Consider the following 45662-nt stretch of genomic DNA (forward strand, 5'->3'; position numbering starts at 1 on the left):
GGGGAGGCGGTGGAGATCGCCACCGGCGCCCCCGCCCCGGCGGGGGCGGAGGCGGTGCTGCCCTACGAACACACGATCGCGGCACCGCCTCCCGGACGTCCGGACGCCCGCGCGGTCCCGGGCGCGCACCCGGGAACTCCCGGGCGTCCGGATGCGGATCCGGTGTGGGTGGGCGGCGCGGTCGAGGCCGGGCGGCACATCCGGCGGCGGGGCGAGGACATCGCCGAGGGCGCGGTCGTGCTCGGGGCGGGCGCCATGGTCACCCCCGCCGTGCTCGGGCTGGCCGCCTCGCTCGGCCACGACACCCTGCGGGTACGGCCCCAGATCCGGGTGACGGTCCTGGTCACCGGCGACGAGGTGGTGCACGAGGGGCTCCCCGCGCCAGGCCGGGTCCGCGACGCCATCGGGCCGTTCCTGCCCGGGCTCGTGGAGTGGGCGGGCGGCCGCGTCGTCGGCGAGACCCGCCTCCCCGACGGCCCCGGCGCCCTCCGGGCCGCCCTCGCCGCGCCGCCCTTCACGACGGGGGCGGGTGGTGACGTGGCCGTCGTGTGCGGGGCGTCGTCGAAGGGGCCGGCCGACCACCTTCGGGGTGTGCTGGCCGAGCTCGGGGCGGAGCTCCTCGTCGACGGCGTGGCCGTGCGTCCGGGGCACCCGCAGATGCTGGCCCGCCTGCCGGGCGGCGGGCTCGTCGTGGGGTTGCCGGGCAACCCGTTCGCGGCCCTCGCCGCGGCGCTCACCCTGCTGGTGCCGATCATCCGCGAGGCGGCGGGCACGTCGGCGGGCACATCGGCAAGCACTTCGGCCGGCAGGGAGACGAGCGCGCTCGCCGGCCCGGTCAGGGTGCACCCGAGGGACACGCGGCTGGTGCCGGTCAGGAGGTCCGGCCGCGGGGCCGTGCCCGTGGGACATGACCGGCCCGGTTCGTTGTGGGGCGCCGCGCTCGCGGATGCGCTGGCCGTGGTGCCTTCTGGGTGGTCCGGTGAGCAGGTCGAGCTGATCGAGTTGCCCCCTGGGGGCTAGACAGGCCGTTCAGGAGGGAGTAACCATTGCGTTCATACGGTATGCAGTATGCGGAAGACAGCGCGCTCCGTCCCCCGGGAAAGGGTTGAAGGATGTCGGAAACGATCTCTGGCGGTCATCTCGTAGCCAAGGCACTCAAGGCCGAGGGCGTAGAAGTGATCTACACGCTCTGCGGCGGCCACATCATCGATATCTATGACGGCTGCGTCGATGAGGGCATCGAGGTCATAGACGTACGCCACGAACAGGTAGCCGCGCACGCCGCGGACGGATACGCGCGCATCACCGGCAAGCCCGGCTGCGCGGTGGTCACCGCGGGACCGGGCACGACCGACGCGGTCACCGGCGTGGCCAACGCCTACCGCGCCGAGAGCCCCATGTTGCTCATCGGCGGCCAGGGGGCTCTGAGCCAGCACAAGATGGGCTCGCTCCAGGACCTGCCGCACGTGGACATGATGGCCCCCATCACCAAGTTCGCGGCCACGGTGCCCAGCACGGAACGGGTGGCCGACATCGTGTCCATGGCCTTCCGCGAGTGCTACCACGGCGCTCCCGGCCCGTCGTTCCTGGAGATCCCGCGCGACGTGCTCGACGCGAAGGTCCCGATCGAGAGGGCGCGGATCCCGGAGACGGGACGCTACCGGGCCTCCACCCGCCAGGCCGGCGACCCCGAGGCGATCGAGCGGCTCGCCGACCTGCTGGCGCACGCCGAAAAGCCGGCCATCCTGCTCGGGAGCCAGGTCTGGACGTGCCGGGCGACCGACGCGGCGATCGACTTCGTCAGGACGCTCAACGTGCCCGCGTACATGAACGGCTCGGGCCGCGGCACGCTCGCGCCGGGCGACCCGCACCATTTCCAGCTCAGCCGCAGGTACGCTTTCACCGAGGCCGACCTGATCATCATCGTCGGCACCCCGTTCGACTTCAGAATGGGTTACGGCAAGCGCCTGTCGCCGACTGCGACCGTCGTCCAGATCGACCTCGACTACCGCACCGTCGGCAAGAACCGGGACATCGACCTGGGCATCGTCGGCGACGCCGGCCTCATCCTCTCCGCCGCTGCCCAGGCGGCGAGCGGCCGCATCGGGGACGCCGCCGCCAAGCGCAAGGCGTGGATCGAGGAGCTGCGCACGGTCGAGACCCAGGCGTACGAGAAGCGCCTGCCCCGCCAGCACTCCGACGCCCAGCCCATCGACCCCTACCGCCTCGTCCACGAGATCAACGAGTTCCTCACCGAGGACACCATCTACATCGGCGACGGCGGCGACATCGTCACCTTCTCCGGCCAGGTCGTGCAGCCGAAGTCGCCCGGCCACTGGATGGACCCGGGACCGCTCGGCACGCTCGGCGTCGGCACCGCCTTCGCGATGGCGGCCAAGCAGGCGCGGCGGGACAAGGAGGTGCTGTGCCTGTTCGGCGACGGCGCCTTCAGCCTGACCGGCTGGGACTTCGAGACGATGGTCCGCTTCGACCTGCCGTTCATCGGGATCGTCGGCAACAACTCCTCGATGAACCAGATCAGGTACGGACAGGCCGCCAAGTACGGCGAGGACCGCGCACGCGTCGGCAACACCCTCGGCGACATCCGCTACGGCGAGTTCGCCAAACTCCTCGGCGGCCACGGTGAGGAGGTCCGGGACCCGGCCGACATCCGTCCCGCGCTGGAGCGGGCCAGGGAGTCGGGCAAGCCCTCACTGATCAACGTATGGGTCGATCCGGAGGTCTACGCCCCCGGAACGATGAACCAGACCATGTACAAGTAGGGGAAACAGCGACATGAAGGCTCTCGAAGGTGTCCGCGTCCTCGACATGACCCATGTCCAGTCGGGCCCGTCCGCCACCCAGATGCTCGCCTGGCTGGGCGCGGACGTGGTCAAGCTGGAAGCTCCCAAAGGCGACATCACCCGACAGCAGCTCCGTGACGTGCCAGACGTCGACAGCCTCTACTTCACGATGCTCAACTGCAACAAGCGCAGCATCACCCTCAACATGAAGAGCGAGCGCGGCAAGGAGCTCTTCACCGAGCTGGTGAAGAGCGCGGACGTGCTGGTGGAGAACTTCGGGCCGGGCGCGGTCGACCGCATGGGCTTCACCTGGGAACGCCTCCAGGAGCTCAACCCCCGCCTCATCTACGCCTCGATCAAGGGCTTCGGCCCCGGCCGGTACGCCAAGTTCAAGGCGTACGAGGTGATCGCGCAGGCGATGGGCGGCTCGATGAGCACCACCGGCTTCGAGGAGGGGCCGCCGCTGGCCACCGGCGCGCAGATCGGCGACTCGGGCACCGGCATCCACGCGGTCGCCGGCATCCTGGCGGCCCTCTACCAGCGCCAGCAGACGCAGCGCGGCCAGCGCGTACAGGTGGCCATGCAGCACGCCGTGCTGAACCTGTGCCGGGTCAAGCTGCGCGACCAGCAGCGGCTGGCGCACGGCCCGCTGCGCGAGTATCCCAACAAGACGTTCGGCGACGAGGTGCCCCGCTCGGGCAACGCCAGCGGCGGCGGCCAGCCGGGCTGGGCGGTGCGCTGCGCTCCCGGAGGCCCCAACGACTACATCTACGTGATCGTGCAGCCGGTCGGCTGGGAGCCGATCGCGAACATCATCGGCCGTCCCGAGCTGGCGGACGACCCCGAGTGGGCGACGCCGGAGGCGCGGCTGACCAAGCTGGACAAGATGTTCCAGCTCATCGAGGAGTGGACGATCCGCCACGACAAGTGGACGGTGCTCGACCGGCTCAACGGCGCCAACGTCCCCTGCGGGCCGATCCTGTCGACCAAGGAGCTGGTGGAGGACGAGAGCCTGCGCGAGGAGGGCATCGTCGTCAAGGTCGACCACCCGGAGCGCGGTGAGTTCGTGACGGTCGGGAGCCCGCTGCAGCTGTCGGACTCGCCGGTGGACGTGGTCACCCCGCCCTTGCTCGGCGAGCACAACCAGGACATCTACGGCGAGCTCGGCGTCAGCGCGGACGAGCTTGCCGAACTCAAGACGAACGGAGTCATCTAAGTGGAGCGGCGAGTAGGGCCCGACAGCGGTAGCCCGCGTAACCAGGGAGGGCCCGTGGCGAGCGCGACCATAAGCGTGGTCAGGGAAGTCATCGACAAGGCGCTCGCCGAAGGGCGCACCGCCCTGACGGCACCCGAAGGGCGCAGGCTGTGCGAGGAGTACGGCATCGCGACCCCGGGCGAGGGGCTGGCCACGTCGGCAGCGGAGGCGGCGGAGATCGCCGGGAAGATCGGGCTCCCGGTCGTCCTCAAGATCGTCTCGCCCGACATCCTGCACAAGACGGACGCCGGCGGCGTGCTGGTCGGCCTGAAGAGCGCCGACGAGGTGCGCGAGGGCTACGACACGATCCTGGCCAACGCCCGCGCCTACAACCCCGACGCGAAAATCGACGGCATCCAGGTGCAGCAGCTGGTCGGCGGCGGCCACGAGGTCATCGTCGGCGCTGTCACCGACCCCACGTTCGGCAAGGTCGTCGCCTTCGGACTTGGCGGTGTCCTGGTCGAAGTTTTGCAGGACGTTACCTTTAGGCTTGCCCCGCTTTCGGGTGAAGATGCCTTTGGGATGCTGGACGACATCAGGGCGGCGGAAGTCCTCCGTGGTGCCCGCGGCGCCGAACCCGCCAACCGGGAGGCGCTCGCGGGCCTGATCGAACGGGTCGGTCGGCTGGTCTCCGACTTCCCCGAGATCATCGAGGTCGACCTCAACCCCGTCTTCGCCGACGCGAACGGCGCGGTCGCCGCCGACGTGCGCATCCTCATCGGGGAGAAGCCCGCCGAGGTCACCCGGCTGCCGCGCGAGGAGATCCTCCGGCAGATGACGCGGATCTTCAAGCCGCGCTCGGTCGCGGTGATCGGCGCCTCCGCGGAGACCGGCAAGATCGGCAACTCCGTCATGAGCAACCTCATCAACGGCGGCTACCAGGGGCAGATCCTGCCGATCAACCCCAAGGCCGACGAGATCATGGGGCTGCCCGCGTACAAGAGCATCTCCGACGTTCCCGGCGACGTGGACGTTGCCGTGTTCGCCATCCCCGCCAAGTTCGTCGCGGCGGCGCTGGAGGAAACCGGGAAGAAGGGCGTGGCGGGCGCCGTCATGATCCCTTCGGGGTTCGCCGAGACGGGCAACGTCGAGGGCCAGCAGGAGATCGTCGAGATCGCGCGCAGGCACGGCGTGCGCATGCTGGGCCCCAACATCTACGGCTACTACTACACGCCGGAGAACCTCTGCGCGACGTTCTGCACGCCGTACGACGTCAAGGGCAGCGTGGCGCTGACCTCGCAGAGCGGCGGCATCGGCATGGCCATCCTGGGCTTCAGCCGCACCACCAAGATGGGCGTCTCCGCCATCGTCGGCGTCGGCAACAAGGCCGACGTGGACGAGGACGACCTGCTCACCTTCTTCGAGCAGGACGACAACACCAAGGCCGTGGCCATGCACCTGGAGGACCTCAAGGACGGGCGCGGCTTCGTCGACGCCGCCCGCCGCGTGGTCAAGGAGAAGCCGGTCATCGTGCTCAAGGCGGGACGCACCGCGATGGGGGCGCGGGCGGCCGGCTCGCACACCGGGGCCCTGGCCGGCGACGACAAGGTCTACGACGACATCCTCCGGCAGGCCGGGGTGGTGCGCGCGCCGGGCCTCAACGACATGCTGGAGTACGCCCGCGCGCTGCCGATCCTGCCCGCGCCCAAGGGCGAGAACGTCGTCATCATCACCGGGGCGGGCGGCTCGGGCGTGCTGCTCTCCGACGCCATCGTCGACGCCGGGCTGACGCTCATGGACATCCCGCCCGACCTGGACGAGGCCTTCCGCGCCTACATCCCGCCCTTCGGGGCGGCGGGCAATCCCATCGACATCACCGGCGGCGAACCACCATCGACGTACGAGAACACGGTCCGCCTCGGCCTGGCCGACGAGCGCATCCACGCGCTCGTCCTGGGCTACTGGCACACGATCGTGACGCCGCCGATGGTCTTCGCCGAGCTCATCGCCCGCGTCGTGGCGGAGGAGCGGCAGAAGGGCAACGTCAAGCCGGTCGTGGCGTCGCTCGCCGGGGACACCGAAGTTGAGGAGGCCAGCGAGTACCTGTTCGAGCATGGCGTGGTCGCGTACCCGTACACGACAGAGAAGCCCGTGGCGGTCCTCGGTGCGAAGTACCGCTGGGCCAGGGCTGCCGGGCTGCTGCGCTAGAGCCGATTGATCGCACAGCAGTCAGGCGAGGGGGCCATTCGGGGCAGCAGCGCAGAAAGGCAACAACCCCCAGGAGGTCCGTAGGTGGACACATCGAACACACCACCGGCGGCGGAAACCGCGCCACCGGTACAGGACGAACGAGTATGGAAAGCGGGCCGGCTCGAGCCGATGCCCATCAGGAAACTCCCCGACGCGCCTCCCTCGGTGCACATTCTCGGGCCGACGGTCTTCCTCGTCGCCCTGGGCGTGGGCATGGGCGAGTCGTACATGTGGCCCCGGCTGGTGCTGCTGTTCGGGCCCGAGATCAGGTGGCTGTTCCTGATCGGCGTCACCCTGCAGGCCGTGGTGATGCTGGAGATGGCGCGTTACGCCATGGCCACGGGGGAGAGCATCTTCTCCGGCGCGGCCAGGGTGTTCAAGCCGCTGATGTGGTTCTTCTTCATCGTGGCCATGGCCGTCTACATCTGGCCCGGACACCTGTCGGCGGGAGCGGCGGCGTTCGAGGAGATCACCGGAATACCCTGGGTGGTGACCGCGGTCGCCGGGTTGCTCCTCGTGGGCGTGATCTTCAGCCTGGCCAAGGTGATCTACAACGTGCTGGAGAACGTGCTGTCGCTGCTCATCGGCGCGCTCGTGCTCGGCACGGCCGTGGTCGCCGCCATGGTCGGCACCTGGAGCGACGTGGTCACCACGATCACCGGCATGTTCTCCTTCGGCTACCTGCCGCCGGAGGCCATGAGCGCGGCCTGGTTCCCGGTGATCGTCGGGGCGTGCGCGTTCGCCGGCCCGTCGGGCATGCAGCAGATGTGGTACACGCTGCACCTGCGTGACTCCGGCGCCGGCATGGGCGCGCACATGCCGAAGGTCCGCGGGCTGCGGCACGCGGGCGAGCAGGAGGAGATGCCCGCGCGCGGGTTCATGTTCGACACCGACGACCCGGCGGAGATGGCCAAGTGGAAAGGCTGGCGGCGCTGGGTCACCTTCGACGCCCTCCTGCTGTTCTGGGGCATCACCATGCTGGTCACGATCTCCTTCACGGTGATCGCCCAGTCGGCGGTGCGGCAGAACCCGGGCGTGCGCGACGTGATCGCAGGCGATGACCGGGAGGTGGCGCTCACCGCGATGGCGGACGCGGTCTCCTCCGCGGGCAGCTCGGTACTCGGGGTGGTTTTCCTCGGGTTCATCGCGCTCATCGGCCTGAACGCGACGCTGGGGCTGTTCGACTCCTTCTCCAGAGGCCAGGCCGACATGACGTACAACTTCGTGCCCGGCGCGAAGAAGGTCCGCATGTCGCACCTGTACGCCATCTTCCTCTGGGGCGTGATCATCTTCGGCATCCTGATCCTGCTGTTCGGCCCGGCCGACGGACCCAGCGGGATCCTGGACACGCTGGCGTTCCTGTCGACGTTCGCGATGGGCGCGTACTGCGTGACGCTGCTCCTGGTGAACAACCGCATGTTGCCCAAACCGATCAGGCCCAAGTGGTGGACCAACCTGATCATCGGCTGCGGCGCGGTGTTCTACCTGGGGATGCTGTTCTACAGCCTCTTCGCCTTCGGCGTGGTCGTGAACTGATGATCGGACGGCACAGCCTCGAACTCGCCCTGCCAGGGGCGTCGATCGGAGCCGTCGCCGGTGCCATGGCCGGTGGGCTGACCCTGCTCGCGGGGCAGCCCACCGGGATGGCCGCGCTGTCGGCCCTCGCGCTCGCGGTGCCGCTCGGCCTCTTCGGCGGGCTGTACGGCGTGCTCCTGGGCCACGGCGTGTTCCGGCCCGGGACCTTCGGGCCCGTCGGACTGTTCTGGATGGCGGCCTTCCCCGTGTCCAGGCTCATGCAGGAGAGCGTGGCCGGGGTCGGCATGGCCGACGGCGTGCTGCCGTTCCTGGCGTATCAGGCGATGGTGGCACTCGGCTTCGCGATCGGCTTCGTCTGGTTGCACGAGCGGCTCATGCCGCACTGGCTCATGCGCCGGGCCGGCGCGAACCCTGAGGCCAAGGCGCTGCTCGGCCAGTACATCCAGCACGCCCAGGCCCTGCAGACGGCCAGGAAGGGGTCGCGTCGATGAACCTGCCCGTCTGGGTCTGGCTGGCCACGATCGGCGGATTCTGCATCGTGCTCGCGTTCGACTTCTACCTCGTCGCCCGCAACCCGCACGAACCCTCCTTCAGGGAATGTGTGGCCTGGGTGTCGTTCTACGTGGGCTTGGCCGTGGCCTTCGGCGCCGGCCTGCTCCTGTTGTCGGGCCCCGCGCATGGCGGGGAGTTCTTCGCCGGGTGGATCACCGAGTATTCGCTCAGCGTGGACAACCTCTTCGTCTTCCTGCTGATCATGAGCCGATTCCAGGTGCCGCGTCAGTATCGCCAGAAGGTGCTGCTCATCGGCATCATCCTGGCGCTGATGATGCGCGGCGCCTTCATCGCGGCCGGCGCCGAGGCGGTCTCCAGGTTCGACTGGCTCTTCTACGTCTTCGGCGCGTTCCTCGTCTACACCGCGTGGAAACTGATCGGCCACGAGGACGACGACGCGGAATTCTCCGAGAACCTCGCTCTGCGCACGGTGCGCCGGGTGCTCCCGACCACGGACACCTACCACGGCGCCCGGCTCACCGTGCATCTGGGCCGCAGGATGGTCACCCCGATGCTGATCGTGATGGTCGCCATCGGGACGACCGACCTGCTGTTCGCCCTCGACTCGATCCCGGCCATCTTCGGGCTCACCAAGGAGCCCTATCTGGTGTTCACCGCCAACGCCTTCGCCCTGATGGGGCTGCGGCAGCTCTTCTTCCTCATCGGCGGGCTGCTCGACCGGCTCGTCTACCTGAGCAAGGGGCTGTCGGTGGTGCTGGCCTTCATCGGGGTGAAGCTGATCCTCGAGGCCCTGCACCACGACGGCGTGTCGTGGGCGCCGGAGATCCCGATCATGGTTTCTCTCGGCGTCATCCTCGGCACCCTGGCGGTCACCACGGTGCTGAGCTTGATGAAGTCGTCCCGCGACGCCAGGGCGAAGGAGGTGGAACCGGAGCCTGCCGACCGCTGACGCGCCTCGGACCTGAGGCCGAGGCCGCGCGCGGGGGCGGCGACGCCCCTGCCGCGGCTCAGCGGCATGCTCACATCGACGTGCTCAAGGGGTCTGCTCAGGGACGGGGACTCTTGTGTACGTCGTGCTGCCGTTTCACAGTTGGCGCAGGGCTCCTCCGTCGATGGCCCACTCGGCGCCGGTGACCTGGCCGGTGCGGGGGGACAGCAGGTAGGCGATGACGCCGGCCACCTCCTCCGGGGTGCCGATGCGCCCGGTGGGCAGACGTCGCTCGACACGGATGAAGTGGTCGACGGCGTCTGCCGGCGGCAGATCGAAACGTTGGGCCAGCTGCTCGGCGAAGCCGCCAGGAGCGTCGAAGAGCGCGGTGCGCGTAGGGCCCGGAGAAACGATGTTGGACCGCACCCCAGCCGGCCCTAGGGCCGCGGCCAGGGATTTCGACACCGACAGCAGTGCCGCCTTGGACGCGGCGTAGTCGGCGATGGACGCATCGGGCATGCGGGCCGCCTCGCTGGCGACGTGGACGATGCTGCCGCCCTCGGGGTTCTGCGTCAGGAGCGGCAGCGCAGCTCGCGTGAGCCGGACAGCTGAATGCAGGTTGAGCTCGAAGGTGGCGTGCCACTGGTCATCGTCGATGTCGGCGAACGAGTCGCGGGAGATCAGGGCGGCCGCGTTGTTGACCAGTCCGTCGAGCTTGCCGTGGCGGTCCATGATCTGTGTGACGACCTGCGTCGCGACTGCCGGATCGGTGAGGTCGGCGCGGATGAACTGGGTGCCGGGCGGCAGTGCGGGCGGAGAGGAGGTGCCGCGGGCGAGCGCCACGACCTGAGCTCCTTCCCCGGCGAGCAGATGGGCGGTCGCCAGGCCGATGCCGCTGGTCGCACCGGTTACGAGAATGACCTTGCCGGAGAGATACAGGTCCATGGTGTGCTCCTTGGAAGCCGAGCCGAGCCGAGCCGAGCCGAGCCGGAGAGGATGGGATGGGTGCCTTATGGGCGTGGTCAGACGAACGCCCCGGCGCGGGCTGCGGCCAAAGTGCGCAGAGCCGCCCGCTCGGCGACGGTCGCATCGATGACCTCCCGGGTGACCAGCAGGCGATAGTAGATGGGCGCGGAGATGGCCCGGATGACTTCCTCGCCGTCGGTGCCCGGCGGCAGCTCGCCGCGCGCGATCGCCAGGTCGACGCACTCTGCCCACTCGTCGATGCGACGGACATAGAACGCCCGAAGAGCGTCGGCCGCACCTCCGTCGCAGGTGGCAGCTGTGATCATGGCTTCGAGTGTCGGGCCCAGACGCTTGTCGGTGATGCCGTGGAGAACGTTGGCAGCATGAGCGCGTAGGTCTCCTTCGATGGTTCCCGTGTTGGCGTGCGGAGCCGACTGCTCGGCGAGTTCCTTCATCAGATCAATCACGAGACCTGCGGTTGTTCCCCAGCGACGGTACAAGGTGGTTTTGCCCACGCCTGCTCGTGACGCCACGTGATCCATGACCAAGCCATGGAAGCCGTGTTCCATCAGCTCGTCCTGGGTTGCCTCGAGCACGGCGGCACGCACTCTGGCTGTGCGACCGCCAGGACGCACCGTCCCTGCCGAGCGGGAATCCTGATTCATGGAGGCTCCTCGACATGTCAGCGTGACGCCGATGCTATCGGCACAAATGACCCGTTAAGAACGTGGCCCGCTGGTCTTGCCGCATCGGGCCCTGAACACCGTCTCGCCCCACCGAACGCGCAGTCCGGTGGAGCGACTCCATAGGCTCAGGGGATGATGCGGCGTTCGCGCATGCCGGACAGGATGTTGAGGAACATCTCCTCGGTGTCGACGAAGTCGTGGAAGCCGAAGCGCCGGGCCTTGGTGCCGTCGGCGAACATGTCGTAGTCCCAGGAGAACACGAAGTCGCCGAATCCCCATGACGACAGCTCTTCGTAGGTGTGCTGCTCCAGGCCGTACTTGCGCGTCATCTCCTCCCAGAGCGGAGCCTTGTCAGCCATGACGGTCGCCAGTGACATGGGAAGCGGGCTGGCGACTTCCAGATCGAAGAATGTGGCGATCTTCGGCCACATGTCGTCCCAGCGGAACAGATCGCCGTTGTTGATGTTGAAGGCCTGGTTCGCGCATCGGGGATCGGTCGCTGCCCAGACGGTTGCCTTGGCGAGCAGCCCGGCGTCGGTCATCTCGAGGAGGCTGTGGTAGGCCCCCGGCTTGCCTGGGAAGCGCATGGGCACGCCGAGCTCCTTGGCGATGGAGCCGTAGACGGCGATCACCATGGCCAGATTCATGGGATTGCCGAGGGCGAAGCCGCACACGACGGACGGGCGGATCGCCGACCATGTCCAGGACTTGCCCTGCTGCCGCTGCTCCAGAAACTCCTGCTGGTCGACGTTGAACTCCGGCGGCATGTGGTGTGGGTCCGATTCGCGGGCCGGCGTCTTGAACGGTCCGAGGTGAGCGCCGTACACCTTGTAGCCCTGCATCAGGCTGATGTGAGCGAGGTCCTGTGCGAAGGGCTCGACGGCGTCGACGACATTGACGAGCATCGCGAGATTCGGCGGGACGAGTTCGGCCCAGGTCGGCCGTTCCTGGTAGGCGGTGTAGAAGATGTGGGTGATCTCGTTCAGGCCGGAGAGCTTCTTGGCGCAGTCCTCCGGGTCGAGCAGGTCGACGGAGATGTTTCGGATGCGGCCGCTGTCCGGTGCGGAACGGCGGGATAGGCCGACCACCTCCCAGTCGTCGAAGGTGGAGAGGTGATCGACCAGGTTACGGCCGATCACGCCCTGGGCGCCGACGACGAGGGCGACCTTGCGCTGGGTGCTCATGCGGGTGTTCTCCTGTTCGAATGGTGATGGCTGGTTACGGCAGAAGGTGCCTGCGCGTCACTTCGCCGATCTGGGTGTAGAGCGTGTCGGTGCGCTCGAAAGCGCGACCGGCCAGGTAGAAGGCGTGGATCATTCCGTCGTAGCGGGTGAGCGTGACCGTCGTTCCGGCCATGGCCAGGCGTTCGGCGTACAGTTCGCCTTCGTCGCGCAGCGGGTCGTACTCGGCGGTTATCACGAGTGCTGGTGGCAGTCCGTCGAGCCGGGCCCGCAGCGGCGAGGCGTAGGGGTCCGCCGGGTCGTGAGGCCCCAGGTACTGGGCCCAGTTCCACCGCATGGTGCGGCTTTCCAGCCCGTAGCCTTGCGCGTACGTCTGGTGGGAGGCGGTCGTGCAGGCTGCGTCGGTGGCCGGATAGATGAGGATCTGGAGGCTGATGGCGGGTCCGCCTGCGTCGCGGACGCGCAGACATGTCGCAGTGGCCAGGTTGCCGCCGGCGCTGTCGCCGGAGACACCGATGCAGTTCGAGTCGATCTGCAGGTCGGTGGCGTTTTCGGCGATCCATGACACGGCCGCGTGGCAGTCGTCGAGTGCCGCGGGAAAGCGGTTCTCCGGAGCCTTGCGGTAGCCGACAGTGATGACGGCGCAGCCTGTGGCCTTCGCCAGTCTGCGCGAAGGCCGGTCGTATATCTCTGGGTCGCCGCTTACCCAGCCGCCCCCGTGGAAATGGACGAGGCACGGGTACGGGGGCTTGCCGTGCGGATAGTGGACCCGGGCCGGCAACGCCGAAGCCGGCCCGGGGATGGTCACGTCTCGGACGTGGGCCACGGGCTCCGGCTCGCCTTGCAACTCCAGGTACTTCAGGATGCCGATGCGGGCGCCGGCGACTGTCATGCGGCCGGTGGACCTGTTCCTGGTTGTGCTGTCCAGGAGAACGGCAGTTTGCGGATCTAGAGGCATGGTCTCTCTGCGGGCTCAGCGCGTTGCATGAAGGACGAGGCGATTGCGGTGCAGCAGAACGCCGCCGATCGTGGTGGCGAGTCCGGAAAGGCCCATCATCGTCATCATCGGTACGGGCGATCCGCCCAGACTGCCTACGGCGGCCAGAGTAGGCAGCGGCAACAGGCCGCCGCCGACCAGGGCACTGATCGCGATCACGGTCGCAACGCCGACGTAGCGCACCTCGACCGGGAACAAGTGCGACATCATGGTCGGCACCACCCCACCGAAGATTCCGTATGAGATGGCGCCGACGGTCATGGCCAGCCACAGCGCGTATCGGTCCCCTGTGCCGATCAGCAGGTAAGACGGTATGGCCCACGCCATCGTCAGCACGCCTGAGATGATCACGATGCGCTCGCGGCCCCATGCGTCGCCGTATCTGCCGCTGACCGCCACGAGAACGACCAGGGCCAAGCCGGTCAGTACCAGTCCGAGTTGCACGTCCGCGGCGGACAACTCCGGTTGATACTTTCCGACGTATGCCAGCAGGCTGGTGAGGAACGCATAGCCGAAGGTGACCGGTCCGATCCACATCAGCACGCAGATCAGCAAGGGCCGCCGTGCCCGGCGCAGCAGCGTGCTGAACTGTCCGGAGGCGGCGCGGCGTTGCGCGGCCGCTTTGCTCGACGCCTCGACGAATTCCGGCGTCTCGGAAAGCCGGGTGCGCAGGAGAAGGCCGATGACGACCAGGACTCCGCTGAGCAGGAACGGCACTCGCCAGCCCCAGGCCTGCCAGGTGGCCTGTCCGACCACCAGGTTGACGATCAGCATCGACGCGCCGGCCGAGAGGATGCCGATCATGTTTCCGATCTGCGGGAAGGCGCCGTAGAGCGTGGCGAGCCTTGGAGGCGCGTGCTCAACGGCGACGACGACCGCGCCGGGATACTCGCCGCCCACGGCCAGTCCTTGGAGCATCCGCAGCGCTACCAGGATGACGGGGGCAGCCACGCCGATCGCGGCATAGGTCGGGAGAAGCCCGATGCCGACCGTCGCCACTCCCATGATGGCCAGCGACGCCAGCAGCGCGGGTCTGCGGCCGAGCCTGTCGCCCATGCGGCCGAACACCGTCGCGCCCAGCGGCCGGATGAGGAAGGCCACAGCGTGTCCCGAGAACGCTGCCAGGGTGCCGAGCCACGGCTCGAAGCTGGGGAAGAACAGCGGGCCGAACACACTGGCCGCGATGAAGGAGTACAGGATGAAGTCGTAGAGTTCTATCGCGTTCCCGATCATGGCCGCGAAGCCGACCTGGCGGGGCGTCAGGGCATTGCGTCGCCGTACGTGGGTGGTCGCGTCTTGGTCAGTGATTGCCATGGGATCGTGCCTTTGCCGTGGTGCTGTCGTCAGCTGAGCGGGAGCGGGGGGTTTGCGCTGCGGACTTGTTCGACTGTGATGAAGGCCAGATCGTCGCCGCCGATGTTCTCCAGGTCGTGCAGCAGGTATTCGCCGGAGCCGAAGACGTACTCCCGGGTTTCGCCGCGGCGGTAGGAGACTTCGCGCGTGGTGCCGTCGTGGGTGTGCTGGCGGCTGCGTCCGTCGGTCAGTGCCGTCCAGAAGTAGTCGAGTACGTGCCGGTGCGCCGGCAGTCGCTCGCCGGGGGCAAGCTTGACCTGCCAGACGCGCACCCGCTCGGACTCATGAAGCAGCAGCCCACCGACATGGCCGTTGTGAGCATTGGCCTGAAACTCGTCTCGGAGGCTCACCGGCCAGTCGCTGAAGTCCGTCCCTACGACGGCACCTGCGAGCGGAAGTTCATCCAGAAACTTCACAGTGGGTCTCCTTCCGTGGAGCGTGGGCTGCTGAAAGTCTCGTAGGAGCCACGCCTATAAGTCGAACTCATATACTTCATAGATCCGATAAAATTCGTTCATGGTGAGCCTGCGTCAGATCGAATATCTGGTCACCGTTGTGGACGAGGGCACCTTCACGCGCGCAGCCGCGCTGCTGCACGTCACCCAGCCCGCGCTGTCCCATCAGATACAGGCACTTGAGCGGTCCGTCGGCGCCACGCTGCTGGAACGAGCATCACGTGGCGCGCATCTCACCCCAGCCGGACGCGCTTTCCTGCCACACGCCCGGGCAGTCCTCTCGGACGCGGCCAACGCTCTCTCCGCAGCCAGGCAATCGGTCGGGCTGGCCGGCGGAGAGCTCAGACTCGCGACCACCTATTCGATCAGTCTCGGCCTGCTGCCTGCTGCTTTGCGTCTGTGGAGTCGGCGCCACCCGGACGTCGACATTCGCCTCTACGAGCACCGGCATTCGGATGAGCTGATGAAGGCCATGGCGGGAGGGCAGGCAGACCTGGCCATCGGGCCTCGTCCATCGGACTGGACGGGGCCGATACACACGCTCGGCATCGAAGGTTTCGTCATCGCAGTCTCACGTGACGACCCCCTCGCCGTCCGTCACGCCACAGAGGTGGATCTTGGGGAGCTCCGTGAGCGCCGCTGGGTGCACTACGCGCCCGACAACGGCCTCGCCGATGTCCTGAACTTGGCGTGCGCGAGAGCCGCGTTCCAACCCAACATCGCCGTACGGACCGAACAAACCGCGTCCGCGCCCATCCTCGCGGCCGCCGGCCTCGGGCCGGCCCTGGTTCCCGCCAACATCGTGCCGGACGGGTATGAGGGCTACGCCCTCCGGCCGTCACCGGGTGTGCACCGGGAACTCACCGCCTATGCGCGCACCGTCCCCGATGCGCTCGTCAGCGCCTTCCTCGTCATACTGAAGGAAAGTACGCGGGAGCGTCTGTCCCGCCCCGCATCTTGACCTGCCCTTCGACGGTTGGCCGCGGTGGTTGCCGTTCGTCCCGCCGTTGCGGGACGGGGACTCGTCAACCGGTCAGCCTTGGTCATCAGCGTCCTTGGAGGGGCGCAGCACCGCGGCCACTGCCTGTGCCATGGCACGGTAGCCGGCATCGTTGGGGTGCAGCTTGTCGCCGCTGTCGTAGGCGGGATTGAGCAGATCCGGGTCGGACGGCGAGGCCATCGTCCGGTCAAGGTCGACCACCGGCGTCGTACTCGCCGGACGTGCGGATCCACTGGTTGAGCTTGTTGCTGGTGATCGCCGCGTGATCTCCCCAGTGATCCGAGCCCTTGAAGGGCAGCAGCGTCGCACCGATCACCTTGATGCCCTTGGCGTGTGCCTTCTTGATGAGACGCTGGTGCCCCGCAATCAGCTCGCGTGCCGGAATGACAGGGTTCGGCTTGTAGGTAGGCGTGTCCGATTCGCTGAAGCCGATGTCGTTGATGCCCTCCAGAATGACGACCGTGTCGACTCCGGGCTGATCGAGCACGTCACGATCGAATCGAGCCGACGACTTCTCTCCGTACCAGGAGGAGTCGTTCAGGACCAGGTTTCCGCCGATGCCTGCGTTGAGTACGGGCCGCGGCTTGCCCGAGGCATCGAGGACCTCGGCCAGTTCGTCCGAGAAGCGGTTGTTGGCGTCGTTGGTGGAGCCGTAACCATCGGTGATCGAATCGCCGAATGTCACGACGGAGCCGCGTCCCTGCTCACCGCCGGTCACATCAAGTCCGGAGAGGTAGTACCACGAATGCGTGCTCTGCGTGAACGCGGACCCGGACGGATCGGTGCGGTGGTCACCAGCGGCGCGGTAACTGGTGGCATATGCCTGGGAGTGGAAACTGGCGGGACCGGTGGTTTCTGCGAAGTACAACGTGACGGTCAACGACTCCATGGCACTGACGTCGAAAGGCAGCGGATCGCTGGCTGCCTGGCCGCGCGCTGGGATGGTCAGCGACTTCGATCGCCCGAACCTGAGATGCCGTACGGAGCCGGCCTTGAAGGACGCGCCTTCTTCTGCTCGGGCGACGGTGGCACCGGTAACGCGCAACGGTGAGGTGCCGTAGAGATTCGACAGTCGGATACGAACGCTCCTGCCGCCGGCGGTCGTCCTGACGACCTGCCGAACGCTCTGGTTGGAGAAGCCTTCCTCGGACCAGTTCGGCTCGAAGCCGATGCTCGGTCGTTGCGGTGAGGCGATCCAGCCGGCGGCCCAAGCTGAGGTGGTGGCCGATGCGGGGGTCAGTGCGCTTGCGCATCCTGCGCCGGTCGACAGCACCGCTGTCGCCGCCACCGGGACCAGCAGTCTGGTACGAAGAATTCGCTTCAACGAGGTCATGATCATCCCATCACTCGGCTAACGGATCATTTGTCCCGTTAAGGTGAGACCGACTTTAGCAGTCTTAATGGGACGGTAGGACCGTTAGCTGGGTGATGTGGGCCACAGGCGAGGACGCTCGACACGGGCAAGCGGGTCCCGGCCACGGGAAACGTGCTCCGTCATCACCGTCGGCCGCTGCCGGGTCTGTGGTCACGGGGACGGCGCACAGGTTTGATCTGGCCACATGTGTGGCGTCGCCGATGGTGGCGGCCTTCGCGTGATCCCCCATCGGCGAGGTCAAGGTCGGCGGTGGGTTCCCCGGCAGTCGCCCTCCGGTCGGACGAGCCGGAGCGGGTGGAGATGGTGCTGGGTGGCGAGGGCGCGCGACCGAGCGCCCTGTCCGGCCGCGTCTCCCTCGTCCCCCTGGTGCGGCGCCGGCGCCGGCGCCGGCTATGTCCGGCGGGAGACTGGTTTCGGAACAGCCGAGACCCGTGGGTTCCATACGGCCGGACGCGCGGTCACTTCGCCGATCTGGGTGGAGCTCAACCGCCCTGGCGACTCACCGCTGTTCACGCGACGCACTCAGCATCGGGGGCTCTTGCGTACGTCCTGCTCTGCGGTCCACTGGCGCAGGTAGCGCTCCGCGTCGTCGGCGGAGTAGTGCTTCCTGAGCGCCGTGCTGAGGCCGAGGCCGATCATCCGGCCGTCGGCGGAATGGCCCGCGGGATCACCAAGGAGAAAGCGGATCAGCGCCTTCACGGTCATGCACCTCCCATCTCTGCTACGCATCCTCTGCCCGAGGTGTTACGCAGCATGTCGTCTTCTGTGAACGTCAGATCACCCCGCGGGCCATCCCCGCAGGTCACCCCGCGGCGGGTCCGGGCAGGTCGTTATGGACGCTCCGCGCGGGTCACCGCGCGCGGGTCACCCCGCGCGGCTTTTCGCGCGCGGGTCGCCCGCGTGGGTCACGCGCGGTCAGCTCGCGGACGGCGTCCGCGGCCGGCGCCGGCGCACCGGCTTGGGCGCGGGCTCCGCGGGCTCGTTCTCCCGCTGCTCCATGTAGGAGGCGCGGGTGTGCTCCGTGTGGTCGCGCATGATCTTCGCAGCGCGTTGCTCGTCGCCCGCCTCGATGGCGTCGATCAGCGAGGTGTGCTCGTCCCACGAGGCCATGCCACGCTGGCGGGCCACCGGCGTGTGATACCACCGCACGCGCCTGGCCACCTGGGCGGCCAGCTCCGCGAGGACCTTGTTGCCCGACAGGTCGGTCACCAGGGCGTGCAATTCGGAGTTGGTGGCGACGGCCGCGTCGACGTCGTCGGACTGCACCGCGGCGATACCGCGGGCGCACAACGCGCGCAGCCGTTTCACGCCGTCCTCGCCGGCGTGCCCGGCGGCCAGCCGGGCCGACTCGGTCTCGAGCAGCGTGCGGACGGCCAGCAGCTGGTCGGCCTCCTCAAGCGTCGGGACGTGCACGAACGCCCCCTGACCCGGGTGCAGATCGACCCAGCCCTCGCCGCTGAGCTGCTGCAGCGCCTCGCGGACCGGCTGCCGGGAGACCCCGAGCAGCTCGGCCAGCTCGCTCTCGACGAGGTGCTGACCGGGCTTGAGCTGGCCGGAGACGATGAGCTCTTGGATAGCCTCTATGACGCTCTCCCGGAGCGTGGCGGGACGGGGAATCTTCGCGGCCGCCGTCTGACCGGCCTGATCCGACAGCAACATGGGCACGTCTCCAGGGCTGAGCTAAAAGTTTTTAGTCGACTGCCTACAGCATACCGTCCAGGGATTCTCCATGGTCGTGAGTCTCATCACAGCGGGATCGTCGCGGGCAGGCCGGGAATCCGCAGGCGGGGCACGGCCAGCGCGGGCAGCGCGGCCAGGGCGGCGGCGGTCAGCAGCGCGGCGCCCGGAGCGGTCAGGGCGGCCATGGCGAACGCCACGGCGCCGACGCCCGCCAGGGCCTTGGCGCTGTAGATGACGGCGTGGATCTCGCCGGCGCGCTGGGTGCCGAAGAACTCGCGCACCACGCTGGCGAGCAGCGGGTAGAAGGCGCCCCCGCCCAGCCCTGCCGCGATCGCGCCGAGCCAGAGCAGGCCGGCGCTGACGTTCGCCTGCGCCGGCGAGCCGCCCACGTGCGCGCCGCCGGCGGCCAGCAGCACCTGGCCGATGGCGAGCGCGCCCAGCACGGCGGCCAGCACCCGCCGGCGGCCGAACAGCTCCGAGCAGCGCATGGCCACCGACCTGCTGGCCCCGTTCAGCGCCACCATGAGGGCCACCGCGCCCCACGTCCCCGTGCCGGCGACCACGATCACGTCGAAGACCGACACGGCGCCCGCGCAGGTCAGGATCAGGGCGAGCGCGGGCAGCGTCCGCGTGCGCAGCGCCTGGGCGAGCAGGAACTGCTTGGCCGCCTCCGGGGTGACGCGCAACCGAGCCGCGTCGAGGGCGTACGTGCGCGGGTCGACGTCGTCGGGCCACCACAGGGCCGGGGGCAGTCGGAGGTGGCGGGCCGCCGCCCCGATGACCGCGAGCGCGACGGCCGCGGCGGCCAGGAAGGCGGCCGGCGTGGCTCCGGGGGCGATCCCGGCCCAGACCAGCAGGGGCACCGCCCCGTACCCGAAGGCGCCGGTGATCAGGCCGACCCGGGCGGCGGGCCGTTCCGGGAACCAGGCGGAGACGACCTCGCCGCAGACGCCGTAGACCAGGCCCGCGCCCAGCCCGCCGAGCAGCCCGTAGCCGGTGAGAGCGACCAGGTTCACGGAGCCCAGGGCGCCGCCCGCGAGCGCGGTCGCGGCGCCTTCGGCCGCCGTCTGTCCGGCCGTGAGGGCCGCCGTGACGAGGCCGAGCCCGCTCAGCGCCGCCCCGAGCGCCAGGCTCGCGCGTACGCTGAGGCGCCCGCGCCGCACCAGGTGCAGGGCGGGCAGCGCGCCCGCCGCCTGGCAGGCGATCCAGACGGCCAGCAGGGTCAGCTCCTTCTGGGCGAGCAGCGCGGCGTAGCCGTACTGGAGCGGGCTGATCGCGGCCATGGCGGCCCAGGACAGCCAGAACATGCGCTTGCGGTCGGCGGGGACGGGCCCGGGAAGGTACGAGCGGCCACGCCAGTCTCGAACTGCATTCTCCATACTGTATGGAATATCCAGTAGACGGAGCCCTGTCGAGACCTAGACGAGGGATATTCCATACGGTATACCGTCTACAAAGGAGGCTCGAATGGACCTGTACGAACACCAGGCGAAGGAGCTCTTCGGGCGTCACGGGATCCCGGTCCCCGCGGGCAGGGTCGCCACCACCCCCGCGCAGGCCGGCGCGATCGCGGCCGAGCTGAACGCGCCCGTTGTCATCAAGGCCCAGGTGAAAACCGGCGGACGCGGCAAGGCGGGCGGCATCAGGACCGCGGCGGGGCCGGTCACCGCGGAGGTGGAGGCCGACCGCGTCCTCGGCATGGACATCAAGGGGCACGTCGCGCGCAGCGTGCTGGTCGAGACCGCGACCGTGCCGTTCGAGGAGTACTACGCGGCCTTCCTGGTCGACCGGGCCGAGGGCGGGTTCCTGGCCATGGTGTCGAGCCAGGGAGGCATGGAGATCGAAGAGCTCGCCGCCACCGACCCCGACGCGCTGGTGAGGCTCCCTGTCGACCCGGTGGCCGGAGTGGACGCCGAGACCGCGCGGGCGCTCGCCGCCAAGGCGGGCCTGCCCGAGCAGGCGGCCGAGACGCTGGAGAAGCTGTGGCGGGTGCTGGTTGCCGAGGACGCCCTGCTGGTCGAGGTGAACCCGCTGATCTGCACCACCGACCAGCGGATCGTGGCGCTCGACGGCAAGGTGACCCTCGACGACAACTCCGCCTTCCGTCACTCCTGGGAGCAGGAGGAACACGCCGACGGCCTGGAGGCGCGCGCCCGGGCCAAGGGACTCAACTACGTCAAACTCGACGGCGAGGTCGGCGTCATCGGCAACGGCGCGGGCCTGGTCATGAGCACGCTCGACGTGGTCGCCGGAGCGGGGGCCGCCCCCGCCAACTTCCTGGACATCGGCGGCGGCGCGTCCGCCAAGGTCATGGCCGACGGGCTGGAGATCATCCTGGACGACCCCGATGTGCGCTCGGTGCTGGTCAACGTCTTCGGCGGCATCACCGCCTGCGACGCGGTGGCGAACGGCATCGTCACCGCACTCGAACTCCTCGGCGAACGCGGCCACGGCAGGCCGATCGTCGTACGGCTGGACGGCAACAACGCCGAGGTGGGCCGGCGCATCCTGAGCGACGCCAGGCACCCGGCCGTCCGCCAGGTCTCGACCATGGACGGCGCCGCCGGGACGGCGGCCAGACTCGCGGCAGGTGCGTGATGGCGATCTTCCTGACCAAGGACAGCCGGGTGCTCGTGCAGGGCATGACGGGCGCCGAGGGCAGCCGGCACACGGCCCGCATGCTCGCCGCGGGGACCGACATCGTGGCCGGGGTGACGCCCGGAAAGGGCGGGCGCTCGGTGGACTTCGGCGAGCGGACGGTGCCCGTGTTCGGCTCCGTGGCCGAGGCGATGACCGAGACGGGGGCCGACGTCTCGGTGGTCTTCGTGCCGCCCCGGTTCACCGGCTCGGCAGTGGAGGAGGCCGTCGAGGCGGGCATCCCGCTGTGCGTGGTCATCACCGAGGGCGTCCCCGTGCACGACGCCGTACGCTTCCGGGCCCTGGCGAGCGGCCGCACCAGGATCATCGGGCCCAACTGCCCCGGCCTGATCAGCCCCGGCCAGTCCTCCGCCGGCATCATCCCCGCCGACATCACCTCCGCCGGGCGCATCGGGCTGGTCTCCAAGTCGGGCACGCTGACGTACCAGCTGATGTACGAGCTGCGCGACCTCGGCTTCTCCACCGCCGTCGGGATCGGCGGCGACCCGGTCATCGGCACCACCCACATCGACTGCCTCCAGGCGTTCCAGGAGGACCCGGGCACCGACGCCATCGTCATGATCGGGGAGATCGGCGGCGACGCCGAGGAGCGGGCCGCCGCCTACATCGCCGCGAACGTCACCAAGCCCGTGGTCGCCTACGTCGCCGGCTTCACCGCGCCGGAGGGCAAGACCATGGGGCACGCGGGCGCGATCGTGTCCGGCTCGTCCGGCACCGCCCAGGCCAAGAAGGAGGCCCTGGAGGCCGTCGGCGTCCGCGTCGGCCGCACCCCCTCGGAAACGGCCCGCCTCCTCCGCGCCACCCGCGAAGGGGGCTCTCCGTGAAATTCAGCGTCAACCTGTCCATCCTGTTCACCGACCTGCCGCTGCTGGAACGTCCGGCCGCCGCGGCCAAGGCCGGGTTCGACGCCGTGGAGATGTGGTGGCCGTTCGACGGCCCCGATCCCGCGGGCGCGGCGCCGGCGGCGCTGTGGCAGGCCGTCGAGGACGCAGGGGTCCGCCTCGCCGGGCTCAACTTCGACGCCGGCGACATGGCGGCGGGCGATCGCGGCCTGCTGGCCAGGCCCGGCGACTCGGCAAGGTTCCTGGCGAACGTCGACGTCACGGTCCGGCTGGCGGGCGAGCTGGGCTGCGGGGTGCTCAACGCCCTGTACGGCAACGGCCCGGGCACCGACAGGGACCTGGCCGTGGCGAACCTGAGGAGGGCGGCGGACGCGGCGGCGGAGATCGGCGCGACCGTGGTCGTCGAAGCCCTCAACTCCCACGAGAACCCGAAATATCCGATCACGTCGTCGCAGGCGGCATTCGAGCTGATCGACGAGGTCGACAGGGACAACGTGGCCTTCCTGGCCGACCTCTACCACCTGCACCGGATGGGCGAGGACGTGCTCGCGCTCATCGACGGGCACGCGGAACGCTTCGGCCACGTGCAGATCGCCGACGACCCCGGCAGGGGAGCTCCGGGCAGCGGGGACATGCCGTACCAGGAGATCTTCGCGCGGCTGGAGGCCGCCGGCTATCGCGGCCACGTCGGCCTGGAGTACCGGCACGAGGGGCCGGGCGCATTCGACTGGAGGCGCGCATGAACATCGGCTTCATCGGACTGGGGATCATGGGCAGCCCCATGGCCGCCAACCTCGTCAAAGCGGGACACGCCGTGACCGGGTACGACGTCAGCGCCGACCGGGTCGAGCAGCTCGCCGGGCTGGGCGGCAAGGGCGCGGCCGGCGTGGTCGACGCGGTCGCCGGCGCGGACGTCGTCATCACCATGCTGCCCGACTCGCCGCAGGTGGAGGAGGTCGCGCCGCTGGTCGTCGAGTACGGCAAGCCGAACCTGCTCTACATCGACATGAGCACCATCAAGCCGGAGACCTCCCGCAAGGTGGCGCGCCAGGCGGCGGCCGCGGGGGTGCGGGCGCTGGACGCCCCGGTCAGCGGCGGCGAGCGCGGCGCGATCGACGGCACCCTGTCGATCATGGTGGGCGGCGACGCCGAGGACGTCGCGGCGGCCGGGCCGGTGCTGGGCAGTCTCGGCACGACCGTGGTCCACGTCGGCCCCGCGGGCGCGGGCCAGACCGTCAAGGCGGCCAACCAGCTCGTCGTCGGCGGCGTGTACGGGCTCGTGTCGGAGGCCATCGTGCTGCTGGAGGCCTCGGGCGTGGACCCGGTCGCCGGCCTGGACGTGCTCGCGGCCGGCCTGGCGGGCTCCAGGATCCTCGAGCTCAAGCGCCACACCATGGTCAAGCGGGAGTTCGCCCCCGGGTTCCGCATCGACCTGCACCACAAGGACATGGGCATCGCCGTCGCCGCGGCCCGCGAGGCCGGGGTCAGCCTGCCCCTCACCGGGCAGGTCGCCCAGCTCATGGCGGCGGCCAGGGCGCAGGGCCACGGCTCGCTCGACCATTCCGCCCTGCTCAAAGTGATCGAAAGGCTGAATGGTTGACTTCCTCCCCACGGCTGAAGCCGGGGGACTCCAACCTTCGCAGGTTGGGGTTCCTGCTCCACCGGCGACCGCACCCGGTCGCCCGGATGCCCGACGCCACCTCCACAGACGGACACGGCCCGACCTGCCGCCACGAGCCCGCACGCGCCGCAGGTGCTCGAGGCCCCCGAGATCCGAGCCGGCGGCACCGACGCTCGTCCTGCCCGACGTCATCCCGCCTGGACTGCGAACCGACGTGCATGGCGCCGCTCCGAGGCGTGTTCGCTCTCCTCCCCAGGGCCGAAGCCCGGGGTCTACAGCGAAGGAGGAACCAATGAATCGAATCCCATGCATGGAGGCCGTGGTCGCGGTGCTGGAGTCGGAGGGCGTGGACACCGTCTTCGGCATCCCCGGCGCGGCCATCCTGCCGCTCTACGCGGCGCTCCAGAACAGCTCGATCCGGCACATCACGGTACGCCACGAGGAGGGCGGCACCCACGCCGCCGACGGCTGGGCCAGGGTGACGGGGAACGCCGGCGTCTGCATCGGCACGTCGGGCCCCGCCGGCACCAACATGATCACCGGCCTCTACACGGCGATGGCCGACTCGATCCCGATGATCTGCGTCACCGGCCAGGCCGCCACGTCGAAGCTGCACCAGGAGGCGTTCCAGGCGGTCGACATCGTGGAGATCGCCCGGCCGGTGACCAAGTGGGCGGTGCAGCTCAAGGAGCCCGCCCAGGCGCCGTGGGTGTTCCGCGAGGCGTTCAGGATCGCCAGGTCGGGCCGGCCTGGGCCGGTGCTCATCGACCTGCCGATCGACGTCCAGCGCGGCACCTGCCTGTACGACCGCGACGTGGACGCGCCGCTGCCCGTCGAGGCGCCGCGCCCGCTGCCGAGGGCCGTGCGCAAGGCCATGGACCTCCTGGCGGAGGCCAAGCGCCCCGTCATCCTGGCCGGCGGCGGCGTGGTCATCGCCGACGCATGCGACGAGTTGCGCGCGCTGGCCGAGCACCTCCAGGTGCCGGTGCAGGTGACGCTCATGGGCAAGGGCGCCTTCCCCGAGGACCACCCGCTGTTCGCCGGGATGCCGGGCATCCAGACCCAGACGCGGTGGGGCAACGCCGCGTTCCTGGACAGCGACCTGGTGCTGGCCGTCGGCGCCCGCTTCGGCGACCGGCACACCGGCGACCTCGACGTCTACCGCCGGGGGCGGAAGTTCGTGCACGTCGACATCGAGCCCATGCAGATCGGCCGGGTCTTCGAGCCCGACCTGGGGATCGTCGGCCACGCCAAGCCGGTGCTCGCCGACCTGCTGGCCGAGGCGCGCGGGCGGAGCGGGCCGAAGGAGCCGGGCAAGTGGGTGCGCAAGGTCTCCGACCTGCGCCGCACGATGACCCGCCGCGACGACTTCGACGACGTGCCGATCAAGCCGCCCAGGGTGTTCAAGGAGATCAACGAGTATTTCGGCAGGGACACCACGTTCGTCACCGCCATCGGGCTCTACCAGATCTGGTCGGGTCAGTTCCAGACGACCTACCTGCCGCGCCGCTACCTGGTCTGCGGGCAGGCGGGGCCGCTGGGCTGGGAGGTGCCCGCGGCCATGGGCGTCAAGTGCGCGCATCCCGAGCGGCAGGTGGTGGCCGTCGTGGGCGACTACTCCTTCCAGTTCCTGATGGAGGAGGTCGCGGTGGCCGCCCAGTACCGCGTCCCGTTCGTCATCGTGATGATCAACAACGAGTACCTGGGGCTCATCCGGCAGGCGGAGATCCCGTACGACATGAACTTCGCCGTGGACCTGCACTACGGGGAGGGCGGCATCGACCATGTCAAGGCCATGGAGGCGTTCGGCTGCCCGGCGCGCCGCGTGGAGTTGCCGGATGACCTGCCCGGCGCGCTGGCGTGGGCGTCGGCCGAATCAGCGCGCGAGCGGCTGCCGGTGCTGGTGGAGGTGATGGTCGAACGCGAGGCCAACGCCGCCATGGGCCCCTCGCTCGACGCGGTCAAGGAGTTCGAGCCGCTGCCCGAGCTCATCACCGCCGACTGGTCCGACTGAGAGGAGCTCTCATGCAGCTCAAGCCGGGTACGGCCTGGCGGGACGCCTACGACCGATGCCACACGGCGGCTCCCGAGGCCTTCCACGACGACCGCGTGCTCAACCACTGGGGCGGCATGTGGCACCGCGACGGGCGCCCCGTGCCGGGGTTCTCGCCGCTGGACGGCACGGCCATCGCCGGGCTGCCCCGCCTCGACCGGGCCGGCGCCGGACGGGCGGTGGCCGGGGCCGTCGAGGAGCACAACCGGTGGCGGTACCTGCCGATGGCCGAGCGCAAGGCGATGGTCGCGGCGGCCGTGGAGTCCATGGCCGCCCACCGTGACCTGCTGGCCCTGCTGCTGGTCTGGGAGATCGGCAAGCCGTGGAAGACGGCCTGCGCCGACGTGGACCGCTGCCTGGACGGCGTGCGCTGGTATCTCGACGAGATCGACCGCATGGTCGCGGGACGCACGCCGCTGCCGGGGCCGGTCAGCAACATCGCGAGCTGGAACTATCCGATGAGCGTGCTCATGCACGCCATGCTCGTGCAGGCGCTGGCCGGCAACGCGGTGATCGCCAAGACGCCCACGGACGGAGGGCTGTGCTGCCTCACGCTGGCCTGCGCGCTGGCCGTGCGGGAAGGGCTGCCGTTCACGCTGGTCAGCGGAGGAGGGGCCGAGCTGTCGCCGGTGCTGGTGGCCGGGCGCGCGCTGGGCTGCGTGTCGTTCGTGGGCGGCAGGGACGCGGGCGCCAAGGTGGTGACCTCGCTGGCCGACCTCGGGCGCCGGCACGTGCTGGAGCAGGAGGGGCTCAACTGCTGGGGCGTGTGGGAGTACGGCGACTGGGACCTGCTCACGAGGCAGATCCGGGCGTCGTTCGACTACGGCAAGCAGCGGTGCACGGCCTATCCGCGGTTCGTGGTGCAGCGGTCGGCGTTCCACGAGTTCCTGGGTGCGTACGTGTCGGCTGTGGAGTCGCTGCGCTTCGGCCACCCGCTCGCGGTCGCCGAGCCGGACGACCCGCTGCCGGAGCTGGCCTTCGGCCCGCTGATCAACGCCTCCAAGGCCAAGGAGCTGGCCGACCAGGTGGACGAGGCCGTGGCGAGGGGCGGCGTGCCGATCCACCGCGCGGCCATCCAGTCCGGACATTTCCTCCCGGGGCAGGATATTTCCGCGTACTTTGCCCCGACCGCGATCCTCAACCCGCCCCCCTCCTCACCCCTGCACCACGCCGAGCCGTTCGGCCCCGTCGACACGATCGTCCTGGTGGACACGGAGGCCGAGCTGCTGGCCGCCATGAACGCCAGCAACGGAGCGCTCGTCGCCACCCTCTCCTGCGACGACGAGGAGACCTTCCACCGCCTCGCCCCCGAGGTGCGGGCGTTCAAGGTGGGTCACAACAAACCGCGCTCGCGCGGCGACCGCGAGGAGTTGTTCGGCGGGCTTGGCGCGTCGTGGCGCGGCGCGTTCGTCGGAGGCGAACTGCTGGTGCGCGCCGCCACGAGCGGCCCCGACAACGAACGCCTGCCGGGCAACTTCCCGCACTACACGCTCCTGCCCTGAGGCGATCCCTCAGCAGGAGCCCCCGCGGCAGGCTGTCTCAGTAGGAGCCCGCAGCAGACTTCCTCACCAGGCGCCCTCACCAGGAGCCCTCAAAAGGGGCCTCCCCAGGCGCTCTCAGAAGGCGCTCTCAGAAGGCGCTCTCAGAAGGCGCTCTCAGAAGGCGCCGAAGCGGGTCGCCGCGAGCAGGACGAGAAAGGTCAGCATGGCGACCCGCAGCAGCTTCCCGCCGGCCCTCAGAGACGGCCACGAAAGATAGGCCAGCCACCCGATGAACGCGATCACCGGCAGGACGGCGACGCCGCCGAGCGGATTGGTCACGGCGAACCCGGCCAGCAGCAGGACCACCAGCACCACCGGCGCCACCCACCGGGGCACCTGCGTGAACAGGAACGTCATCGGCACGGCGCTGCGCTGCTCGACGGCCTTGCGCACGCCGGTCGCGCCCGGCGTGAAGAACTGCTCGCCCTGCGGGATCGGGCGCTTGCCGCCGCGCCGGTCGCTGGGCTGGTCGCGACGCTTGCTGCCGCGCTCACTGTCAGGGGACACGGGAAGAGCCTACGCGTGTCGCGCGGGCGCGGTGCTCCGGAACGGGCCTCTAGGCTGGTCGGGTGCTCGCCGTGATCCGATACACCGTTCCAGAGTCCCAGTCGCAGGACTTCGTCAAACAGGGCCACGCCATCCTCGACCTGCTCGCCACCCAGCCGGGCTACCAGCGCGGCCGGCTGGCCCGCTCGGTCGACGAGCCCAACCTGTGGGCCCTGGTCAGCGAGTGGGAGGGCGCCGGTTTCTACCGCAGAGCGCTCTCCGCCGCCCGGATGGCGATGTATCCACTGATGATTCTCATGGTCAACGAACCTGGCGCATATGAGGACGTCCACGTTCGGGACGGTGCGTAACAATACTCGCGCGCGAGAGCGTTCGAGCGTCCCCTAAGCTGGGATCTCACCAATTTCACTCGCCGACCTCCAGCCGGAAAGAGAATCATCCACATGGCACGACGCACCGACGTCCTGGACACCATCGTCAGCCTCGCCAAGCGCCGCGGGCTCGTCTACCCGTCGAGCGAGATCTACGGCGGACTGCGCGCGTCGTGGGACTACGGTCCACTGGGCGTCGAGCTGAAGAACAACGTCAAGCGGCAGTGGTGGCTGTCGATGGTCCAGTCGCGCGACGACGTGGTGGGCCTCGACTCCTGCGTCATCCTGGCGCCCGAGGTGTGGCGGGCCAGCGGCCACGTCGACACCTTCACCGACCCGCTGACCGAGTGCCTGTCCTGCCACAAGCGCTTCAGGGCCGACCACCTCATCGAGGCCTACGAAGAGAAGAACGGCAAGACGCCCGAGGGCGGCCTGGCCGACATCACCTGCCCCAACTGCGGCAACAAGGGCACCTTCACCGAGCCCCGGCAGTTCAGCGGCCTGCTCAAGACCTACCTCGGCCCGGTCGAGGACGAGTCGGGCCTGGCCTGGCTGCGGCCCGAGACGGCGCAGGGCATCTTCATCAACTACCTCAACGTGCAGCAGTCGGCGCGCAAGAAGATCCCGTTCGGCATCGGCCAGATCGGCAAGTCGTTCCGCAACGAGATCACGCCGGGCAACTTCATCTTCCGCACCCGCGAGTTCGAGCAGATGGAGATGGAGTTCTTCGTCAAGCCCGGCACCGACGAGGAATGGCACCAATACTGGATCGACGAGCGTTTCCGGTGGTATTCCGACCTCGGCATCAACAAGGACAACCTGCGCCTCTACGAGCACCCGCAGGAAAAACTGTCCCACTACGCCAAGCGCACCGTCGACGTCGAATACCGCTTCAACTTCGTCGGCTCCGAGTGGGGTGAGCTCGAGGGCATCGCCAACCGCACCGACTTCGACCTCACCGCCCACGGCAAGGCGTCCGGCGCCGACCTGAGCTTCTTCGAGCAGGACAGCGGGGAGCGCTACGTCCCCTACGTCATCGAGCCGGCCGCCGGTGTCGACCGCGCCACGCTGACGTTCCTGATCGACGCCTACAGCGAGGACGAGGCGCCCAACGCCAAGGGCGTCATGGAGAAGCGCACGGTCATGCGGCTCGACCACCGGCTCGCCCCGGTCAAGGCCGCGGTGCTGCCGCTCTCGCGCAACGCCGACCTGTCGCCGAAGGCGCGCGACCTGGCCGCGCAGCTGCGCCGCCGGTGGAACGTCGAGTTCGACGACGCGGGCGCGATCGGCCGCCGCTACCGCCGCCAGGACGAGATCGGCACGCCGTTCTGCATCACCGTCGACTTCGACACCCTGGAGGACAACGCGGTGACGATCCGCGAGCGTGACTCCATGGCCCAGGAGCGCATCTCCATCGACGGCGTCGACGCCTACCTGCGCCAGCACCTCAACGACTGATCGCCCGCGCCCGTCCGCTCGCCGTGGTGCTTGCGGTGCGTAACTCGCCGCACTTCGGCGGGCGCACGTCCGGATGCGTGGGGTCGGGCCGGGGCCGGGGGCCGGATTCGTTTTACGGCAGGCCGCGCCGGCCCCACCCGCCGCCCCGCGCTGACGACCCTCCAGGGAGACGCTCCTCCGCCTCACCGCCGCGCCGCCGTGACGCGCGCAACCTTCCCGGCTCCGTGGTCATTTGTGACCCCGGGTCTTCCGCGCTCCTTCGCCCTTCCTCGGCTCCGTGGTCGTGCACGCCCGGATCCCGCTCCGGCTCGTCGGTCTGACCCTCGACCGAAAAATCGTATAAAGGCCGGGGTTACGCTGGTTTTCGCGGTTGCCTGATGACATGCCCTCTAAGCCGATAAAAGGCCATACGAGGGACGAGGGTAATCATGCGTACATCACGTTTCGCTCTTGTGCTGCTCGCCGCCGGCGCGGTGCTCATGACGGGGAGCGCCGCGTTCGCCGAACCGGAGCCGACAGCGCTGGAGCTGCGGCTGGTCGTGGACGACTGCCCCGACAAGGTCGTGCAGCCATGACCGACCCGGCACTGCTCGAACGCGCGCTGTTCGAGGTCAAGCGAGTGATCGTCGGCCAGGACCACATGGTCGAGCGGTTGATCGTGGCGGTCATCGCCAAGGGCCACTGCCTGCTCGAAGGCGTGCCGGGCATCGCCAAGACGCTGGCCGCCGAGACCACGGCGAGCGTGGTCGGGGGGACGTTCGCCCGCATCCAGTTCACGCCCGACCTGGTGCCGTCCGACATCATCGGCACGCGGATCTACCGGCCCTCGACCGAGTCGTTCGACATCGAGCTGGGCCCCGTCATGGTCAACCTGCTGCTCGCCGACGAGATCAACCGGGCGCCCGCCAAGGTGCAGTCGGCCCTGCTGGAGATCATGGCCGAGCGGCAGGTCAGCATCGGCGGCGTCACCCACGAGGTGCCGAGGCCGTTCCTGGTGCTGGCCACCCAGAACCCCATCGAGTCCGAAGGCGTCTACCACCTGCCCGAGGCGCAGCGCGACCGCTTCCTCATGAAGATCGACGTGGGCTATCCCAGCGAATCGGAGGAGCTGGCGATCGTCTACCGCATGAGCGTGGACCCGCCCGCGCCGCACGCCGTCCTCGACCCGGCCCAGGTCCTCGCGCTCCAGCGGCGGGCCGAGGAGGTCTTCGTGCACCACGCGGTCGCCGAGTACGCCGTCCGCCTCGTCTACGCCACCCGCGACCCCGACCGGTACGGAGTGCAGGACGTGCGGCGGCTGCTGGCGTTCGGGGCCAGCCCCAGGGCCACGCTCGGCCTGCTGGCGGCCGCCCGGGCGCTGGCGCTCCTGCGGGGGCGCGACTACGTGCTGCCGGAGGACGTACGCGACCTGGCGCACGACGTGATGGCGCACCGGCTGGTGCTCTCCTTCGACGCGCTGGCCGACGGGGTCGCGCCCCGGCAGATCGTGGACCGGGTGCTGGCCGCCGTGCCGCTGCCCCTCATCGCGCCCCGACAGGAGTCGATGCAGCAGGAAACGGTGCGGCAGGACGCGGTGGCATGAAGCCGTACCTGATCGCCGAGCCCGCGCTGCGCAGGCTCGAGCTGACGATCACCAGGAGGCTGGATGGACTGCTCCAGGGCGAACACCTCGGGCTGGTGCCAGGTCCCGGGAGCGAGCCCGCGGAGTCGCGGCCGTACCAGCCGGGGGACGACGTGCGGCGGATGGACTGGAACGTCACCGCCCGCACGAACGAACCCCACGTGCGGGATCTGGTCGCCGACCGGGAGCTGGAGATCTGGGCCCTGCTCGACGTCACCGCGAGCATGGACTTCGGGACCGCCGCGCTGGAGAAGCGGGAGCTGGCCCTGTCCGCGCTGGCGGCGGTCGGCTTCCTCACCCAGCGGACCGGCAACCGGATCGGCACCCACCTGCTGCACGGCGGCGGCGTCAGGACGCTGCCCGCCAGGACGGGCCGGCCGCACCTGATGGCGCTGCTGCAGGCGGCTTTCGCGCTGCCGCGGACCCCGCCCGGCGTGGCCGAGCCGCTGCTCGGCGTGGCGGCCGAACAGCTCAGCCGGGTCGTACGGCGGCGCGGACTCGTCGTGGTCGTGTCCGACTACCTGGACGCGCCGGAGACCTGGGAGCCGCCGCTGCGCAGGCTCACCGCCAGACACCAGGTGCTGGCCGTGGAGGTGGTCGACCCGCGCGAGCTGACGCTGCCCGACGTGGGGATCCTCACGCTGATCGACCCGGAGACGGGCCGGCGGCGGGAGGTCGCCACCGGCAACGCCCGGCTGCGCCGCCGGTACGCGGAGGCGGCGGCCGGGCAGCGCGACGCCATCACGCGGGCGCTGCGCCGGGCCGGAGCCGCCCACCTGCGGCTGCGTACGGACCGGGACTGGGTGCGGGACCTGGTCCAGCACGTCATACGCCAGCGCCGCCTGGCGGCGCTGGCCCCGAGCCCGACCCTGCCAGCCCGTGGGCCAGCCCGTGGGCCAGCCCGTGGACCAGCCCGTGGACCAGCCCGTGGACCAGCCCGTGGACCCGCCCGTGGACCCGCTCATGGGCCCGGCCAGGGGTTCACCCCGGACAGCGGCGCGCCCGGCACAGGAGGTGATGTGGCGTGACGCTGACCTCGCCCATCTGGTTGCTGCTGCTCGTCCCCGTGGCGCTGCTCGCCGTCGCCTACGTGCTCATGTCGCTGCGCCGCAGCGCGTACGCCGTCCGGTTCACCAACCTCGACCTGCTCGACAGGGTGGCTCCGCGAACTCCCGGGTGGCGCAGGCACCTGCCGGCGGCGGCGCTGCTGCTCATGTTCGCGCTGGTGGTCGTGGGCTTCGCCAGGCCGACGGCCGAGGTGCAGGTGCCCAGGGAACGGGCCACGATCATGGTGGCGTTCGACGTGTCGGCGTCCATGAGCGCCACCGACGTCAGCCCCGACCGGTTCACGGTGGCCCGGCAGGCGGCCAGGCAGTTCGTGGAGGGGCTGCCCGAGCGGTTCAACCTGGGCCTGGTGTCGTTCTCGTCGTCGGCCTCCGTGGCGGTGCCGCCGACCACGGACCGGCAGGCGGTGCTGAGCGCGCTCGACCGGCTGAGCACGGCGTCGGGCACCGCCATCGGCGAGGCCGTCTACTCCTCGCTGGAGGCCATCGCCTCGCTCGACTCGGAAGAGGAGGCGCCGCCGGCGCACATCGTGCTGCTGTCGGACGGCTCCAACACGACCGGCCGCACGCTGAACGACGCGGCGGCCGAGGCGTCCTCGAGGGGCGTCCCGGTCACGACCATCGCCTACGGCACCGCGGACGGCACCATCAGCCTCTCCGGCCAGGAGGTCCCGGTGCCGGTGGACGGTCCCGCGCTGCGCGGGCTGGCCGAGGCGGCGGGTGGCGGATTCTACGAGGCGGCCAGCGGCAGCGAGCTGCAGGCGGTCTACGAGGACATCGGCACGTCGGTCGGTTACCGCATCGAGCAGCAGGAGGTCTGGCAGTGGTTCGTGGCGGCGGGACTGGTCTGCGGGCTGATCGCGGCGGTCATGTCGATGGTGTGGTTCTCGAGGTTGCCGTGAGGGGTCTGGGCCGGCCGAGCGGGCCGGAGTTCCGTACGGTGCCGCTCAGCGCCCGCCAGGACCCCGTACGGGGGAAGCCTCCCGTGCCCGGGCCGGTGCCGCCGCCGATGCTCGGCCCGCCGCCACCGGCGCAGCCGCCGCTCATGCTCGGCCCGGCATCTCCGGCGCAGCCGCCGTCCGCGCAGGGCGGGCCGTCCGTGCAGGGGCAGCCGTCCGCGCAGGGCGGGCCGTCCGTGCAGGGGCAGCCGTCCGCGCAGGGGCCGCGGCCGGAGCAGGCGGCGGCGCGGAAAGGACGCCTGCTGGTGGTAGCCGCGCTCGTCGCGGCGGTCGCCGGCGGGGCGGCAGGAGCGGCGGGGGCCCGGCTCTCCGGGGTGTCCGAGCCGGCCCCCGTCGCGGCCCTGCCGAGGGCCGCGCCCGCGCCGTCGCCCGGCCCGACCGGGCTGAGCGCGACGGCGGCGCGGGTGCTGCCGAGCGTGGTCTCCGTGGAGGCCGGCAGCCGGGGCGGGTCCGGCTTCGTGGTGGACGGGCGCGGCCACATCCTCACCAACGCGCACGTGGTCAGCGGCAGCGGCCTGGCGACCGTGGTGCTGAGCGACGGCCGCAGGCTGAGCGCCCGCGTGGTCGGCGCGGACGACGACGAGGATCTGGCCGTGCTGGCGGTCGACTACCCCGGCGACCTGACGCCCGCCACCCTCGGCCGGTCGTCCGACCTGTCCGTGGGCGACCAGGTGCTGGCCATCGGCTCGCCGCTGGGCCTTTCCGGCACGGTCACCGCGGGCATCGTCAGCGCGCTGGACCGGGAGGTGCGGCTGGGCGGGGCTCGGCGCACGGCCGTGCAGACGGACGCGTCCATCAACCCGGGCAACTCGGGTGGGCCGCTGGTGAACGACAGGGGCGAGGTCGTGGGGGTGAACACCGCCATCGCGGCCGGCCGAGGGGGCGGGAACATCGGCATCGGCTTCGCCATCCCCATCGACCGGGCCGCGCCCATCGCGGAACGCATCATGCGAAATTAGGGTCGAAAGCATGCGACTGCTGGTGGTGGAGGACGAGGAGGACCTGGTCGACGCGTTGCGGGTCGGCCTCGCCCGTGCGGGGTACGCGGTGGACGTGGCCTACGACGCTCCGTCCGCGCACGAGAAGTTGCAGGTCAACACGTACGACCTGGTCCTGCTCGACCTGAACCTGCCCGGCGGCGACGGCTTCCAGCTCTGCCGCACCGTGCGCGCGGCGGGCCAGGGGGTGCGGATCATCATGGTGACGGCCCGCGACCGGCTCGACGACCGCGTCCGCGGGCTCGACGAGGGGGCGGACGACTACCTGGTCAAGCCGTTCGCGTTTCCCGAGCTGCTGGCGCGGGTGCGGGCGCTGCTGCGCAGGGAGAGCGGCGGCACCTCCGTGCTCGAGGTGGGCGGGCTGCGCATCGACACGGCCAGGCTGGAGGTGTCGCTGGACGGCAGGGCGCTGGCGCTCACCCCCAAGGAATACGGCGTGCTGCACTACCTGATGACCAGGCCGGGCCACGTCGTGTCCAGCGAGGAACTGCTGGAGCACGTCTGGGACGAGCACGCCGACCCCTTCACCAACACCGTGCGGGTCACGGTCGGCAACCTGCGGCGCAAGCTCCAGGAGGACGGCCTGATCGAGACGGTGATCAGCCGGGGCTACCGGCTCAAGGAGCCGACATGATCTACACCATCCGTTTCCGGCTCACCGTGCTCTACTCGAGCCTGCTGTTCGTGCTGGCCGCCCTCGTGCTCGGCGGCATCTATTTCGCCGTCTCGAAATCCACCGAACAGCGCCCCTACACCACCGAGTACGCCAAGGCCTACCTGGGCGGCCAGTACCTGGGCAAGCGCGAGGTCGTCGTCCTCCAGGAGGTCGAGAACGCGGTCAACGTCAAGACGCTGGCCACGCTGCGCGACTATTCGCTGGTCACGCTGGTCGGGCTCTATGTCGCCAGCCTGGGCATCGGCTGGGTGCTGGCCGGCCGCGTGCTGCGTCCCGTCAGGTCGATCACCCGCACCACGGAGGAGATCCAGGCCACCGACCTGACCCGGCGCATCAGGCTGGACGGGCCGCGCGACGAGCTCAAGGACCTGGCCGACACCATCGACACCATGCTCGACCGGCTGCAGGAGGCGTTCAGCGCGCAGCGCCAGCTCATCGACGACGCCTCGCACGAGCTGCGCAGCCCGCTGACGATCATCCGGGCGAACGTGGACGCCGTGCTGTCCGCCCCCGACGCCAGCGACGAGGAGCGCACCAGGGCCGTTGCCATCGTGGACCGCGCGACCACCCGCATGACGAGGCTCGTCGAGGACCTGCTGGCCAGCGCGAGGCGCCAGGGCACCGCGTTCGCCGACGCCGACCTCGACCTGGCCAGGGTGGCGGCGGAGGCGTGCGAGGAGCACGCCGCCCCGGCCGCCGCCCGGCACGTGCGGATCACCCGCGACCTGGGCGCCGGCCTGGACATGACCGGCGACTCCGACGCGCTGCGCCGCGCCGTGGCCAACCTGCTCTCCAACGCCGTGCGCCTCTCGCCGCCCGGCGCCACGATCCGCGTCGCGACCGGACGGGCGGAGGGCTGGTTGTGGGTGGCGGTCCGTGACGACGGGCCTGGGCTGGGGGAGGCGGACCAGCAGCGCGTCTTCGACCGCTTCTGGCGCGGCGAGGCCAGCCGCCGCGACCGCCACACGGGGCTCGGCCTGGCGATCGTCCGCCAGATCGTGGAGTCGCATGGAGGGCGGGTGGCGGTGTACTCGCGGCTGGGGGAGGGCGCGACGTTCGTGCTCTGGCTGCCGCCGCGCGACGGGGTGCCGGGCTCGCCGCCCGAGGACAACCCGCTCGCCTAGCGCCTGCCGTTCTCCTTTCCCAAGAATTGGTTTAAACCAATTGGTCTAATCCAATTTTCCGACGTGCGATCGTATAATTGGATTAGACCTGTTCAAGGGTGTTCACCTGCACAAATGTTGGTTTACGAGAGGGGTGAAGTTTCGTCATCAATTTCGCCGGTAGAGTCCGGTTCAGAGGCGTCGGATTGGAGCTGTGGTGGCCAAGTACGTTTACGATTTCACCGAGGGCAACAGGAATCTCAAGGATCTTCTCGGCGGTAAGGGAGCCAACCTCGCCGAAATGACCAACCTCGGGCTGCCCGTTCCTCCCGGATTCACGATCACCAGCGAGGCCTGCCGCCACTACCTGGCGGAAGGCTCGACACCGGGAGGCCTGGAGCAGGAGGTCGCGGAGCATCTGGACGCGCTCGAGGGCCGAATGGGCAGGAAACTCGGGCAGTCCGACGACCCGCTGCTCGTCAGCGTGCGCTCCGGGGCGAAATTCTCCATGCCGGGTATGATGGAGACGGTGCTCAACATCGGGCTCAACGACGAGTCGGTGCACGGCCTGGCCAAGCAGGCGGGCGGCAACGAACGTTTCGCCTGGGACTCCTATCGCCGGCTCATCCAGATGTTCGGCAAGACGGTGCTCGGGATCGACGGCGACCTGTTCGAGCGGGCGCTCGATGCCGTCAAGGGCAGGCGCAACGACACCGACCTCGACGCGGGCGAGCTGCAGCGGCTCGTGGAGACGTACAAGGGCATCGTCCGCGAGCAGACGGGCGACGACTTCCCCGCCGACCCGCGCGAGCAGATGCGCCTGGCCGTCAGGGCCGTCTTCGACTCGTGGAACGCGCCACGCGCCATCCTCTACCGCCGCCAGGAGCGCATCCCGGCCGACCTCGGCACCGCCGTGAACATCATGGCCATGGTCTTCGGCAACTACGGCGACGACTCCGGCACCGGTGTCGCCTTCACCCGCGACCCCGGCTCGGGCCGGCAGGGCATCTACGGCGACTACCTGCAGAACGCCCAGGGCGAGGACGTGGTGGCCGGCATCCGCAACACGATCCCCCTCCAGGAGCTCGAACGCATCGACAAGGACTCGTACGACGAGCTCCTGGCGATCATGGAGACCCTGGAGAACCACTACAGGGACCTGTGCGACATCGAGTTCACGATCGAGCGCGGCAAGCTCTGGATGTTGCAGACGCGCGTCGGCAAGCGCACGGCGGCGGCCGCGTTCTGCATCGCCACCCAGCTCGTCGACCAGGGCCTCATCACGCTCGACGAGGCCGTGACCCGCGTCACCGGCGACCAGCTGGCCCAGCTCATGTTCCCGCGCTTCGACGCGGACGCCGACCGGAAGAAGATCGGCAAGGGCATGAACGCCTCTCCCGGCGCCGCCGTCGGCAAGGCCGTCTTCTGCTCGGAGCGGGCCGTCGAGCTGTCGGAGCAGGGCGAGGACGTCATCCTGGTCCGGCGCGAGACCAACCCCGACGACCTGGCCGGCATGATCGCCGCCAGGGGCATCCTGACCAGCCGGGGCGGCAAGACCTCCCACGCGGCCGTGGTCGCCCGCGGCATGGGCAAGACGTGCGTGTGCGGGGCGGAGGAGCTGGAGGTGTCCACGGAGGAGCGCAGGTTCACCGCGCCGGGCGGCGTGGTCGTCTCCGAGGGCGACCTCATCTCCATCGACGGGACCACGGGGGAGGTGTTCCTCGGGGAGGTGCCGGTGGTGGACTCGGCGGTCGTCGAATACTTCGAGGGCGCCGAGCCGGACGACGAGCTGGTCAGGGCCGTCGACCGGATCATGCGCCGCGCGGACGCCGCCCGCGGGCTCGGCGTGCGGGCCAACGCGGACACCCCGGGCGACGCGGCGCGGGCCCGCCGGTTCGGCGCGCAGGGCATCGGGCTGTGCCGCACCGAGCACATGTTCCTGGGAGAGCGCAGGCGGCTGGTGGAGGACCTGGTCCTGGCGTCGACGGACGACGAACGCCAGGCCGCGCTGGACGCCCTGGAGCCGCTCCAGCGAGCAGACTTTGTAGCGATATTTCAGGCTATGGACGGCGATCCTGTCACCATCCGCCTCATCGACCCTCCGCTGCACGAATTCCTCCCCGACATCGTGGACCTGTCCGTCAAGGTCGCCACCTCATCGGACGTCACCGACAAGGACCGCAGGCTCCTGGCCGCGGTCAAGCGCCTGCACGAGCAGAACCCGATGCTCGGCCTGCGCGGCGTACGTCTCGGCCTGGTCATCCCCGGCCTGTTCGCCATGCAGGTGCGCGCCATCGCCCGGGCGGCGAAGGAGGTGCCGGGCGCCCGGCCCGAGATCATGATCCCGCTGGTGGCCGCCGTGCAGGAGCTGGAGTCCGTACGCGAGGAGGCCGTCAAGATCCTCGCGGAGGCCGGCGTCGAGGCCCTGATCGGCACCATGATCGAGGTCCCCAGAGCGGCGCTGACGGCGGGCAGGATCGCCGAGGCCGCGGAGTTCTTCTCCTTCGGCACCAACGACCTCACCCAGATGTCCTGGGGCTTCTCCAGGGACGACGTGGAGGCGTCGTTCTTCTCGCGCTACCTCGACCTCGGCATCTTCGGCGTATCCCCCTTCGAGACCCTCGACAGGGAGGGCGTCGGCCGCCTGATCGAGATCGCGGTCGAGGAGGGCAGGGCCACCCGGCCCGGCCTGCACCTGGGAATCTGCGGCGAACACGGCGGCGACCCGGACTCCGTGCACTTCTGCCACGACGTGGGCCTGGACTACGTCTCGTGCAGCCCGTTCCGTATCCCGGTGGCCCGCCTGGAGGCCGGCCGCGCCGCGCTGAAGGACACCGGTTCCGACACCCGCTAGAACGGCGGACCACCTTGCTCAGCCTCCATACGTAGTTCTACGCTCACGTCGAGTAACTGGGGGCGGAAGCGAACTGCGGGGGCGGCAAGGGTTGACGGCCGACGTCGCAGATAGGATCGAGGCGCTGATCACAACGGTCAGCGCCGTCGTTCCGTGCGGGCCACGCGTACGCGCGGCCCTGCAGGCCGTGCCTCGGCACGAGTTCGTCCCGACCCTCGGGCTGGCCTTCTTCGGCGATGGTGACGCCCGCGTCATCGACCGCGAGACGGACCCCGCCGCGTGGTGGGACGCCGTCTACAGCGACACCAGCATCGTCACCCAGCTCGACGACGGAGCCACGGACCTCGCCTCGGGCAGCGGCGACCACACGTCTTCGGCCTCCGCGCCGAGCACCGTCGCGAGCCTGCTCCACCTGCTCGCCGCCGGGCCGGGTCACCGTGTCATGGAGATCGGCACCGGCACTGGCTGGACCGCCTGCCTGCTGTCCCATCTCGCCGGCGAGCACGGGAGCGTGACCTCCATCGAGGTCGGCGGCCGGTACGTCTGGCTGGACGGTCCTGAGCACGGATTGCCGTAGCCGTCAGGAGGGGAGGGCGCCGAGTTGGCGCATCTGCGTCAGGAGGTCGACGACGCCCCAGATCTCCGCGATCCGGCCGTCGGCGAAGCGGAAGATGAAGATCTCGTTGTACGCGACGGACCGGCCGGTCGGCGGGAGGCCCCTGAACTCGCCCTGGTGGGTGCCGGTGACCGTGTTCCTGGAAACCATCTTGTCGCCTTCGGCGATCACGTCCTCGACCTCGACGCGCATGTCGGGGAATCCTTGGAGAAGCACCGCCCACACCTGCTTGAGCGCCTGCGGCCCCGGCAGATCCGTCGGCACCGGCGCGTGGAAGATCACATTCGGATCGACGACCTCGTCGATCGTCGTCGCGATGAGCTCCGCGTCGCCGCTGTTGACGGCCTCGTGGAAGCGCTGGAACGTCGCTCTGTTGCTTGACATGGGGTTTCCTCGGATCGACTGGGCCGCCGGTGGCGACCGGATGGTATCCCACCACTACGACGACACGTCGCCCCGTAATGTGACGCGGCAGTGCCCTCATCGCCGGCGCAGTGCGCGGATCACGCCCCTGATCCAGAGGCAGAGCACCACGATGCCGGCCGTGCCGAGGATGGTGATCAGCAGCCAGTCAGAGGAGCCGGTCACCGGGTAGACGGTGTACGGGTTGCCGGTGTCCTCGGCCGGAACGCTGTCGCCCACCCGCTCCAGGCCGCCGCTCGTCGCCAGCGTGACGCGTCGCCGGCCCGGCGAGCCGTCGGCGGCGAAGTAGCCCACCCACGTGCAGCGTCGGCCGCCGCAATCATGCTCGGTGGCGGTGAAGACACCGGGGACGCCTGAACCGAACTGGGCGGTGTAGGCCGGCACGATGTCGCGGGCCGCCAGGAACAACAGCATCCCGGCGAGGACCGGCGCTCCCAGCCACCAGAACCAGCGCAACGTCTCACCTCGCGTGTGAGGTCGCCGGGCGGGTCGCGGTCAGCTCGGACGCTCTCCGCTCGGCCGGGTCGCGGGCTCGTCGTGCCAGCCGGGGAGCGTCACCGTGCCGGAGAGCCAGTCGCGCCGGAGCACGGCGTAGCCGACCGAGTCGTGGAGGGTGCCGCCGTCCCGGCTCGGCCAGGCATCGCGGTAGTGGGCCTCCTTGGCGTACCCGCTCCTGCGCAGGATCGCGCGCATGGCGTGGTTGTCCTGGCGGGTCGTGGCCTCGATCCGCATGACGTGGGGGAACTCGGTGAAGATGTACGGCGTCAGCCAGGCGACCGCGGCCGTGCCGAGGCCCTGACCGCGCCGGGCCTCACAGATCCGCAGGTCGAAGATGGGGGTGTCGTCGGCGAGATCCTGCAGCCGCACCAGGCCCGCGCGCTCCCCGTCGGCCAGCACCCAGAACGTCCTGCTCTCGTCGTTCCAGTAGAGCCCGTCGGCGGCCCGCCGCCTGACCGTCTCCGCGTCCTGGGTGCCCGCGTGGAAGGGCCAGTCGTTTCCCGTCAGGAAGTCCGCCAGCGGGTCGACGTCGCCGGACGAGAAGGGGGAGAACTCGATGCGCATCGTCGGATCATCACACACGGCCGCCCGCCCGTCACACCGGTTTTCCGCCAGGTCAGCGGTAGCCCCAGGCCTTGGCGTACTCGGCGAGCCCGGGTGGGAGCGCGGCGGTGTCGTCGAAGGTGCGGGCGGGCTGGATCCGTCCGGACTTGATGGTGTCGCTGCGGTCGCCCAGGTTGGGCACGAACCGGCCCTGGTCGTGCTTGCTGTACTCGAGCATCTCCGGCTCCCACGCCACGCCCAGATATTCACAGACCTCGCGGGTGACCCGTTCCGGCTCGGCGGTCAGCTCTTCGTAGCGCAGTGTGAGACCGTCGAGGGTGCGGCGGGCCTGTTCCAGGGGCTTGAAGTATTTCAGCGCGTTCGCCTCCAGCGCTTCGCGGGTGGAGGTGTTGGTCCTGCGGTTCTCCAGCGAGGACACCACGCCCTCCGGATGGCGCAGCAGGAAGAGGAACTTCGCCTTCGGCCAGGCGTAGTGCAGCCGCTCCCAGATGAAGACGTTGCCCGGGGTCTTGTCGACGATGATCTCCTTGCCGCTGCGCTCCAGTTCCAGGCGCAGGATGCGGTCCCACAGCGCGTGCTCGAGCTCCACCTTGTCCAGACCGAGCTCCTGCATGGACTGCTCGGAGAAGTCAGGGGTCAGGTGGACCTCGACGGTGCGCAGGTGCAGCTCGTGCGGGGCGCGGATGCGGGAGTGGCTGTTGAGCAGCATGCGCAGCAGGGTGGAGCCGGAGCGCACCGAGGCGATCACGAAGACCGGGGAGTCCACCTGCCGCGGCAGGATCGGGATGGAGTAGTCGACGACATGCGTGCGCTTCGGGGGACGCGGGCGGGAGGCCTTGAGCAGCGGGCTCGGCTCTGGCGCCGACAGCTGGCGCGGTGGGCGCAGCGCCTCGTTCAGCAGCCGAATTCTTCGCTTGATGCCGGTTCTCACAACGCCCATGCGCGCCTGCAGCCCTTTCGTTACCGCGCGTAACCACATTCCCCTCGGGAATGGGCAGCCGAAACCTGGGGTAACGGCCGCCGTAGTCGGACAAAAGTAACGTAAGGGGCTGGGGCCGAGAAGGCGTTGGCGCAGGTTCACAGCGCATTCTCAGGGACGGGACGGCGGCGAGCAGTCCAGCGGGCGATCGGGTGGTTGTCCTGGCGCCGCCCATGGCTGACGGTTACCTCGCGGGTAATCGACGGGCCCACCCGCGCCGGGCAGGCTGTGCGGCATGACGTACGAGATGGAGAACACCCGTGACGTCGTGCGGGAACTGCTGCGGCGCATCGCCGGGGGCGACCACGACGGCGCGGCCGGGATGTTCGCCGAGCAGATCGACTGGCGGCTCAGCTGGCCCGCGGAAGGACATCCCGAGGTGCCCTGGATCCGGCCGCGATCGACCAGGGCCGAGGTGGCGGACCACTTCCGCGCGCTGAACGCCCACCACGTGCCCGAGCTGAACGGCACGTCGGTCACCCGGATCCTGGTCGACGGGGCGGACGCCGTGGTGCTCGGGGAGATCGTGCAGACCGTGCGGGGAGGCGGGGCCGCGTACAGGTCGCCGTTCGCGCTGCACCTCACCGTCGAGGACGGCCTCATCACCCGCTACCACATCTTCGAGGACAGCCTCACGGTCGCCCGTGCCCTGGGCGCCGCCTGACCGCCGCGAGCCCGCTCACGGGATCGCGGCCGGTCGCGGCGGGTGTCAGGTCACGGTCACGGTGTGCAGGAGTGCGTTCAGGCCGGTGCCGGGCTCCCAGGTGCCCTCGTTGGCGAGCCTGATGGAGTATTCCGGGCGGTCGGGCAGCTTCGGGTCGGGCAGGTCGAGCAGGAGCGCGTAGTGACCCGCGGGGAGTGACCTGGGCAGGCGGACCCTCTCCCTGACCGTGGTCGTCTCGCCGGCCTGCCACGTGCGCGGGTCGGTGGCGAGCGGGAAGCGGTGCACGGCCGAGGTCGCGGTGTCGCGCAGCACCAGTGCCGCGTCGCGCGGATTGACGGGGGAGGCGTAGCCGTCGTTCCTGACGGTGAAGGTGACCGGGAGCGCGCCGCCCCGGGCGGCCCTGTCCGGGTACGCGCCGGTCTGCAGGGCGAAGCGGTAGCCGAGGCGGCGGGAGATCTCGTCCAGGCAGCCGCCCGCCTCCCAGCCGCCGAGCACGCCGGGGTGGTAGTCGGTGTTGAGGTACGAGTAGTGGAAGCCGGACAGCTCCTCCTTGGCCGTGGGGCAGTCGGAGCGCGGCGGGTTGGGGTTGCAGGTCTCACCGCCCATCACCACGAAGGCGGTCTCGGCCTGCAGATACGGATATTCGACTGCCGGGTTCTCGTACGTGCCGTAGTCGTCCGGGCTGGCCAGGAAGCAGTCGTTGTGGTGGCCCAGCCGCGCCGGCGCCGAACCGTCATGGGCCTGGCCGGGCGGCAGCGGGCTGCCGGTGTACATCGTGCGCTTGAACTTGGGCGTACGCAGCTGCGTCATCCGCGACGACGGCAGCACGGCGAGGATCTTGTCGACCACGGCCTTCCTGCCGGCCCAGTCGGCGGCGGTCACCACGCCCTGGTCGCCGAAGTTCTTCGTGTAGTACCACTCGCCCCAGGCGCCGATGAAGCCGGCCTGCATGAGGTAGATGACGTCCTCGTTGGCGCGCAGGTAGGGGGCGAGCTGGTCGAGGTGGGCCAGCACGCGGTCCTTGGTCGCGTCGTCGCCGTCGGTGGAGGTGGTGTAGGCGAAGCGCAGGACCGCCTTGAGCCCGGCCTCGCGTACGGTGTCGAGCTGCCGTTGCAGGTGGGCCAGCGCGGCCGCGCCGATCGGGCCCGTCTTGAACTCGGCCAGGTAGAACACGCACATCACCAGCGAGATGTGGTCGCCGGTGCGGTAACTCCGCAGGGTGGCGGGGGAGAAGGTCTCCTTGTCGCAGTCTCCGCTGTGGTGGTAGAGGCCGCGCTCGGGGTTGGGGAAGCCGGCGCTGGTCTGGGCGTAGGTGACCGAGCGGCTGTTGGCGGCCGAGGCGGGGGCGGGTGCGACGGCTAACGGCGCGCACAGGAGAACGAGAAGGGCGAGGACGCGTTTCACCATGGTGGTCGGCTCCTAGGCCGGAGGGTCGGGGGGCCTCGTGATTAATGATGGAGTCCATGAAAATAACGTCAAGCCCTGAAAGTATCAAGAGTTGCTACCAGCGCTCGCCTGGCGGGTCGCTATCCCGATAATCATGCATTCCCTGATAACGAAGGTGCCCGGTGCGCGGGCAGCGCGGCATCACGATCCACGCCGGGCGGGGCCCGCCCGCAGCGCCTCCCGTGCGCACGGGAAAGCGGTCCTCGAAGCGGTGGCCGGGCCGGTGGGACGGCGTCCCCGGGCCGCCCCGGCCACGGTCCGATCGGGCATGCTGGGCCGCATGTCCGAAACACACCTACCCGGCGGCTTCGTGAACGCCGTCGTCCGGGTCGGCGACACCGTCCGCCGCCCGCCCGCGCGACGGGCCGCGTACGTACACGAACTGCTGCTCCTGCTGGAGCGCGGCGGATGGCCAGGCGCGCCGAGGTTCCTGGGGACGGACGAGCGCGGTCGCGAGATCCTCAGCTTCGTGGACGGCCACGTGGCCTGGGAGGACGTCCAGCCCGACGGCGTCACCTCCGACGAGAGCCTGGCCCGGGTGGCGGAGCTCGTACGCGCGTTCCACGACCTGACCGCGGGCACACCCCTGGCCGGCGACGAGGAGGTCGTCTGCCACAACGACCTGTCCCCGAAGAACACCGTCTACCGCGACGAGGGCGCGGGCCTGCGGCCGGTGGCGTTCATCGACTGGGACATCGCGGCACCGGGACGGCGGATCCACGACGTGGCGCACGTCTGCTGGCAGTACCTCGGGCTCGGCCCCGCAGCCGTCGACGCCGGCAGGCGGATCCGGCTGATCTGCGACGCGTACGGGCTGCGTGAGCGGGGCGGCGTGGTGGAGGCGGTCCTGTGGTGGCAGGACCGCTGCGCGCGCGGCATCGAGACGGACGCGGCCGCCGGGATGCCGCACGCGATCAGACTGCGTGACGACGGGGTGGTGGCCCAGATCCGCGCCTGCCACGACTGGGTCGCCGAGCACCGGCACGAGCTGGAACGCCCGCTGCGCTGACCACCGTCCCCCTAACGAGGGGCGTCCGGGTTCGGGTCGCCCAACGTGTGCGGCACCGGCTCTCCCTCCGAGAACAACCAGGAGTCTTCGGAGGCGTGCGGGGCGCCGGAGCCGGAGTCGTGGGGGGTCGCGGGTTCCGGGGTGTTCGAGGTGGCGGGTCCCCAGGTCTGCGGGGTCGCGGGCTCTGCGGTGTGGATGGCAGGGCCGGAGTCCTGAGG

General features: G+C 69.9%; 43 protein-coding genes and 1 pseudogene. 27 read left to right on the forward strand and 17 right to left on the reverse strand.

Going from position 1 to position 45662, the window contains the following annotated elements:
* From E1292_RS23015 to E1292_RS23045, 7 genes are all read left to right on the forward strand, one after another.
* Positions 1-1020, forward strand: a 1020-nt coding sequence (locus E1292_RS23015) for a molybdopterin-binding protein (RefSeq protein ID WP_132597294.1), incomplete at its 5' end; no start/stop codon positions are given.
* 92 nt (positions 1021-1112) lie between these two features.
* Positions 1113-2783, forward strand: coding sequence for a thiamine pyrophosphate-binding protein (locus E1292_RS23020; RefSeq protein ID WP_132597295.1), 1671 nt, complete (start codon positions 1113-1115; stop codon positions 2781-2783).
* 13 nt (positions 2784-2796) lie between these two features.
* Positions 2797-4020, forward strand: coding sequence for a formyl-CoA transferase (gene frc, locus E1292_RS23025; RefSeq protein WP_132597296.1), 1224 nt, complete (start codon positions 2797-2799; stop codon positions 4018-4020).
* 54 nt (positions 4021-4074) lie between these two features.
* Positions 4075-6207, forward strand: a complete 2133-nt coding sequence (locus tag E1292_RS23030; RefSeq protein ID WP_132597297.1) for an acetate--CoA ligase family protein — start codon at positions 4075-4077, stop codon at positions 6205-6207.
* Positions 6208-6378: 171 nt separating this feature from the next.
* A complete protein-coding gene (locus E1292_RS23035; RefSeq protein WP_132597298.1) occupies positions 6379-7785 on the forward strand; it encodes an Nramp family divalent metal transporter in 1407 nt (468 codons plus the stop codon).
* Positions 7785-8276, forward strand: coding sequence for a hypothetical protein (locus E1292_RS23040; RefSeq protein ID WP_132597299.1), 492 nt, complete (start codon positions 7785-7787; stop codon positions 8274-8276). The genes E1292_RS23035 and E1292_RS23040 overlap by 1 nt, the downstream gene beginning before the upstream one ends.
* A complete protein-coding gene (locus E1292_RS23045; protein ID WP_132597300.1) occupies positions 8273-9247 on the forward strand; it encodes a TerC family protein in 975 nt (324 codons plus the stop codon). The genes E1292_RS23040 and E1292_RS23045 overlap by 4 nt, the downstream gene beginning before the upstream one ends.
* A 135-nt stretch (positions 9248-9382) precedes the next feature.
* Here the strand turns inward: E1292_RS23045 and E1292_RS23050 are convergent, their stop codons facing one another.
* The 6 genes from E1292_RS23050 to E1292_RS23075 form a co-directional block, all read right to left on the reverse strand.
* On the reverse strand, positions 9383-10171 hold the full coding sequence (locus E1292_RS23050; protein ID WP_132597301.1) for an SDR family NAD(P)-dependent oxidoreductase: 789 nt from the start codon (positions 10169-10171) through the stop codon (positions 9383-9385).
* Positions 10172-10248: 77 nt separating this feature from the next.
* On the reverse strand, positions 10249-10857 hold the full coding sequence (locus E1292_RS23055; RefSeq protein ID WP_132597302.1) for a TetR/AcrR family transcriptional regulator: 609 nt from the start codon (positions 10855-10857) through the stop codon (positions 10249-10251).
* A gap of 146 nt (positions 10858-11003) precedes the next feature.
* On the reverse strand, positions 11004-12062 hold the full coding sequence (locus E1292_RS23060; RefSeq protein ID WP_132597303.1) for an SDR family oxidoreductase: 1059 nt from the start codon (positions 12060-12062) through the stop codon (positions 11004-11006).
* 34 nt (positions 12063-12096) lie between these two features.
* Positions 12097-12951 (reverse strand): alpha/beta hydrolase, encoded by an 855-nt coding sequence (locus tag E1292_RS23065; protein ID WP_220447012.1) that lies wholly within the window; start codon positions 12949-12951, stop codon positions 12097-12099.
* A gap of 81 nt (positions 12952-13032) precedes the next feature.
* Positions 13033-14370, reverse strand: coding sequence for an MFS transporter (locus tag E1292_RS23070; protein WP_132597305.1), 1338 nt, complete (start codon positions 14368-14370; stop codon positions 13033-13035).
* A gap of 29 nt (positions 14371-14399) precedes the next feature.
* On the reverse strand, positions 14400-14825 hold the full coding sequence (locus tag E1292_RS23075) for a cupin domain-containing protein (protein ID WP_132597306.1): 426 nt from the start codon (positions 14823-14825) through the stop codon (positions 14400-14402).
* Between the two features lie 100 nt (positions 14826-14925).
* Between E1292_RS23075 and E1292_RS23080 the strand changes: the two genes are divergently transcribed.
* A complete protein-coding gene (locus E1292_RS23080; RefSeq protein WP_132597307.1) occupies positions 14926-15825 on the forward strand; it encodes a LysR family transcriptional regulator in 900 nt (299 codons plus the stop codon).
* Between the two features lie 72 nt (positions 15826-15897).
* Here the strand turns inward: E1292_RS23080 and E1292_RS23085 are convergent.
* The 4 genes and pseudogenes from E1292_RS23085 to E1292_RS23100 all read right to left on the reverse strand — a co-directional run bounded on the left by E1292_RS23085 (position 15898) and on the right by E1292_RS23100 (position 20298).
* A pseudogene (locus tag E1292_RS23085) lies at positions 15898-17203 on the reverse strand (SGNH/GDSL hydrolase family protein).
* A gap of 558 nt (positions 17204-17761) precedes the next feature.
* Positions 17762-17938: a hypothetical protein gene (locus tag E1292_RS23090; RefSeq protein WP_165974691.1), complete on the reverse strand. Its 177-nt coding sequence runs from the start codon at positions 17936-17938 to the stop codon at positions 17762-17764.
* Between the two features lie 216 nt (positions 17939-18154).
* Entirely contained in the window at positions 18155-18898 is a 744-nt protein-coding gene (locus E1292_RS23095) for a GntR family transcriptional regulator (protein ID WP_132597309.1), read from the reverse strand.
* Positions 18899-18984: 86 nt separating this feature from the next.
* A complete protein-coding gene (locus E1292_RS23100) occupies positions 18985-20298 on the reverse strand; it encodes an MFS transporter (protein ID WP_132597310.1) in 1314 nt (437 codons plus the stop codon).
* A gap of 88 nt (positions 20299-20386) precedes the next feature.
* Here E1292_RS23100 and sucC point away from each other — a divergent pair, with 88 nt between their 5' ends.
* The 6 genes from sucC to E1292_RS23130 all read left to right on the forward strand — a co-directional run bounded on the left by sucC (position 20387) and on the right by E1292_RS23130 (position 27595).
* Positions 20387-21517: an ADP-forming succinate--CoA ligase subunit beta gene (gene sucC, locus E1292_RS23105; protein ID WP_132597311.1), complete on the forward strand. Its 1131-nt coding sequence runs from the start codon at positions 20387-20389 to the stop codon at positions 21515-21517.
* A complete protein-coding gene (sucD, locus tag E1292_RS23110) occupies positions 21517-22401 on the forward strand; it encodes a succinate--CoA ligase subunit alpha (protein ID WP_132597312.1) in 885 nt (294 codons plus the stop codon). The genes sucC and sucD overlap by 1 nt, the downstream gene beginning before the upstream one ends.
* A complete protein-coding gene (locus E1292_RS23115) occupies positions 22398-23162 on the forward strand; it encodes a hydroxypyruvate isomerase family protein (RefSeq protein WP_132597313.1) in 765 nt (254 codons plus the stop codon). The genes sucD and E1292_RS23115 overlap by 4 nt, the downstream gene beginning before the upstream one ends.
* Complete coding sequence (locus E1292_RS23120) at positions 23159-24019, forward strand: NAD(P)-dependent oxidoreductase (RefSeq protein ID WP_132597314.1); 861 nt, start codon at positions 23159-23161, stop codon at positions 24017-24019. Before E1292_RS23115 ends, E1292_RS23120 begins: the two co-directional genes overlap by 4 nt.
* Positions 24020-24332: 313 nt before the next feature.
* Positions 24333-26054, forward strand: coding sequence for a glyoxylate carboligase (gene gcl, locus E1292_RS23125; protein WP_132597315.1), 1722 nt, complete (start codon positions 24333-24335; stop codon positions 26052-26054).
* Positions 26055-26065: 11 nt separating this feature from the next.
* A complete protein-coding gene (locus E1292_RS23130; protein WP_132597316.1) occupies positions 26066-27595 on the forward strand; it encodes an aldehyde dehydrogenase family protein in 1530 nt (509 codons plus the stop codon).
* 153 nt (positions 27596-27748) lie between these two features.
* Here the strand turns inward: E1292_RS23130 and E1292_RS23135 are convergent, their stop codons facing one another.
* Complete coding sequence (locus E1292_RS23135; protein WP_132597317.1) at positions 27749-28141, reverse strand: DUF6703 family protein; 393 nt, start codon at positions 28139-28141, stop codon at positions 27749-27751.
* A 62-nt stretch (positions 28142-28203) separates the two neighbouring features.
* Between E1292_RS23135 and E1292_RS23140 the strand changes: the two genes are divergently transcribed.
* From E1292_RS23140 to E1292_RS23185, 11 genes are all read left to right on the forward strand, one after another.
* Entirely contained in the window at positions 28204-28491 is a 288-nt protein-coding gene (locus E1292_RS23140) for an antibiotic biosynthesis monooxygenase family protein (protein ID WP_132597318.1), read from the forward strand.
* A 93-nt stretch (positions 28492-28584) separates the two neighbouring features.
* Complete coding sequence (locus E1292_RS23145) at positions 28585-29970, forward strand: glycine--tRNA ligase (protein ID WP_181958283.1); 1386 nt, start codon at positions 28585-28587, stop codon at positions 29968-29970.
* Between the two features lie 428 nt (positions 29971-30398).
* Positions 30399-30545, forward strand: coding sequence for a hypothetical protein (locus E1292_RS51300; protein WP_165974692.1), 147 nt, complete (start codon positions 30399-30401; stop codon positions 30543-30545).
* On the forward strand, positions 30542-31552 hold the full coding sequence (locus E1292_RS23150) for an AAA family ATPase (RefSeq protein ID WP_132597319.1): 1011 nt from the start codon (positions 30542-30544) through the stop codon (positions 31550-31552). Before E1292_RS51300 ends, E1292_RS23150 begins: the two co-directional genes overlap by 4 nt.
* Positions 31549-32619, forward strand: a complete 1071-nt coding sequence (locus E1292_RS23155) for a DUF58 domain-containing protein (RefSeq protein ID WP_181958284.1) — start codon at positions 31549-31551, stop codon at positions 32617-32619. The genes E1292_RS23150 and E1292_RS23155 overlap by 4 nt, the downstream gene beginning before the upstream one ends.
* Entirely contained in the window at positions 32616-33557 is a 942-nt protein-coding gene (locus tag E1292_RS23160) for a VWA domain-containing protein (protein WP_132597320.1), read from the forward strand. The genes E1292_RS23155 and E1292_RS23160 overlap by 4 nt, the downstream gene beginning before the upstream one ends.
* Positions 33554-34573 carry a S1C family serine protease gene (locus tag E1292_RS23165; RefSeq protein WP_220447015.1) on the forward strand — a complete coding sequence of 340 codons (1020 nt, stop codon included), beginning with the start codon at positions 33554-33556 and terminating at the stop codon, positions 34571-34573. The genes E1292_RS23160 and E1292_RS23165 overlap by 4 nt, the downstream gene beginning before the upstream one ends.
* Positions 34574-34583: 10 nt before the next feature.
* The gene (locus E1292_RS23170; RefSeq protein ID WP_165974693.1) at positions 34584-35246 is read left to right on the forward strand and encodes a response regulator transcription factor; all 663 of its coding nucleotides are present in this window, start codon (positions 34584-34586) and stop codon (positions 35244-35246) included.
* Positions 35243-36412, forward strand: a complete 1170-nt coding sequence (locus E1292_RS23175; protein ID WP_132597321.1) for a HAMP domain-containing sensor histidine kinase — start codon at positions 35243-35245, stop codon at positions 36410-36412. Before E1292_RS23170 ends, E1292_RS23175 begins: the two co-directional genes overlap by 4 nt.
* Before the next feature lie 196 nt (positions 36413-36608).
* Positions 36609-39245, forward strand: coding sequence for a pyruvate, phosphate dikinase (gene ppdK, locus E1292_RS23180; protein ID WP_132597322.1), 2637 nt, complete (start codon positions 36609-36611; stop codon positions 39243-39245).
* A gap of 91 nt (positions 39246-39336) precedes the next feature.
* Positions 39337-39822 carry a methyltransferase domain-containing protein gene (locus tag E1292_RS23185; RefSeq protein WP_165974694.1) on the forward strand — a complete coding sequence of 162 codons (486 nt, stop codon included), beginning with the start codon at positions 39337-39339 and terminating at the stop codon, positions 39820-39822.
* 3 nt (positions 39823-39825) lie between these two features.
* Here the strand turns inward: E1292_RS23185 and E1292_RS23190 are convergent, their stop codons facing one another.
* The 4 genes from E1292_RS23190 to E1292_RS23205 all read right to left on the reverse strand — a co-directional run bounded on the left by E1292_RS23190 (position 39826) and on the right by E1292_RS23205 (position 42286).
* Positions 39826-40245 carry an ester cyclase gene (locus tag E1292_RS23190; protein WP_132597324.1) on the reverse strand — a complete coding sequence of 140 codons (420 nt, stop codon included), beginning with the start codon at positions 40243-40245 and terminating at the stop codon, positions 39826-39828.
* Between the two features lie 96 nt (positions 40246-40341).
* A complete protein-coding gene (locus E1292_RS23195; RefSeq protein ID WP_132597325.1) occupies positions 40342-40740 on the reverse strand; it encodes a hypothetical protein in 399 nt (132 codons plus the stop codon).
* A 39-nt stretch (positions 40741-40779) separates the two neighbouring features.
* Positions 40780-41346 (reverse strand): GNAT family N-acetyltransferase, encoded by a 567-nt coding sequence (locus E1292_RS23200; protein ID WP_132597326.1) that lies wholly within the window; start codon positions 41344-41346, stop codon positions 40780-40782.
* 52 nt (positions 41347-41398) lie between these two features.
* Positions 41399-42286, reverse strand: a complete 888-nt coding sequence (locus E1292_RS23205) for a sulfotransferase family protein (protein WP_132597327.1) — start codon at positions 42284-42286, stop codon at positions 41399-41401.
* A 274-nt stretch (positions 42287-42560) separates the two neighbouring features.
* On the opposite strand from E1292_RS23205, the gene E1292_RS23210 reads away from it, so the two are divergent.
* A complete protein-coding gene (locus tag E1292_RS23210) occupies positions 42561-42989 on the forward strand; it encodes a nuclear transport factor 2 family protein (protein WP_246090280.1) in 429 nt (142 codons plus the stop codon).
* 45 nt (positions 42990-43034) lie between these two features.
* Here the strand turns inward: E1292_RS23210 and E1292_RS23215 are convergent, their stop codons facing one another.
* A complete protein-coding gene (locus E1292_RS23215) occupies positions 43035-44396 on the reverse strand; it encodes a DUF4832 domain-containing protein (protein WP_132597328.1) in 1362 nt (453 codons plus the stop codon).
* Between the two features lie 319 nt (positions 44397-44715).
* Here E1292_RS23215 and E1292_RS23220 point away from each other — a divergent pair, with 319 nt between their 5' ends.
* Positions 44716-45444: a phosphotransferase gene (locus E1292_RS23220; RefSeq protein ID WP_132597329.1), complete on the forward strand. Its 729-nt coding sequence runs from the start codon at positions 44716-44718 to the stop codon at positions 45442-45444.
* A gap of 11 nt (positions 45445-45455) precedes the next feature.
* Here the strand turns inward: E1292_RS23220 and E1292_RS52795 are convergent.
* On the reverse strand, positions 45456-45662 hold a 207-nt coding region (locus E1292_RS52795), incomplete at its 5' end, for a hypothetical protein (RefSeq protein WP_220447016.1).

This window comes from Nonomuraea deserti (genome assembly GCF_004348685.1).
GTDB classification, from domain to species: domain Bacteria; phylum Actinomycetota; class Actinomycetes; order Streptosporangiales; family Streptosporangiaceae; genus Nonomuraea; species Nonomuraea deserti.

What these genes read in the sequence shown, in the direction of transcription:
- E1292_RS23020 (WP_132597295.1), top strand. Translation starts at nt 1,113, where the DNA reads ATGTCGGAAACGATCTCTGGCGGTCATCTCGTAGCCAAGGCACTCAAG.
- frc (WP_132597296.1), top strand. Translation starts at nt 2,797, where the DNA reads ATGAAGGCTCTCGAAGGTGTCCGCGTCCTCGACATGACCCATGTCCAG.
- E1292_RS23035 (WP_132597298.1), top strand. Translation starts at nt 6,379, where the DNA reads ATGCCCATCAGGAAACTCCCCGACGCGCCTCCCTCGGTGCACATTCTC.
- E1292_RS23040 (WP_132597299.1), top strand. Translation starts at nt 7,785, where the DNA reads ATGATCGGACGGCACAGCCTCGAACTCGCCCTGCCAGGGGCGTCGATC.
- E1292_RS23045 (WP_132597300.1), top strand. Translation starts at nt 8,273, where the DNA reads ATGAACCTGCCCGTCTGGGTCTGGCTGGCCACGATCGGCGGATTCTGC.
- E1292_RS23050 (WP_132597301.1), bottom strand. Translation starts at nt 10,171, where the DNA reads ATGGACCTGTATCTCTCCGGCAAGGTCATTCTCGTAACCGGTGCGACC.
- E1292_RS23055 (WP_132597302.1), bottom strand. Translation starts at nt 10,857, where the DNA reads ATGAATCAGGATTCCCGCTCGGCAGGGACGGTGCGTCCTGGCGGTCGC.
- E1292_RS23060 (WP_132597303.1), bottom strand. Translation starts at nt 12,062, where the DNA reads ATGAGCACCCAGCGCAAGGTCGCCCTCGTCGTCGGCGCCCAGGGCGTG.
- E1292_RS23065 (WP_220447012.1), bottom strand. Translation starts at nt 12,951, where the DNA reads ATGACAGTCGCCGGCGCCCGCATCGGCATCCTGAAGTACCTGGAGTTG.
- E1292_RS23070 (WP_132597305.1), bottom strand. Translation starts at nt 14,370, where the DNA reads ATGGCAATCACTGACCAAGACGCGACCACCCACGTACGGCGACGCAAT.
- E1292_RS23080 (WP_132597307.1), top strand. Translation starts at nt 14,926, where the DNA reads ATGGTGAGCCTGCGTCAGATCGAATATCTGGTCACCGTTGTGGACGAG.
- E1292_RS23095 (WP_132597309.1), bottom strand. Translation starts at nt 18,898, where the DNA reads ATGTTGCTGTCGGATCAGGCCGGTCAGACGGCGGCCGCGAAGATTCCC.
- E1292_RS23100 (WP_132597310.1), bottom strand. Translation starts at nt 20,298, where the DNA reads ATGGAGAATGCAGTTCGAGACTGGCGTGGCCGCTCGTACCTTCCCGGG.
- sucC (WP_132597311.1), top strand. Translation starts at nt 20,387, where the DNA reads ATGGACCTGTACGAACACCAGGCGAAGGAGCTCTTCGGGCGTCACGGG.
- sucD (WP_132597312.1), top strand. Translation starts at nt 21,517, where the DNA reads ATGGCGATCTTCCTGACCAAGGACAGCCGGGTGCTCGTGCAGGGCATG.
- E1292_RS23120 (WP_132597314.1), top strand. Translation starts at nt 23,159, where the DNA reads ATGAACATCGGCTTCATCGGACTGGGGATCATGGGCAGCCCCATGGCC.
- gcl (WP_132597315.1), top strand. Translation starts at nt 24,333, where the DNA reads ATGAATCGAATCCCATGCATGGAGGCCGTGGTCGCGGTGCTGGAGTCG.
- E1292_RS23130 (WP_132597316.1), top strand. Translation starts at nt 26,066, where the DNA reads ATGCAGCTCAAGCCGGGTACGGCCTGGCGGGACGCCTACGACCGATGC.
- E1292_RS23145 (WP_181958283.1), top strand. Translation starts at nt 28,585, where the DNA reads ATGGCACGACGCACCGACGTCCTGGACACCATCGTCAGCCTCGCCAAG.
- E1292_RS51300 (WP_165974692.1), top strand. Translation starts at nt 30,399, where the DNA reads ATGCGTACATCACGTTTCGCTCTTGTGCTGCTCGCCGCCGGCGCGGTG.
- E1292_RS23150 (WP_132597319.1), top strand. Translation starts at nt 30,542, where the DNA reads ATGACCGACCCGGCACTGCTCGAACGCGCGCTGTTCGAGGTCAAGCGA.
- E1292_RS23155 (WP_181958284.1), top strand. Translation starts at nt 31,549, where the DNA reads ATGAAGCCGTACCTGATCGCCGAGCCCGCGCTGCGCAGGCTCGAGCTG.
- E1292_RS23170 (WP_165974693.1), top strand. Translation starts at nt 34,584, where the DNA reads ATGCGACTGCTGGTGGTGGAGGACGAGGAGGACCTGGTCGACGCGTTG.
- E1292_RS23175 (WP_132597321.1), top strand. Translation starts at nt 35,243, where the DNA reads ATGATCTACACCATCCGTTTCCGGCTCACCGTGCTCTACTCGAGCCTG.
- E1292_RS23190 (WP_132597324.1), bottom strand. Translation starts at nt 40,245, where the DNA reads ATGTCAAGCAACAGAGCGACGTTCCAGCGCTTCCACGAGGCCGTCAAC.
- E1292_RS23200 (WP_132597326.1), bottom strand. Translation starts at nt 41,346, where the DNA reads ATGCGCATCGAGTTCTCCCCCTTCTCGTCCGGCGACGTCGACCCGCTG.
- E1292_RS23205 (WP_132597327.1), bottom strand. Translation starts at nt 42,286, where the DNA reads ATGGGCGTTGTGAGAACCGGCATCAAGCGAAGAATTCGGCTGCTGAAC.
- E1292_RS23210 (WP_246090280.1), top strand. Translation starts at nt 42,561, where the DNA reads ATGACGTACGAGATGGAGAACACCCGTGACGTCGTGCGGGAACTGCTG.
- E1292_RS23215 (WP_132597328.1), bottom strand. Translation starts at nt 44,396, where the DNA reads ATGGTGAAACGCGTCCTCGCCCTTCTCGTTCTCCTGTGCGCGCCGTTA.
- E1292_RS23220 (WP_132597329.1), top strand. Translation starts at nt 44,716, where the DNA reads ATGTCCGAAACACACCTACCCGGCGGCTTCGTGAACGCCGTCGTCCGG.